Genomic DNA, 57,671 nt, shown 5'->3' with positions numbered 1-57,671 from the left:
GGTAGTTCAGCATCAATCCGGTCTTGTTTTTGTAAGAACCCCATCGGTAGATGCCCTCAAGGAGGAACTGGTCGGCGGCGCTGGTAGAACGGGCCAGCAGGCTGTTGTTGTCGTCGTACAGGTCGCGGCGGGCGCCGCGCGCCAATACGCTGGCCCCAAATGAGAATCTTTGCTGCAGGTTGTAGAAGGGCCGACCGACTGTCAGTTCCTTGATTTCGTCGGTGGGGTCTCCCTTGTATCTGAGGCCGAGCAGAAACGGATGTCCGAAGACGCGGCGGTCCTGGAAGCGCGCCTCGGCGAAGTTTTCGTCGGCTTCCTGCATTTCATACTGAAGCAGCAGGTACTGGTTCAGCCCAAGGAAATTATCCTCTTCGAACCCGATCTGGAAGTCGGTCTCGTCGCCGTTTCGCTGCAGCACCACGCCGCCGGTGAGGCTCCATCGATCGGTCGTGACAAGGCGGACGAGCAGGCCCCCGCTGTCGAGTTCTTCGATTTCCCACCAGGCGTCGTAGATGGAATAGTCGGAGCGGAGATTTCGTGCGGTTTCGCGGGCCAGTTCGGAAGAGAACCGGTCACCGGGGGCGAAGAGCAGCTCGCGACGGATGACGTGCTCGCGGGTGACGATGTGCAGTCGGTTAGCGGTGCGGAAGAGAAAACCGGCGTATTGCGGATCGTCGGTATCAAAGATGTTGCGACTGTCGACAACCAGAGAATCGATGGTACGGCCGTCGTATCGGCCCAGGGTGGAATCGCGGGCGGCCAGCTCGGCGTCGACCGGTTCCGACCAGAGGGCGGACTCGGCGGCCGACAGGCCGGTAACGTGGATCAGGACGGCAAGTGCGCACACTATCCAGGTTGTCTTCAGCACGTGGTGTCTCCTGGGGCGCCCGGGGTTTCGGTATCGGTTGCCGTGTTTGCCGCTGAATCCGTTCTCGGGCGGGCCTGTCTCAAGCAATTCTCCAAACTAACCGATAATATAATGACTCTGTGCAAGTTAGCAAAGAAGCGTCTATGATCCGCAAGAAACTGGGCGAGCTGCTTATTGAACGAGGGCTGGTCACGCAGGACCAGCTTGATGAGGCGTTACGCCAGCAACGTGTTTCCAGTCAGCGCCTGGGGACTCTGTTGGTGCAGCTTGGCCATGTCTCGGAAGATCAACTGACCGACGTCGTGTCCGAGCGGCTCGGTATCCCCCGTGTTTCGCTGTCGGCGATGGTTATCGATCCGCAGGTGATCCAGCGGCTGCCGGTCGAAACGGCCCGGCGCTACTCCCTGATCCCCATTTTCGTTATCGGGAATACGATGACGCTGGCGATGGCCGATCCGCTGAACATAATCGCCATAGACGAAATCAAGTATCAGACCGGCCTGGACGTCAAACGTGCGATCGCCACGGAATCTGAGATCAAGGAGGCGATCGAGGAGTACTATTCGGTCGCGGACTCGCTGCAGGAGATCGTATCGAGTCACGCGGCGCAGGAGTTGACGGTTGGTCGGGAAGCCGCGGTGGAGCTCAACGAGGAGGCCGACAGCCCGATCATTCGCCTGGTCAACCTGATCATATCCAAGGCGATTCGCGACCGCGCCAGCGACGTGCATATCGAACCGGACGAGAAAAGCGTACGCATCCGTTACCGGGTGAGCGGCGTCATGCGCGAGGAGGCCTCGCCGCCGAAGTCCATGCAAAACGAGGTGATTTCACGGATCAAGATCGCGGCCAACCTCGACGTTTCCGAGAAGCGCCTTCCGCAGGACGGGCGCTTTCTGATGAACACGGAAAGCGGGCCGGTAGACCTGCGCGTATCGACGCTGCCGACGATTCACGGAGAAAAGATCGTGATTCGCATCCTCGACCGACGCAATCTGTTCATGACCCTGCACCAGCTCGGCATCGAGGAACAGCTCGAACAGGAATGGATGAGCCTGATCACCAAGCCGGAGGGTTTGATCCTGATCTCGGGGCCGACCTCGAGCGGCAAAACGTCCACGCTGTACACGACGCTGCAGCAGATCAACTCGGTGGAGAAAAACATCGTGACGGTCGAGGACCCGGTGGAGTACTCGTTGCCTCTGGTCAATCAGGTGCAGATCAACGAAAAAGCCGGTCTGTCGTTTCCGTCGACCCTGCGATCGATCCTCCGCCAGAATCCCGATGTCATCATGATCGGGGAGATTCGGGATCGGGAGACGGCGCAGATGGCGGTACGATCGTCCCTGACCGGTCATCTGGTCTTCTCGACCATTCACACCAACGACGCGCCATCGGCCGTCACGCGACTGCTGGATATGGGCATCGAGGACTACCTCGTCGCGACCGCGCTGAAGGGCGTGCTGGCCCAGCGCCTCGTTCGGGTCAATTGCCCGAATTGCGCCGAGACATACACACCGTCGCCGGGCGTTCTCTCCCGCGCCAACATCCCGCCCGACCTGCTGTCGGGCATGACGTTCAAGCGCGGCGTCGGCTGCAACCAGTGCAAACTGACCGGCTTCCAGCACCAGGTCGGCGTTTTCGAGCTCATTCGTGTGACGCCGACAATCTCCGAGATGATTCTCGGCGGCATATCGATCAACCGAATACGAGACCAGGCCGTGCACTCGGGCTACGTGCCGCTGTTTGAGGCGGGACTCGCCAAAGTTCGGGCAGGACTCGTCTGCCTCGAAGAACTGCTCAAAGAAACGTCGCACGTCGAAGAACTGCCGGTAATGGAACAGGCAATGCAGATGGGTTACAGTAATGCCGGCACGGCAGTATAAGTACGAAGCCTACAACCGGGCCGGCGAGGTTCGGACGGGTAAGTTGACGGCGCGCGATGAATCGCAGGTCGAGCAGCACCTGGCCGAACAGGACCTGATGCCGATCAGCATCAGCACCGTCAACCGGCGATCATTCCAGCCGTCGCTGGGGTTTCTCGGGGCTTCGGCCTACGAGCAGCTCATCATGTTCACCAACTCGCTGGCGACCATGCAGCGTTCCGGCGTCCCGCTTCTGCGGGCTCTGAGCATCATCAGGATCGGCAAAGAAAACGGCCACTTCAATCGGGTCATCGATTCCCTGAGGCTCGGGGTGGAATCGGGCCGTCCGTTGTCACAGTCCATGGAGGAACACCCGGAGGTATTCTCCCGCGTGTACGTTGCATCGGTCGCCGCCGGCGAAGAATCGGGTCGCCTCGAGCATACGCTCGACGAGTTGTCGGCGATGCTCGAAAAGGAAATGGAACTCAGCCGTCAGATAAAGCAGGCGACCCGTTATCCGCTTATCGTGCTCACCGTGATCGGCCTCGCGTTCATCGTCATGATGACGTTTGTCGTGCCCCGATTTGTCGAGTTTTATTCGGCGTTCGACGCGCAGCTGCCCGGTCCGACCCGAGCGCTTATCGCGTTCAGCGAGTTGATCACCTCTTACTGGGCATACGGGCTTGGTTTGCTTATCGCCGCCGCCCTCGTGTTCCGCCGCTGGCTGGCGACCGATTCCGGCCGCGCCCGGTTCGACAGCTTCATGCTGCACATCCCGATCATCGGCAACCTGATCGTCAAGGGCAATGTCGCCCGGTTCGCGCTGATGTTTAGGATACTGTTTCAGGCGGGAATCCCGCTGGTCAAGACGCTGGAGATCCTTGCCTCGACGGTGAAAAACACGCAAATCGGAGAGGAAATCCAGAGGCTGTCAGAGCTGTTTCGCAAAGGCCGTGACATCAATTCGGTCAAAGGGCTGTTCCGCTGGTTTCCCGAGCTGTCACTGCACATGATGGACATCGGGATGGAGTCGGGTTCGCTCGACCGGATGATGCAGCAGGTTGGCGCTCACTACTCGCAGGAGACCATGTACCGGTCCCGTCAGTTGACGTCAATCCTCGAACCCCTGCTGACGCTGGTGCTGGGAGCCTTTGTCCTCGTCATGGCGCTGGCCATCTTCCTGCCAATGTGGAGCTTAATCAAGGTATTCCAGGGGTAGGCTGCTCAAGCCGCCCAGAGCAACGGACGATACATATACAAAGTGTCTCAATAAATCTCAGAAGGAGTCAGACCATGTACACATTGGCAAACCGGCGGGGGTTTACGCTGATCGAGTTGGTCATCATAATCGTGATCCTCGGCATATTGGCGGCGGTCGCCATTCCGAAATACCAGGATATAACCGGCGAGGCGAAAGAAGCATCGTGTCGGGCGGCGCTGGGCAGCATCCGCTCCGGCATCACGATCTACTACGCCAACCAGGCGGTGAAGAACGGACAGGCCGCGTGGCCTCCGATCGACAGCCTCGCGAATGTCGGGACGGTCATGATGCACGGCATACCGGCAAACCCGTACCAGCATCCGGACAGCGCTGCGGATTCTATCCTTGTCGGTTACAGTAAGGGCACGACGATCGGGACGGTCGGCGGCTGGGTGTACAACGACAGCACCGGCGAAATCTGGCCGAACACGAACGATATCGGCGAAGCCAACTGGTAAGACCGGGAGGCGCGATGAAAACCGTGACGCGCCTCTCCCGACGGCTAAACAGGACCGGCTTCACGCTCGTGGAGCTGGTCATCATTATCGTGACCCTCGGCATTCTCGCCGCCGTGGCGGTGCCGCGGTTTGCCGACGTGGCGGAGGGATCGAGGCAAACGGCCACCCGGGACGAGTTGAACAAGCTCAAGAGGGCGATTATCGGAGATCCGTCGGCTGTCGCCGGGGGCGAGCATGTTGACAGGGGCTTCGAAGGCGACGTCGGTTACCCGCCGTCGTCCCTGCACGATCTGGTGCGCAAGCCGGATTCAGTTGCCGCGTACGACCGACTGACCCGTCTCGGCTGGAACGGACCGTACATCGACAGCGCCGAGAACAAGTATCTGACCGACGCCTGGGGTAATGCCTACGGCTACGATCCGGCCGCACGCCGGATAGTCTCGGGCGGGCCGGGCAACGGTGACAGCATCGTGGTCACCTTTTAAGCACTGGGCGGGTGCCAATGCGATTGTTCAACGTGAGCGTGCGCCCTCGGACGGAACCCGTACAAGGGACCGGCTCGGAGTCCGAGGATCCGGCCCCGGTCGTCTCGCACGAGACAGTGGAGCGGCCGTGTCGACCGCGTCGCGTGCATGCACACGGCCGCTGGCTCTCGTTTGCGATCACCCCCGATTCGGTCGAGATGTCTGCGGCGCGTCGCAGCGGCCGTAAGACGAAACTGATTGAAATCCGCAAGATTTACACGACCGCCAATCTCGTGACGCGCGAGTCACGGGTTGACTTCATCTGCCACACAATCGAAGACTTCGTCAACGAGTTCGGTGGCCGCAGGCCCCGCGTTTCGCTGGTTATCAACGGACCCGAGACCGCCTTACGGACTCTCGAACTGCCCGCCCTCTCCGGGAGCAAGCTGGCGTCGGCCGTGACGTTCGAGGCGCGCAAGCGTCTGCCGTTCCCGATCCACGACTGTTATTACGACTATCGAATTATCGCCCGGATGAAGCGCGCCGGTAAGGAATACGTGCGGGTCCAGTTGCTGGCGGCAACCCGACGGCTTGTCGACGAACTCCTCGAATACTTCAGCCGGCTGGGGCTTCGGGTCAGTCAGACCTACGTGGCGTACGACGCCATCGGCCAATTGCTGTCCGCCCTGCCGGAGTACCGGCCGGACAGCAACTTCGCGCTGATCAACGTGGAACGCACCGGGACGCACATCTCGTACTACCGGGGTGGGGATCTCGAGTTTTACCACATCGCGTCGCTGGGGTCCTCGTCGCTGGCGGGGCGAACGGACGAAGGCCGTTTCCGGGACTTCGCCGATCTGCTCGCGCGCGAGATCCAGAACTCGCTGGACTACTACACAGGTCAATACGCCACGCACTTCACGAACCGCGTGTATGTCTACGGCGATCTGGCGTATACGGACGAACTGGTCCGGTTGCTGCGCGATCAGTTCGGATTCGAATTCCTCGTCTTCCCCAACGAAAACCTTCGCAACGTCCACTTCGACGCAAACCGCGTGTCATCGTCCCCGGCCGTGTGCCTGCAGACGGCCGCGGCTTCAGCCTGCCCGGTCCTGCTGCCGAATCTGCTTCCGTCGCGGCAGCTCACCGTCCTGCGGGCGCGACTACAGCACCGGCTCGCGCTGGCGGCACTGGTGGTACTGGGCGTGTCACTCGGCGCCACCTCATGGTTGCAGTTTCGAAGCATCGGCAGGCAGGAACTGCGGAGCGCCCAGATCCAGACCGAGGTCACGGCATTCGAGCGATCCGATATGTTCAGCAGCTATCATATCGCCAAACAGCTTGTGGCCACAAACCGGTCGTACATAGATAAAATCCACCAGGAACCGAGTTATCTCGGATTGAACTTCAAAGAGCTGTCACGACTGACTCCCGAGGGAGTGCTGTTGCGGCAGCTGGAATACTCGCCGACCGCCAGCGGACGCGATCTCGTGCTCATGGGCGTGGTCTCCTCCCCCGACCTGCCCCCTGAGCTCATACTGGCGGAATACGTGGAGCGCCTGAACAACTCCCCGTGGTATGTCGACGTTACTGTCGACCGTCACGTCAAGCGAGCGGCAAAAGAGACCTTCGAACTGGAATTCACCCTGAGCATGCGGGGGCTGTCGTGAGCAATCGCATGTTCGCTTATTACGCAGCGGCGGTCGGCCTGACTCTGGCCTGGTTTTTCTTTGCGTACCGTCCGCTGGTGGTGCGACTCGCAGAGTCACAGAGCGCGGCCGACCGGCTCGAGCAGCGGCTGGAGGACTATCGGGCGACCGCTCGCGAGCTTCCGATGCTGCTCGAACGACAGAAGGAATTGCAGCAGTCCAAGCAGATGTTGGAGTCGAGGCTGTACGCCAAGGCTGACATACTGTCGTTGATCGGCGACGTCAAGTCGCTTGCCGCCGCATCAGGACTGAAAGTCTATGACATTACTCCTTCGATGGAGGAGTTGCTGCAGCTGAACAGGCGGGCGCGGTCGACGGAACCGCTGTTTCTGGAGCTGGCCGTCACGGTCGATGGGCGGTTTGTCGATTTCGGCGCGTATGTCGCGTCATTGGAAGAGCAGGTGTTTTTCCGGGGAATCACCCGGTGCTCGGCTCACGCGGGGAAAAACCCGGGTGATCGGATTCGCTGCACGATTGGTTTCCGCGCGCTGCTCGGCAGCACGGAGGGACCGGCATGACCGAACGGACGCGAAAGAAAATCGTTTACGGCGCGCTGATCGTGGCGGTGCTGTGGGGAGCGTACAATTTCTCCGACCGGAATGCCGAACCGTACCGCTCCGAACCCGCACCGACGATCCAGCCGGCAGGCGGGACCGCTGCCGCCGTACGGGAGCTTGACGAGAGCGAGATCGCGCGGGTCAGGGCCGCCGGGTGGGGACGCGACCCGTTTGGCGTGCTGCAGCAGGGGCGGCGCGTGTCCGGACCGTCGTGGAACCTCCGGGGGATCATCTACAGCGCGTCCAGCCCGCTTGCGTACATCAACGGAAGTCGGGTCGGGATCGGGGATACGATTAACGATGCAACCGTGGTTGCAATTACAAGAACAGCAGTGAAGCTGCGACACCAGGGCCGGGAATTCGAGATCCGCGTACATAAAGGTTAAGATCATGAAGTTCATCATCGCAATAGTATTGATAAGCACGGCGGCGCTCGTCGTGTCAGTCGGGGCGGGACCGCTGGATTCCGATAAACGCATGTCGATGGAGTTGGAGTCGGTCCCCCTGCTTGACGTGCTGAACATGATCGCCCAGCAGAACGGCCTGAACCTCGTCATCTCCGGACGGGTCAGCGGCAACGTCTCCCTGCGGCTCGAGGATGTGGACGTCGCGACCGCCCTCAACGCGGTGCTGGTTGCCAACGGATACAGCTATTTTCTGCGGGACGACGTCATAGTCGTGAAGCCGTCGGACGAAGTCGCGCCGGGGGATTTGGAGTCGCGGATGGTGACGCTTCGGTATGTCTCCCCCGCCACCGTGCAGCGGGCGCTGCAGTCGCGTCTTTCCGACAAAGGCCAGGTGGTGGTGCTGGACAAATCCGACGCCTCGGGTACATCAGGCGCGACGCCCTACAAGGCGAACCGCATCCTGATCACGGACTTTCCGACTCTTCTGCCCCAGCTTCTGACGATAGTGGCCGATATGGATACGCCGGAGCGGGTCATCATGATCGAGGCCCGGATTATCGAGACCAAGGTGGACGCCAACTCTCAACTCGGGTTCTTGTGGCCGACATCGGCGTCGGTGGACATGACCGGCGCAACGGCCGTGACGACGACAACCACCGGTGACGACGTGACAACGACGACTGCCCGGGACGGAGCCGGCGCGTACAACCCCAACGACGGATCATGGACGTGGGGCACGCTGACGGTCAACCAGCTTTCGATGGTCCTCGATATGCTGGAGGAGGACGGGAAGTCGCGGCTGTTGTCGGATCCGCGGTTGACGACGGTGGAGAATCACGAAGCGGAAATCAAGATATCGACGGTGATACCGATTCAGACGATCAACCGGTTCACCGAGGGGGCGGCGGTGACGGACATCGTGACGTTTCAGGATGAAGAGGTCGGCATTTCACTGCGGGTGACGCCGCGAATCAACGAGTCGGGCACGATAACGCTGGATGTGAACCCGTCGGTGGCGGATATCATCGGCTTCAGCGGTCCAGCGGACAACCAGAAGCCGATCACCTCGGAGCGCTCAATCCGGACGACGATCACGGTCCAGGAGGGCGAGACGGCGGCGCTGGGCGGGCTGCTGAAGGAAGACGAGATTATCAAGGAGCGGCGCGTGCCGCTGCTGGGTCATATTCCGCTTATCGGGAAGCTGTTGTTTACGAACCGGTCGAAGGAGAAGTCAACCAGCGACCTGATTATCCTGATCACGCCGACAATCGTTCGGTAGGCCGGGCGTCCTTCATCAGCCGCCAGCGTTGCGAGCGGCTGACATACATCTGCACGGCAAACACCAGAAGCACGAGATTGCGTACGACCGATGTCCACGCGGATTCGGTCGCCGATCGGGCGGTTTTGAAACAACCGCAGTCGATATCGATTCCTCGGGCGATAGTCGTTGACAGGGCGATCACGAACACGACGAGCAGGACGTTCATCCAGAGCGCGGCGCCGCGATACAGCACACCGAGGATGAGAAATACCCCGGCGACAAACTCGATCCACGGAAGCACGAGGGCCAGCAGGTTTATCAGGTAGCCGGGCATGAGATGATAGTACCAGATCGATTTGGCGAACGACGCCGGCTCGATAATCTTGTAGATGGAGGCGTAGATGAATACGCCGCCGACCAGCAGCCGCGAAAACATCGTCAGGTAGTCGTTATCGATCAGTTTTCGCATTCCGGATGAACCTCAAGGTCAAAGCCGAACGTCGCCCATTCGCGGGCGCCGCCGAAGAAGATCGACGGGCGGGTGTAGCCGAATTCCTGCATGTTGCGCGCGAGATGCAAAGACAGATCGCATTCCTCGCCCGAACAGAAGACGATGATGGGTGTGTCTTTGTCGACAAAGCCCAAAGCCGAGTCCAGGTAGGCCGGGAGATTCTCGGCGGGCAGGTAATCGAAGGGAATGTTGATCGATCCGGGAATGGTGCCGCAGGCGAATTCATAGGGTTCGCGGGCGTCGACAAAAACGACATCGCCGGCGGCATGCTCCATCTGGGCCACGTTGATATCGATAAACGGCGGATCGCCTTCCATCGCCGAGGGCGGGACAATGGGACCGTCGCCGGATGAAATATCCCGGTATTTACCGATGAAATCGACGGCGTTCGGGGAAACGAGATTGATTCCGAGTCCCAGGATCGCCGCGAGGATGAAAATCGAGGTTGCCTGTCTCAGTCCCATTCGGATCGATAGTCGTTAGTGGCTTCTGCCGGTTTTCAATTATACACGTAAGGTTTCGCAAGGTCGTCATTTTTGGTCACAGATCAAGCTGAAAATGGCATAAAAAAGATTCACCCGGATTACTCCGGGTGAATCCAGTACGACCGCCCTGGCGTGATCTTGGGATGTGCCGACACTGTTTTCCTAAAAGCCCCGAACGCTCGGTTTGCCGGTTATGCCGGGATTAACCAGAGAATATCTTCCTCGTAAAATTTTTCCGACAACCTGGACAAACTTGTTGGGCGTCAAGACCTGCAGACCGTACAAATGCCAGCAGTCCTTTTCTCCTGTGGGAACGTACTGTTCGGCCTCTTTTCTCTTCGGCATACAATTACTCCCTATGCACGACTGTTATCCTCCAGGGTCCGTAGTTACACCGGAATACACACGATAGCAGTACATACAGGGATGCCGCGTTCGAAGAAGGTATCACCTCCTCAAGAGCCTCAATGGACTTTAAGGTGCGCCGGACTCAGCTTTCAGGATCCCAAGTGACACGGCGAATGAAAAACGGGGCCGTACATCAGTAGCTTCGCTTTTCACCCTAGTTGCAATATATGAACCGTTGTTAAGCAGTTCAACCAAAAAACGAAAAAAAGGTACTCTCTGTTCGATTTTTTGTCGTTATGACAATTGTCGCCGGGGTATTGATAATACATTGCCATACACATACTTAACAATTTGCCGGGCCACCCGGTTCGTCCCAGCAGCCCCGCAGCCTTGCGATAAAGTCGGCTAATATGACAGGGCGTGCTTGTCGCGGAGCCGGTTCAACTCGGTAACGGTGATACCGTACTTGTCGGCAGTCTGCTGGCGAATCTCGTCGACCGCGACCCGTTTCTCGTATGCCGACAGGTCGGCGGGCAGAGCCAGGAAGAGCTGTTTGTAGTGGGCCAGAACAGTCAACTCGCGCTGGCGGCGTTGTTCGACCGAATCCATGTTCTCCGCATCTCGAGCGGTCTGGGACCGGTTACTCAGTGCGGTGATCGCGCTGTCGCGGCGTACGATCTCTTCTCCGAGAGAATCGAGCTGATCCTCATACTGCTGGGTGTGGCGGGAGACTGAATCAGCAAACGCGGCCTCGGCAGACTGAAGCGTCCGCTGGAGAGAGTCGATGACTTCCCGGTCACGATCACCGTCCTGTCTGCCTTGTTGCAGACCCTCGGCAAAGACCTGCTGACGGTTGCGGTCCTCCCGCCAGTCTTTGACGTAGGCGACTCCGACGATAAGGGCAATCAGCAGTATCGCTAGCAACAGCTTCTTCATAGTGACTCCGATCTTCCTGCACTCCAACTATGGGCGAGGTTGAGTCACGGTCAAGTTTGAAATAGCTGCCACTTCCCAGAACCGGTCACGGCAGATTATACCGGCTCGACCGCCTCGGCTTCGAGCCGTTTCAGAGAGAGATGCCGCGTTTTGAGGAAGTAGAACCCGAGCGCGGTCACCGGGATGTACTGCGCCGCATGCAGCACCAGGGCGAACGCACCGGCCTGTTCGGTCGGCACACCGTACAGCTTGAGTGTGACGGCCACACCGGCGTGGTAGACGCCGACAAAACCGGGAGATGACGGTATGAGTATGGAAATAGACACGATCACCAGCAGTACAAATGAGGCAGCAAGGTGAAGGTCGAATCCGAACGCCTGGAATACGAAATAGTTGGACAGCCCGTACACAAGCCAGATAAGCAGGGTGTGTGTCGCGACCCAGAAGACGGCGGTCTGATCGGTCATGAACTCCAGTCCGCGTGAAAAGCGCATCACCACGTCCTGAATGCGCTGCTTCACGCCCCCCGGCAGGAAAAACATCGTGCGTACGACCAGCATACCCGCCTGCTGCGGCCGGGTGGCGAGATACAGGACGAACGCCAACCCGAACACCGCGACTGCAACCGCGACGTACGTCCCTTTCTCCAGACTCATGCTGAGTTCGGAGTCGGTCACGGGCAGTGACGAGACGGCAAACACGCCGCCGAGAATGGCCAGCAGGGCCATAAGATCAAACACCATACGCTCTACGAAAATAGTCGCCAGCGACGCCGACTTGCTGATATCGGCGTCCTGCCGCGACAGCGAGTAGGCCCGCACAAACTCACCCAGCCGAAGCGGGAGGACGTTGTTGGCCATAAAGCCGATACAAGTCGACGCCAGCAGCGCTGAATAGGAAACGCGCTTGATCGGTTCCAGCATGAACTGCCAGCGGTACGCCCGCTGGTACAGGGAAAGAATCACCAGCATCATGTTCGGCAGCAGCCACCAGTAGTTCACTCGTTGCAGCACGGCCACGAGTTCCCGTATGCTGATTTTATGAAATACCGCATACAGCAGGGCCACCGAGATGAGGATGCCGACGGCGATCGAGATCACTCGTTTCCGACTGCCGGTCATCGACGTCCCTCCGCAACATCCCGGGCCACCGTCTCGAACGCGCGTGCGGCCGCATCCCAGTCAAACGTCCGCGCCCAGTCCAGCGCACCCTGTTCGAGCCGCTTTCGTTCGGTTTCGTTCTGCAGAAGCCGGATCAGTTTCTCCGCAAGCCGGCCGACATTCCCATATTCGTACAGGTATCCGGTAACACCATCGCGCACGGAATCGCGCAGGCCCGGACTATCGGCGGCGACAACCGCCGTGCCGACGGCGTTGGCCTCGATATTCGTCAACCCCCAGCCTTCTTTCAACGACGGCAGCACCGCCACATGGGCGCGACGCAGACGGTCGACTTTCTCTGCGGAGGAGACAAAGCCGGGGAATTCGACGTGTGCCGCCAGACCCAGACCGGCCGCCAGTTCCTTCAGGGGTTTCACATAATCACCGTCGCCCACCACCATCAGCCGGGAGCCGGGCACCCGATCGCGCACCAGTCGAAAGGCCGCAATGAGGTGCTGTATGGACTTGTACTTCTTGATGCGGCCGAGATACAGAATGGTGGGAACGTCATACTTGCCGACCGACGGATCGTACGAATAGCGCGAGCGGTCGATGCCGCAATGGATGATTGATATATCCCGCTCGGGAATTCCCCGGGCAATCATGTCGCGGGCGGTCGATTCGGAAATCACGTTGAAGTGACAACCGCGGTATACGGGTATCAGCGGTCGTTCGGCGAGATACACGTATGTCGCCAGAACCACATTCACCTCGTGGAACACGGTGGTGGCGAACAGGTGAGGAACCACCACCAGCCGCTTCATATCCAGATACAACGGCGTGTAGAACGGGATCTTGTTGATATCCTCGATCAGCAGGTCATACCTGTCCTGCCGGGCCAGCTTGCGGAGCGCGAAGGGAACATGCAGGTTGAATGTATACCGATTGCCGCGGCGCACAATCCGCACGCCTTCGACCGTCTCCTCCCCCGCTCCGCCGGGAAAACCGGAACACAACAAAGTCGCCCGGTGACCGTACTGCACCAGCCGGCGCAGCAGTTCCTCGATATGCACTTCCGCCCCGCCCGCAAAGGGATTTTTCAGGTCATTCCAGTTCACAACGAGCAGGTTCATGGATTCGGCGCACCATCGGGTTGACGTGATTGCATCTGGAGGCGAATCAGCTCCTGGTCCAGCCGTGCGAGCAGCGTCTGCGCCCTTTCGTGGCCGGGGTTCTGTCGCAACCAGCGTTCGAGCAAATCCTTCAGTTTGAGCAGGTCCCTGCCTTCCACGTGCAGCTTGACGGCTTCTTCGAACGCCTGTTCGAGATGCGGGTGCTCGGTCAGAAGGCTGTCGAGGATAACCTCGGCGCTGTCGTTTTGCCCGAGCGTACGCTTGGCGCGCGCCCAATACACGGCCAGACGTTCTTTTTCGGGCGACGGTTCCGCGCGCACGAGTGCGGCGGCATCGGCGTCGCGACCCATATCACCGTACAGGTTGCCCAGATAAATCACTGCTTCGCGGTTGTGAGGGATATTCTCGACCGCAAGCCGGGCCATGTCGGCCGCTTCATTATGGCGACCGGCTCGTCGAAGCGTATCCGCCACCATGAGAATGGTATGTGCCATGTTGTACGTCACGCGAAGCGTGGTTTCGTCCTTGTGAATCGTCGGGTCATTGAGTCCCCGGAAGCGGAATGTCGCGGTATCGCGAAGCAGTTCGACCGACCGCTCGATATTGACCGTCATGCCGTTGCCGTCCGGCATCAGTCGCCATTTCATCCCGGACAGCTCGAGCCGGTGGTCGATAGATTCATTGCGGATGCGGCGGAAGCCCGGAGAACAGGTGACCGCGAAATTGATCGGCACCCTCGGGTAGTTGTTCACGTAAATGGCATCGATCACCTGGTGTGATACGCGATAGAGTTCTCCGTCCTGAAACCGGTAGGCGCGCAGCGCCCTGATGTCATCATCGGTCCAGCCGAGTTCAAGTCCCATGTAGTCGCGCAACTGCCGAATGTACCAGTCAAGGTTGGCAAGTGACAGATTGACCACGCGAACGTCTTTGCGCAGACCGTACGCTTCCTGAAGGCACCAGAGCGGGAAGGTGTCGTTGTCACCGTTGGTGAACAACACCGCATTGGGGTCCGCCGACATGAGCAGATCGAAGCCGTAGTCGTACGCTACGTAGTTCCGGGAGCGATCGCACACGAAGTAGTTTTCCGCCAGGGCATACGCGGGAAGCAGAAACAGCGCACAGACCGATGCGGTAATGACGCCGCGCCCGGCGGCCGAGAACGAGCGCACGGACTCCCGGACAAACTGCACGAGTGTCGTCACGCCGACGCCGATCGTCATGCCGAACAGAATAAACGCACCGGTGAAAAAGTAGTCGCGGTCGCGAACCTCGAGGTAGTCCTGACCCGACGGCGTCATCCGGGTACCGTCGGCGAAATTCATATACAGGACCAGACCGACCGATGTCAGCAGCAGAATGAGCAGCAGGTGAAGCCCGATCCGGGGCTTGCGTCGAACAACCTCCCACAGCCCGAAGAGCCCGAGCATAAAAAGCAGGAAAAATCGCGGGCCGGTGAGTCCGTACTGCGAACGGAAAAAGCCCCAGAATCCCATGCGTTCGAACGTCCCGAACTGGTTCTCCCACTCGCCGCGCCGCTCGAACATGCGCTCGATCATCGACTCCGATCCGTATTGTTTCCGTTCTATGAACTGGATGGTCGCCTGCAGGGACTGCGACGGATCGTTTTCATTGATGAAAGGATCCTGGGCGGAGCGGATCGGGATGTAGACGTGGGCCGAGAACCCCAGCACGGCCACGACGAGCATCACGAGCGACTGTTTCCATCGCCTGTCTTTCAGCGCCAGGCCGAGGCCGACCGAAACCACCGCGGCTGCCAGCAGACCGACCGCGAATTCTACGACGCCGAGGATGATTGTCGAGACGCCGACCAGCGGAATGAGCGTGAACCAATTGATATGCCGCCGCAGCAGCCAGCCCAGACCGGCCATCAGGACTACGGTGAAGCCGAGGAATACGGCGTATCCTCGGATGTTGAGTATTGCCACCAGAGCGAGCGCCGCCGCGACGAGAACGAACAGGGGCGGATACAACCGATGATACGACGCATCGGCGCTGCCTCGACTGAGCGCGCGATAGCGCGACAGGCAGTACAGCGAGTAGAGCACGGTTGCCACCAAACCCGCGGCTCCAACCGCGATGAGTGTACCCGATGGCGGCGTGGCGTCGCCGCCGATCGATCTCCACGCGATGGACACGACCGGCAGCACGGATATCACAAGGCCGGCGAAAATGATCCACACGGATGCCGGGATGTTTTCGAATGAGAAAACATAAAACACATAGAGCGCCAGCACGATAGTGACCGGCAGATAGAACGGGATTTCATCGGGCCGGGACGACAGTATAAACAGCAGAAACAACTCGAGGACAAAAAAGACCGCAACTTGAAACCATCCGCCGGCGGGCGTCTCTTTTCTCAGGATGAAGAACAGCGCCGCGATCGGCAGGATGAGAAAGGTCGCCATGTGGACGCCGATCCCGAGTGTCGCCAGGTACACGACCAGCATCATAATGCGGCCGCCGCGGGGCGTTTCCCAGTGTTCGACGTAAACCATGGTGAGCCAGAACACCGCCATCATGATGAGCATGGACAGCCCGTACACCTCGGCCTCGATCGAGTTATTCCACTGAGTGAGGCCAAACGCGAACAGCCCCGCCCCGCACGCGCCACCGGCGTACATCAGGAATCGGGAGAGCCGGTCCGAGGCGCCGTCGAACCAGTAGCGCAGCATCCTGACCGCGCTGAGATACGCCAGCAGCGCGGCAAACGACGACGACAGGGCCGAGAGGAGATTGACGCGCGCGGATATGTCGGCCAGCGGTGCGTACTTTGCGAAGAGGTGTCCGATCAGGATATACAGCGGCGTACCCGGCGGATGCGGAATGCCGAGGATGGCCGAGACGGCGATAAATTCACCGCAGTCCCAGAAGGACATGGTGACGGCCTTGGTGGCAACGTAGACCGATACCACGCCGAGCCAGACGCAGGCGGCGACCAGGGCGTTTACACGGTCGATATGTCGATCAAACAGCTTCAAGGTAGCACGGCAACCGAGCGGGACGATTGACTTCCTCACTGCTTATACACGGGGACCGCCCGACGGCTCAGGGCCGGTCGTGAAACGCGCACCCTGACACGGTAAGCAGCAAATATAACGGATCGGTTGGCCCTGTCCAGTTTGAATTGCGTACGGCGCCGGACCGTCTTATTCGGTGTGTCCCGTTGCTCCTTCGCTTTGTTTGACGTACTGGTCGAGAATTCCGTTCACAAACGCCGATGATTGTGCGGTGGAAAAGGTCTTCGCCAGTTCAATCGCCTCGTTCAGTACAACCTTCACGGGTACGTCCGGCAGCACCTTGAGTTCGGTTATGGCGAGCCGGAGGATAAGCCGGTCGACAGTTGCGATTCGTTCGAGTTGCCAGTGCTCGGCCAGCGATTCGATAATCCCGTCGGCGTCGCGGCTGTTATCGAGCGCGGCCTTGAGCAGTCCGCGGGCGAACTCGGCGTGTTTCGCGTGCAGTGTCGATGCCTCGATCAGACGTTCGAGGTTTTCGAACGCGTCGGCGTCGCCGATTTCCGACGCGTACATGGCCTGCAGGACGAATTCGCGGGCGGCATGGCGGGATGAGTCTCCCATGGGTTACGCCATCGCCTTGTAGAGGCTGACCATTTCGATAGCGGCCTCGGCGGCCTGCCATCCCTTGTTGCCGGCCTTGGTGCCGGCGCGTTCGATCGCCTGTTCGAGCGTATCGGCGGTGATCAGGCCATAAATGACCGGCAGGCCCGAATCCAACGCCAGTTTCGCGACGCCCTTGGTGGCCTCGTTGGCGATGTAGTCGAAGTGCGGCGTGTGTCCCCTGATCAGCGCGCCGAGACAGATGACCGAATCGTACCGACCCGATTTGACCATTTTGGCGGCCGCGTACGGTATCTCGAACGCCCCCGGAACACATGCAACCGACACATCCGATTCGGCGCCGCCGTGCCGCTTGATGCAGTCCAGAGCGCCCTCCACGAGCTTGTCCGTGAGAAAATTGTTGAATCGACTGACGACGATGCCGAAGCGGACGCCGTCAGCTTTCAGCGAGCCTTCAAATCGTTTGACAGCCATAGTCGCCTATATCCCTTTCAGCTCGAGCATGTGGCCGAGCTTGTCGCGTTTTGTTTCCAGGTAACGATGATTGTACGGCGTCGCCGGCAGCTCCAGCGGCACCCGCTCGGTAATGGTCAGGCCGTACCCATCGAGTCCGATCACCTTGCGGGGGTTGTTGGTGAGCAGGCGAATCGACGTCAAGCCCAGATCCACCAGAATCTGCGCTCCGATACCATAATCGCGAAGATCCGGCTTGAAACCAAGCTCGACATTCGCCTCGACGGTGTCCCGGCCACGATCCTGCAGCGCGTACGCGAGCAGCTTGTTCGCGAGCCCGATTCCGCGGCCTTCCTGTCGCATGTACAGCACGACGCCCTTGCCCTCGCGCTGCACCATCCGCATGGCGGTGTGGAGCTGGCCGCCGCAATCGCACCGACACGAACCGAAAACATCGCCGGTCAGACAACTCGAGTGCACGCGCACCAGCACGTCGTGGGCGCCCTTCAGGTCGCCTTTCACGAGCGCGAGATGATGATGGTTGTCGACTTCGGAGTGGTACAGGTGCAGCACGAAATCGCCAAACTCGGTCGGCAGGTCGGTTGTCGTCACACGGCTGACCAGTTTCTCCTGGTGGTTTCGGTATTTGATTAATTCGTGGACGGTGATGATTTTCAGTCCGAACTGCCGGGCCATTTGCATCAGCGTGGGGACACGAGCCATCGTACCGTCTTCCGCCATGATCTCGCAGAGGACGCCGGCCGGCGCGAGCCCGGCGAGGCGCGCGAGGTCGACCGAGGCTTCCGTGTGCCCGGCTCTGCGAAGCACGCCGCCGTCGACCGCCTGCAGCGGAAAGATGTGGCCGGGACGCCCCAAATCCGAGGGCTTCGTCTCCGGGTCGACCAGTCGGGAGATCGTCACCGCGCGATCGTGCGCCGAGATCCCCGTGGTTGTGCCTTCAAACGCATCGACCGACACCGTAAAGCGCGTCCCGAGCCGTGCGGTGTTGTTGTTGACCATCGGGTTGAGGTCCAGCTCCAGCAGGCGTTTCGTCGTCAACGGCACACAGACCAGCCCGCGGCCGTGTGTGGTCATGAAATTGACCGCTTCGGGCGTGATTTTCTCCGCGGCCATGACCAGATCGCCCTCGTTCTCCCGATCTTCGTCGTCAACCACGATGATCATCCTGCCCTGGCGGATGTCTTCGATCGCTTCCGGTATGGTATTAAACTGCACGTCGTCAGTCATGATTACCACCCACTTTCCAACAGTTTGTCTATCGTTAATCCTTTTTTCCCTGTATGCCCGGCCGCTTTCAACACGTACTTGCCGATCAGATCGAATTCAAGATTCACGCGCCGCCCCGGAGTCAGGTCGCGCAGCGTCGTGGCGTCGGCCGTATGCGGAATAAGATTGACGGAGAGCCGGCCGGAACGAGTCTGGTTGACGGTGAGTGAAACGCCATTAATCGCAATCGATCCTTTTTCGATCACGAGCGGGTCAAATTCGGGATCGAAGCGCAGGGCCAACTCGAGGGATTCCCCAACCGGCCGCAAATATTCCACGGTGCCCGTGTCGTCCACGTGGCCCGACACCATGTGGCCGCCGAGACGACTGCCGACCTGCAGCGCCCGTTCCAGATTGATGAGCGAACCGGGCGCATACGCTCCGGCGATCGTCCTCGCGACGGTCTCCTGCGACGCTTCCACCGTGAAACCGCTGTCGCCGATCTCCACCACCGTGAGGCAGGCGCCGTCACACGCGATCGATTCGCCAATACGAAGCTCGCCTGTCGGCAGCGACGACTCGATCGCAAAAACCAGGTAGTTGCCGCGCACGCGCAGATCGCGAAGCGCGCCGACCGTCTCTATCAATCCCGTAAACACCGCTTACTTCCTCTTTCGTACATACCCGGTGATCACAGCATCGTCTCCCGCGCGCGTCACGGTCACGCGCTCGAGCGCAACGGCGCGGTTCAACGCACGTATTCCCAAATCACCGACCGCCTCCACCCCGTCGCCGATAATTCTCGGGGCCATCATCACGACAACTTTGTCTACTAAGCCGCTCTTGAGGAACGAGGTCGCCAGCGAGGCTCCTCCTTCCACCAGCACCGAGCGCAACCCGAAAGCCGCGGCCTCCGACAGCAGATCCTTCAAATCGATCAGCCCGGATCGCGCGGCACGAACATTCCAGTAGGTCAGGTTGTGATTTGGCGAGCGGCGTGAGAAGCGTTGTATCTGGTCTTCGGTCGATGCGATAATGGTTCGGTGATCGTTGTTCTTCGTCAGCAGCGTGCACGCCTTCGGGAACCGCAGGTGTGACGCCACGACGATGCGAAACGGGTTCCGTCCCCGCACGTGTCGCACCGTCAGCGACGGGTTGTCGGACCGCACTGTCCCCATGCCGACCACGATGCCGTCATGTTGGGCACGCAGCGCGTGCCCGAGCGTCCTTGATTGGGGTCCGGTTATCCAGCGCGAGTCTCCGATCGCGGTGGCAATGCGACCGTCGAGCGACTGCGCGATTTTCAGGGTGACAAATGGTCGCCCGAGAGTGTGGAAGGCGACAAACGTTTCGTTGAGGCGGCGGGATTGCTCCCGAAGCAACCCGACGGTGACATCGAGGCCGGCTGCACGCAGCTTTCGTGCGCCCCGACCGCGCACCCGCGGATCGGGATCCTGCATCGCGATCACCACGCGCCTGACGCCGGCGGCAATGACGGCATCCGCGCACGGGCCGGTCCGGCCGACATGGCAGCACGGCTCGAGCGTCACGTACAATGTCGCCCCCGCAGCGTCGCTGCCGGCAGACTTGATCGCCGCAACCTCCGCGTGGTCGTCACCGGCGCGGCGATGGAATCCCTCACCGATAACGCTGCCGTCCTTCACGAGGACGGCGCCCACCATCGGATTCGGCGAGGTCTTCCCGCGCGCCCGCGCCGCGAGTTGCAGCGCGCGCTCCATGTATGCCCGGTCTGCCTGCGCAGCCATCAAAAAACCCCGTGATATTCGTATCTCGGGGTGTGGCGCAAACGACTGCCACGGTAACCTGTACCGACCAGACCGCCCATGACAGACAGACCGGCGCAGCTTGGCAACCGCCGTCGTATCTTCTCCCATCCGGACTGTACCGTCGGTACCTGGATTGCACAGGTTCAGCCGGTCTGTTACTGACCGGGTCGCGGACTGTTACCGCCGGTTGAGGAATTTCACCTCACCCCGAAGATATCTTTCACGGGATAATATATGCGGTTCAGGACAAAAAGCAACCGGTTCTTGGTGAAAAAAGGAACTATCTCTTCGCGGTCAGCTCCTGCATGAGATGACGGATGTCTTTGAGATGAAACGGCTTCGCCAGAACCGTGAGAATGCCGCGCAAAGCAATCTCTTCGCTGTTTAGTTGTGTTCCCCACCCGGTGATCATCGCGATCTTCATCTCCGGCTGCGCTTCGTGGGCGAAGCCCGCGAGGTCCAGCCCGGACATACCCGGCATACCGAGGTCCGTGATAAGAATGTCGTAGGTCTTGCGATGAATTTCTTCCAATGCGCTGGGTCCGTCACCCGCGAGCGACACCTCGTGACCGTCCAGTTGAAGCATGTCCTGGAGCACTTCGCGAAGCTGTTTGTCGTCGTCAACCACCATCACGCGGAGCGGCTGGTCGGGCTGGTACATCTGGACAATCTTTCCCGTATCCTCGACCGTCGACGTCCGTTCAAATGTCACCGTAAAAGTCGTGCCCTCCTGCGGGACCGACTCAAACGAAACGGTGGCGCCGTGACGAGTGGCGATACTATGGACAATTGCCAGCCCCATGCCCGAATCTCGGTCAGGCTTGGTGGAGAAGAACGGAAGGAACACTTTCTTTCTGATCATCTCCGGAATCCCGGGACCGCGGTCGCTGATGGTGACACGATACGTATGGTCGTCGATCCTCAGACCGACCGTCACAACCGACTGCTCCGGCGCAAACTCGACGGCGTTTTCGACGAGTCGGGTGAGCATAACCATCAACTCATCGGCGGCGGCGTCCACTACTGCCCGGTGATCGGGGATTTCGAAGCGGAGCGCGACGTTTTTGCGGGCGGCGAGTTCGGTCCAGTCGTGCGATTCAATATCCCGGTACCGTGCCAGCATCGAGCTGAGCGATACGGGTTCGAGCACACCTCCGCGCGCGCAGATCGCGAACTCCTGAATGCGCTTGACCGTGCGGGCTCCCTCCATTGCCATATCCTCGACCTGGCTGAGCTGGCCGGTTATGGCCGGATCGGTCGATTTCACCTGCATCAGCTGCAGACGGCCGATAATCCCGCCTATGACGTTGTTCAGCCGGTGGGCGACTCCCGAGGTCATGTCCGCCAGCGCCGCGACCGATTCGACACCGACAAGTTTGTCGGTGGATTCGCGAATGAGCGCGTTTGTCTTGGTCAGGTCTTTCACCAGGACCGCATTAACCAGGAGGATCCGGGCGAACACGCGAAAAACCGATATCAGTTCGAGGTCGACTTCGTTCAGGTCGTGATGGCTGTGCGCGCAGAACACGAGCGCCGAGCGGTACTTTTCCTCCGGGGTAACTTCGATCGCGATATATCTCGCGAACTCCCGGGCGTGTTGCACCTCGATCTCGTGCCAGTTGTGGGACGGGACTCTCCTCGAGTGTATATCGTCGAGCAAGCTTCCGGTGCGTTCGGCCAACCTGGCCCTCAGCCAGTCGGGAATGTCCGCCGGGCCGACGACCTGGCTGACGTGGTATTCCCGCTCGTCCCGAGAACACGCGACAAGCGCCACGGTACAACGGGGCAGCGCCTGGTGTGCGCTTGCAACGATTGTCGACAACGCTTCGGGAATGCGTATCCCCGCCAGCGGCGTCTCGAAAAGCCGGATCATCGACGACAGGCGCATGAGAAAGCTGTCCATCGACTGCGTCTGCTCGAGTACGGAGATCGACCCCAAAAGCACCTGCATGAGAGACTTCATCAGATAGGCAGGCTGCTGGGATTCGGGAGCCGATGCCGAGCGCCAGTAGACGAGGACTATGCCGCGCAAACGACCGTCGGCGAAGATCGGATATTGCAGGCACCGATGGAATTTGTTGGCCGACGCAAACGGATCGTCGGTGGTACCGTCGCCGATCGTATATTCGTTCCGCTCGATCATCCCCATCTCGTCGGCGCTTCGCAGCCAGCGGCTTTCCAGTTGATCCAGAGCGGCGAGGTCGCGGTTCTCCCAGTGCTGGTATGCGACCGGCAGCATGACCCGGTGGATTTCGTTATGGTAGAAGATGGCGACGAAGTCAGCCTGGTGCATTTTCTGCAGCAGCTGCGACAGCGTGTCGATCTGGGTTATGACGCTTCGCAGCTTCTCACCCTGCCGGGCGTGACAGGCCCTCTGCAGAGTCTGCGAGGACTGCGCCATGTTCTCTATCCGTTGACTGAGATGTACGGTAGTCATTACGTGTTTCCCGGCACCGCGGTGCGTTTGCGTCTGGGCTTGGTTGTCGGTTACTGGACTGTCTCCATACCGCGCACGGGCTCGGCGTCGGCGCTTTCCGAGACGCGGGCCGAGGTGCGCATGGCGCGCGTGAGCGAGCGACGGATCGCGTCGTCAAACACGGACGACGTATCAATCGTCCGGCTCGTCTGCGAGCGTGATTCTCTGATCTCGATTCCGGACAACAACCACGTAACGGCGGTTACCATGGACAACGCGCTGTCAGGTATCGAGAACAGGTCGCTCGAACGTGAGTCGGCCACCGTGACGGCGCCGATCGAGCGGCCCCGGAGGATCACGGGCGCGATCAGCAATTGCCTGAGATCGCCGCTGAATACAATCTGTCGCTCCGCTTCGGACGAGCGCGCGATAAGTTCGCTATCCGTCAGGAGCAGTGGTCGCTCCTCGGCCAGCGCCTCCTGATGCGCGGGCATGAGCGACAGAATCATTGATTCCGACGCGGGCGCCATGTGGGGCGACAGGTTTGACGTACGAAGCGCCCGTGATATCAGAAATCTGCCGCCCGGTTCACACGCGGAAATGCGAACGGCTTCGGCGCCGGTATCGCCGGAGAGGAACTCCGCCACGCGATCGAGCCATGCGGCGGTATTCGTTTGCCGGTCTGCATGGTGTGACAGGCGTACCAGGCATGACATCCGGGATTCCCATGTGATGTCGCTTTGTCGGCGCGCGTGGCTGTACACCAACTGGGCGAGACTCGGCAGCACGGCGGCGAGCAGAGCGGCGGTTCGGCGTCCGAACGCCCGCGGCCGCTCCGCGCCGAGAACCAGCAACCCGCCCGGCTGTCCCTCCGCCCGAATCGGCGCGAGCGCGACCGAGTGCAGACCCGACGGAACAAACCCGGCGGGCAGGTCGGACGGCAGATCCGGGTGTGTCTCGGTGGTAGTCGGTCCGGCCGAAAGCATGACCTGCGCCAATCGTTCGTTTTGACCCGGCCACGGCATGCCGCGGTAGGTCAGCAACTGGTGATCGGCGCCGACACTGTAGCGGTCACACAACGAACGTGTGGGATGCATCAGGACCAGCGACAGGTAATCGATCGGCAGAACGTCGGCGAGGGAACGGGCTATCAGGGTCAAAGACTCAGGGCGTGCGCCACTGGTATCCATGAGGTTCTGCACGGTGTCCTGCAGAGTGGTGCACTGTGTGAGAAAACGGTTTTTCAACTGGGTCACTTCCTCGCGCATGCGCCGGGCGAGGATATCGGCGACAAGCTTCAGCTGCAGCCGATCATCGGTGGTGAGGTTCGTTGACTCGCCGCTCCAGGCGACGAACACGGCGCGAAGTCGATCGTTGACGACGACCGGCAGCACCAGCGAGGGCATGCCGAGCGTAATCGGCAGGTCGGTAATGATGCCGGACGATTCGGCCGAGAATCCGTCGACGTACCGCTGCCAGCCGTGATGGTCCACGTGCGCGTCGCGCAGCCGGGGCTGGAACGATTCAATGTCGCCGGCAGCCGTCACGAGCCGGGCCTCACTGAAGGTCGATGAGATCGTATACACCGCGCCGCCTTTGAGCCGCAGCGCTTCCACCATATGCGCAAGAACATTAGTCAGCAGCGGGTCCATGCGGTGTTCGACAGCTATCAACTGATCGATTTCACGAATCAGGTTTTGCGCACCGCGACTGGCCGCTTCCCGCGCCTCGAGTTTCCGGGCCAGCGGCAGCCACGATGACACGCCGTTGATCAGGAACATGATTCCGGTGATGATGGCGATCCAGCTGACCAGCTTGAAGAACAACGGTTCGGAAAGAAACGGCAGGGTTTCAAAAGCGCCGAGGCCGGCGTACAAACGGGCCAGCGCCACCAGACTGAGGATAGCGAGCCCCACCGTGATCTGAGTGTAGCTGGTAGCATCAACGGCGCTCATGGAGCGGCGGAACCGCGCGACGAGGATCAACGCGGTCAGAAAGAACAACACCACGAGCCAGTCGACTGCAGACTGGGGCATGCCACCTCCTATTTGGATAACTCGTTACCGTTGGTCTAATTATCGGCAGTAAAACGGTCCGCCTTAGGGGTTTGACCGGACGTGGGGCAATTCCCATCACTAATGGTAGCCAGCCGATAGATCGAAGCGGTTTCTTTCGGCAGGCAATTTCTATCGCTCGGTCAATATATTGTCTCGCAACGACATATGCGACAGCCAGAACGCGGCACCCCACTTGCCTTACGGAAGGGTGACAGCTCTTCACCACATGATCGCCCCCACGGGCACAGGGAGGACTTTTCATGATGCGTCTAGTCGTGCGCTCATTTCTGATTGTTGCGTTGTCAACGCTTGCAGCTGGATGTTCAGACGACGCGGATCGGGTGCTGATCTCGGAGGTCGCGTTCGACCCGGCGCCGGTCGCCGCCTACTTCCCGCTCGCGGCCGACTATGCAACCGTCATGAACGTGCGGTATGCCGACGGTCACAGGGAGACCGTGACGTTCGAAGTTGGCGAAAAGCAGGCTCTTTACGAGTACCAAGCCTATCCGCTGTACGGGTGGGACGATAACACTCGTCGAACGACGAGCTACGTAGTCGTTACCGACTCGTCTCTGTACATATTCGCTTCGGGCGCGTCGTCGCCCGAGAGACTGCTGAGCCTCCCGCTGAGACCCGGAGCCCAGTGGGATCGCTATGATGTTTCCGATCTGGAGCGATATGCGACAGACACGGACGGAGATGTCACGGACATAGCGACGGGTGATGATAACGGCACGTTTGAAGATGTGCTTGAACAGGGAACCGATGATCAGGCCGACGACGGCAGCGACGGCAACGGCGCCGATGATCGTCCGCTCCGGACAAGTTTTCCGACGTCCGGCGGGACGATGATGCAGGTACAGACGGTTGAGAGCATAGTTCTTTCCGATGGGACAGTCTATGCGGGCGCTGTACGGGTATCAAACGAAGGCGCTTACGGCACGACGAATTACTACTGGTTCGTTCCGGGCGTCGGCCTGGCTAAATATGTCCTCGGGGCCACGCCCCGCGCTCCCTACACCGGCAGCGTGGTCGGCGAGATTGTCGACTACGGAGTCGGTCTGAAGTAACGTAGCAGGAGACCGCGTATGCTGTGTCGAAGGCCGGGTGATTCGCCCGGCCTTTTTATTTGCGATTGGCCGGGCAGCCGCACATGGTTCTCGCTCACAGCGACAGCAGACCGTCGGTCGCTCGCCGGTAGTTCTTGAAATGAATTTTGGCGACCTGCGCCAGCACGTCGGGTCCGTATTTTCGCACCAACTCCCGCCCGGCGGCATCGACCTGGGCCGCCGCCCCTTTGGGCAGCTCTACACCGTACTTGCCGGAGAGACGTTCCAGTTGCTTGACGAACGTCGCTCGGGCGATAACGGACGCCGCCGCCACCTGAATAACCGATTCACCCCGTACCAGCTGCTGAAGCGGCAACGCCTTCGATTTCTCCAACAGCGCGTTCTCGATGACACGGGGGTCGGCGAACTTGTCCGATATCGCAAGATCAGCCTCAGCCTCCATCAGGACATTTTCGATTGCGCGGGCATGTCCCCATCCGAGGAGCCGATTCAGATTTTTGATCTTCTTGTACAGTTGATTGTATTTCTCGGGACCGACGACCACGACCGAGTGGACAAACTTCTTCTGCAGGATTTCCGCGATCGACGCGATCCGCCCCGGCGTCATGGTTTTGGAGTCGCGGACGCCGAGCGATCGGAGTTCCTCTTCCCGGGAACTGTCAGCAACAAGGGCCGCTATGACCAGCGGCCCGAAAAAGTCACCCTTGCCGGACTCATCGATCCCGATAATGCGCATCGATCAGCCGGCGCTCAGTTGGCGCGTTCGAGATACTCGCCCGTACGCGTATCGACCTTCACCCGGTCCCCTACCTTTACGAACGGGGGAACCTTCACCTCGAGCCCCGTCTCCAGCTTCGCGGGCTTGGTGACGTTGGTGACGGTATCTCCTTTAGCCGCAGGCTCGGTCTCGACGACCTCGAGTACGACCGAGGCCGGCAGATCCACGGAAATCGCAGCACCATCGAGAAAGAGCAACTGATATTGCTCATTCTCCATCAGATACCACTTGGCGTCGCCCAGATGGTCGACATCGATTTCGATCTGGTCGAACGTCTGCGAATCCATGAAGGTGAACTGACCCGTGTTTTCGTAGAGGTACTGCATGCGTCGGCGTTCGATATCCGGAGGCTTGAAGTTATCGCTGGTGCTGAAGACTTTTTCCACCACGGCGCCCGTCTTGATGTGTTTGAGCTTGGTGCGAACGTTGGCCTTGCCGCGGCCCATTTTGAAATGCTGGTAGTCGACAATGTAATACGGCTGATCGTCGACAACTACCGCCAGCCCTTTCCGGAAATCCGAGACAGAATACATGCAACCTCCATAAAAATGTCGGGACAATATAACAAAAAGTGCGGGGTGCCAAAGACTTTTCTACCGGCCCGGCGCGGCCATAGCCGAAGGGAGGTTGTCCCCTGCGACACAACAGCTTACGGGGAGCGTTAGACAGAAGGTGGTGCCCTCGCCCGACGTGGTGGACAACAGCAGCGTTCCCCCGTGCAGTTCGATCATCTTGCGCGCCAGCGGCAGGCCAAGCCCCGTCCCCGACGCGCGTGACGAATAAAACGGCGTGAAGATTTTCTCTATGTTCTCCGGCGCGATGCCGTGCCCCTTGTCAATCACCTCGAGCCAGATCGCATCGCCTGTCAGGGCGCTGCAGACGGTCACTGTCCCGTACCCGTCGCCATAAGACGCAACCGCGTTATCGACCAGATTTTTGAGCGCCTGTTTGAACAGGAGTACGTCAATCCTCACCATGAGGTCGGCGTCGGCATGGTCCACCCGGAACGTCATGTCCGCGCAATCGGCCCGCACCCGGAACGTCTCCAGAACCTCATCGATCACGCCCGGCAGCGACACGGTCGACAGTTGCAGGTCACACGGGCGGGAGAAGTCCAGAAACTGCTTGACCAGCGCCTCGGCCTCGGCTGTCTCGTTCATCAACGCCTGGATCGAATCGAGGGGTTCGTCAATTTGCGCCAGCCGTTTTCTCAGGAGATTGCCGTACCCGGCGATCACCCCCATCGCGTTGCGCAGCTGGTGGGCCAGCCCGCCCGCCATCTCGCCCAGCGCCGCGAGGCGTTTCCGCTCTTCGAGCTGGCGGCGAAGCTCCACGACTTCGGAGACGTCGTTCAGCAGCACCGTCAGTCCGATACGGTTGTTGTCGTTGTCGCGGATACTGGAGATCGTGACACCGACCGTAACCGTGCCGAGCGAACCGCGTGAGATGGAATATTCCGCATAGCCGGAATTGGGCAGGTGCGCCAGCGCCGCCTGCACCGCCAGCAACAGCGACTCATTGACGGCGAAGACTCCCTCGTAAGACAGATGCGCGGCGGTCGGCGGCTCGATTCCCAGCAGGCGGCCCGCGGCCGCGTTCAGCGTCTGTACGCGTCCATCGGGCGACAACGTTACGACGCCGGAATCGACCGCCCGCAGCAGGTACGAATTGAACTGCTCGAGTGAATCGGCGCGTCGGCTTATCTGTTCGTTCAATTGCTGCAACCGGGCCCGGTTTTCCTGGAGTTCCTCGATCACCCGCTGATACTCCTCGACCACGGCCTCTGCGTCGGCGCCTTCATCGCCGGGCAGCCGACCGGCCTGCGCGGCCTGTATGCGAAGGGCAACAAACGGCGCGACGATCGCCCGGTACAGAAACAACATCGTGACAACCACCAGTCCCAAAGCGGCAAGCCCGACGATCAGGATCGTCTCCCCCGCGTCATCCAGCCACGCCAGTTCAGGAACGTCGCGCGAGATAACCAGCAGTGAATGCCCCGCGCGGGCCGGCACCGGGTAGAGGTAGTAATATTCGTCGTCCTCGGCGCGCGTGAGCGTGGTGAAGTCGGCGTCGATGAGTTTCGACGCCAGTTCGGCGATTCGCTCCTGCGGGATGTGCGCCGCCACCGATCCGAACCATTGCCGCCGTCCGGACGGATCGTTTTGCTGCGGACGCGACGGCAGCAGGTACAGCGCCCTGAGGGTGTACTGCTGACGGAGCGCATCGATCGTCTCCTCCGGCAGCCCCGCCGGATAGCCGGCCTGCACGACGCGAGAGATTGCCACGGCCGCCGCGTGAAGCGATCGGGCCGTTTCATCCTGCTTGGTCGACCGGGCACGGTAGATGATAAACAGCGAGACAAAGTTCAGGAAAACCAGCACCAGCACGGTGGCCATCAGGCCCAGCCGGATTTCCGATTCGTATCGATGAGCGTGTTTAGCCATGGTTCTATTACCATTGTCGGACAGGTCGCCCGCAAGGTTGAGAACCGGAACGGCCCGGATCAGTGGATGCGCACGAAGGTGTTGAGGTAGTATTCGATGATTCGGTCACCGTAGAGGATCGCCAGCATCGCCGCGCCGGCAAGGAACGGACCGAACGGAATGACCCGTTCTTTGCGCATTTTGGCGGAGACCATCATCACGACGATAGACACCAGCAAGCCGATCGCGGCGGACGCGATAAAAACAAAGAGAACCTGCTGCCAGCCGAGAAAAGCCCCCAGCATCGCCGCCATCTTGATATCTCCCCCACCCATGGACTCCTTTTTAAACAGCCAGTCACCGAGCATGGCGATAAGGTACAGCGCCCCGCCGCCGACCAAAAAACCGATCAGCGACTGGACCGGCGTCAGTCCGCCCGGGAGAAACGAAACGGCGAGTCCCAGCACGACTCCGGAGTACGTAAACAGGTTTGGAATGATTTGAAAATCGAGATCGATGAAAAAGATCGCAAGCAGGACCGATGACAGGTATGCAAACACGAAAAACTCCGGCGCAAAACCGAGCTGCCAGTAAAAGTACAGGTACAACGCGGCATTGGCCGCTTCCACCAGCGGATAGCGGACGGAAATCCGGGCGCGGCAGAACGCGCATTTTCCGCGAAGCGCCGCGTAACTGACGAGCGGAATGTTGTGATACCACGCGAGCTGCGCCTTGCACGAAGGGCAGATCGAGCGGTTCATGACAAACGACAACTGGCGCGGAATCCGGTAGATCAGCGCGTTCAAAAACGAGCCGATACACAGTCCGACCACGCCGACCAGTACGAAATAGATGGTATCCATGATAATCGCTATATCGGCACGACAGAGATCTAGCTGAACTCGCCGAGACGTTCCATGATGAGGGCGCAGATCACGGGCGCCGCCGTTTCGGAACGGAGAATCCGTGGCCCGAGTCCGACCACGTCGAAGCCGGCCGCGCGTGCCAGCGCGATTTCATCGGGGGCGAAGCCCGCCTCCGGACCCGTGAGCGCCGTCACCCGACGGGTCGAGTCGGGGAAACCGATCTCGCCCAGCGGCCGAGCGTCTCGAGCGGGGTGAAAAACAAGTCTGACGGACTCAGGATCAGTATCGGCGAGGTAGTCCGTCAGCGGCAGCGGCGCCGCGATCTCCGGCCGGTAACTGCGCCGGCACTGTTTCATTGCGGCCAGCGCCACACGCTCGAGACGGGTTACGCGAGAACGCGCCCGCTTCGGATCCTCCAGCTTCACCTTCGACTTCGCCGTAATCACCGGCACGAACCTGATGACGCCGAGCTCGGTGCCCCGTTGGACGATACTGTCGAGCTTGGATGCCTGAGACAGTCCGACTGCCAGCGTCAGGCGCACGCTTGGTTCGCCGAAATTGCGAAGCGGCTGGTGAATGAACACGGTGACCGACATCGAGTCGCCGCCGCTGATCTCGCCGCGCCACGCCGATCCGAGGCCGTCAACGACCATGACAATCGCTCCGGGCGTCAGGCGCATCACCTGACGGGCGTGCCGGGACTCATCGAGCGGCAACACGATCTGGTCGTCGCCGACATTCTCGGGCGGGGCATAAAATACAGGAGGCGTCATAGCTACTGCCGCTCGACGACAACGGTGCGCCAGGCGTTGTCCTCGATTACGTGAACGTTGGCCTGGCGCAGCCCCGCGAGAGCGCCGGTGATCTCCGGCACATCGGATTCGAGCAGGCCGGACAGGATCAGAAGTCCGGGGCGAGCGGTCAACGCGACCAGCCGATCCAGCCAGGGCAGAATAGTGCTTTTGATGATGTTGGCGACGACGATGTCGTACGGGTCGTCGTCATCGGCGCGGCTGATCGTCCCGAGCGCGACCTCGTGGGGAGCCGAAACGTCGTTGATCACGAAATTCTCGCGGCAGTTCTCCACCGCGACTTCGTCGTAGTCGATCGCCTTGATATAGCCTGCACCGAGCTTGTCGGCAAGGATAGACAGGATGCCCGAGCCGGTCCCGACATCAAGGAACCGTTCCCCGCCCCTGATCCGGCTCCGGAGTACACCCATGCACGAGCGGGTCGTTTCGTGCGACCCGGTGCCGAAAGCCATCTTCGGCTCAATCACTATTTCTATGAACGCGCCCTCGGGAGCCTGCTCCCACGGGGGGCGAACAACGACGTCGCCGGCCACAACGAGGGGGCGTATCGACTCACGATATTGCTGAACCCACTCGACGTTTTTGATGAGTTTCTCACGGACCGTGGGCTCGAAAGTGCGGTCGTCGCTGATGGCCTGTATGTATTCGGTGAGCCGTTCTTTGTAGTGTGGGTCGAATGTCTCGGGCAGGTAGAAAATAATCCCGGTGATCGCGGAGCCCTCTTCCTCCTCGAGAATCATACCGCGCGTGAGATTGTCGATGATGTAGTTGCAGACGGCGTCGGCCACCGGGCGCGGGACGTCGATCCGCGCCTCGATATATCGATCCGGTTGTACCTCGTTCATGCTCACACTCCCAGCGTTTCGCGAAGCCGGTCGAAGAACGACTTGCTGGCTTCCGGCGGACGGAACTGCTCCGAACTCTCCAGCTTCTCCAACAGCTTCTTGTCTTCGGCGGAAAGTTTGGTCGGGACCCAGACGGTTAGCTGCACCAGCTGGTCACCGCGTCCGCTCTGGTGCAGATGCGGTATCCCTTTGCCGCGCAGCTTCAGCACTTTGCCGGACTGGGTTCCCGGGGGGATCTTCAGGGTGGCGTACCCGTTGATGGTCGGCACCTCGAGTTCGGCGCCAAGCGCGGCCTGTCCGAACGAAATCGCCAGTTCGTACAGGACGTTGTCGCCGTGGCGGGTAAATTTCTCGTGCTCCTTCTCCTCGAATACGACAATCAGATCTCCGGGCTCGCCCTGGTTCGGCGCGGCGTTGCCCATGTTGTCGACCGTCATGTAATTGCCGCTCGAGACGCCCGCGGGGATGTTGATGGAGACTTCCGAGGTGCCGCGCACCCGCCCCTCGCCGGAACACGTCTTGCAGGGGTCGGCGACAATCTCGCCTGAACCACGGCACATAGTGCAGGTGCTGACCTGCTGCACGGTGCCGAGGAACGTGCGCGTGATCGTCCGCACCTGCCCGGCCCCCTTGCACTGCGGACAGGTCTTGCGCGACGATCCGGCCGCCACGCCGCTGCCCGAGCACGTGTCGCAGCGCACCAGTCGGTTGACTTTGATTTTCTTCTCGATCCCGGAGGCGATCTCTTCGAGCGTGAGGGCGATGCGGATGCGAAGGTCCTCTCCACGGTTGGAACGCCGTCGCATTCCCCCCCCGCCGAAAAACTCGTCGAATATCGATCCGCCGCCGCCGAAATCCCGCATGAAGGCGCGAAGCGCGTCGCCGATGTCAAAGTGCTCGAACCCGCCGAACCCGCCGCCGAAACCGGCCCCCTGGCCGATCCCGGCGTGACCGTACTGGTCGTACATCTGCCGCTTCTGCGGGTCTTTGAGAATCTCGTAGGCCTCGGTCGCTTCCTTGAACTTCTCTTCCGCGTCGGCGTTGCCGGGATTCCGATCGGGGTGATACTGCATCGCCTTCTTGCGATAGGCGGACTTGATCGCCGCCTCGTCGGCGCCGCGATCGATCCCGAGCACGTCGTAATAGTCGCGTTTGGCCATGCCGATTACTTCTTGTCGTCGTCGACCACTTCATAATCGGCGTCGACCGCACCGTCCTTGTCACCGTCGCCACCGGACGGCTGCGGCCCCGGCTGCGCCGTCCCCGCGCCCGCTGTCTGCTGCTGGGACTGCGCCTGCTTGTACATCTCCTCGGCCAGCTTGTGCGACGCCTGCATGAGCGCTTCCTTGGCGCTGTTGATCGCCTCGAGCGATTCGCCCGCCTGCGCCCGCTTCAGGTTCTCGATGGCTTCCTCGATCTTCTTTTTCTCCTCGGCCGAGACTTTGTCGCCGTGCTCTTTGATGGTCTTCTCGGTCGTGTACGCCAGATGGTCCGCCTCGTTGCGCGCCGTGATGAGATCGGCCTTCTTCTTATCCTCGTCCGCGTACTTCTCGGCGTCCTTCACCATGCGCTGGATTTCCTGATCGGACAATCCCGACGACACTTCAATCTTGATCGACTGCTCCTTGCCGGTCGCCATGTCCTTGGCGCTGACATGCACGATACCGTTGGCATCGATATTAAACGTTACCTCGATCTGCGGAATGCCCCGCGGCGCGGGCGGAATACCGACCAGGTCGAACTTGCCGAGCGTGCGGTTGTCGATCGCCATCTTGCGTTCGCCCTGCAGGACGTGGATCGAGACCGCCGGCTGGTTGTCCGAGGCGGTCGAGAATATCTGAGACTTCTTGGTCGGAATAGTCGTGTTGCGCTCGATCAGGGTGGTCATCACGCCGCCCAGCGTCTCGATCCCCAGCGACAGCGGCGTCACGTCGAGCAACACGATATCCTGCATGTCTCCCGAAAGCACGCCGCCCTGAATGGCGGCTCCGACCGCGACCACCTCGTCGGGATTCACGCCCTTGTGCGGCTCCCTGCCGAACAGGCTCTTCACCGTCTCGATCACTTTCGGCATGCGCGTCATGCCGCCGACAAGGACCACTTCGTCAATCTCACCGGTGGACAGCCGGGCGTCGGTAAGCGCCCGTTTGCACGGCTCGATCGTTCGCTGGACCAGATGATCGACCAGCTGCTCGAACTTCGAGCGGGTCAACGTCAGATCCAGGTGCTTGGGCCCGGATTGATCGGCCGTGATGAACGGCAGGTTGATGTTCGTCTGCATCGTCGATGACAACTCGATCTTCGCCTTCTCGGCCGCCTCTTTCAAGCGCTGCAGCGCCATGCGGTCCTTGCGCAGATCGATCCCGTTGCTCTTGCGAAACTCATCGGCCATCCAGTCGATGACCGCCTGGTCGAAGTCATCGCCGCCGAGGTGGGAGTCGCCGTTCGTCGAGCGTACTTCGAACACACCGTCACCGATCTCCAGAATCGAAATGTCAAACGTGCCGCCGCCCAAGTCGTAGACCGCAATCTTCTCGGCTTTCTTTCTGTCGAGACCGTAGGCGAGCGATGCCGCGGTCGGTTCGTTGATTATGCGCAAAACGTCGAGACCGGCAATCCGGCCGGCGTCCTTGGTCGCCTGGCGCTGGGAATCGTTGAAATAGGCCGGGACCGTGATAACCGCCTGCTTGACTTCGTGGCCAAGGTAATTCTCAGCGGCTTTTTTCAGGTATGCCAGCACCATCGCCGATATTTCCGGCGGTGCGTACTTTCTTCCCTGCACCTCGACCATCGCATTCCCCGACTCGTCTTCGGTCACGAGATACGGCACAATCTTCTCTTCCGCGTTCACTTCACTGTGATGCCGTCCCATGAACCGCTTGACGGAAAACACCGTGTTCTCCGGGTTGGTGACCGCCTGGCGCTTGGCCGCCGCGCCCACCAGCCGGTCGCCGTCACGGGTGAACGCGACCACCGACGGAGTCGTGCGCGCCCCTTCCTGATTGGGGATGACAACCGCATCCTTTCCCTCCAGCACCGCCACGCACGAATTCGTCGTGCCCAGATCGATCCCGATTACCTTTCCCATGCTTTGCCTCACTTTCTATATCATTCGTACGTCAACATCCAGCTACGATCGCCGCAGTCACGTCTGCGACTCGTTCGACTCGTCCTGCGACTCGCCCGCGCTCGGCGGCCCGGTGCTGACCGCCACCCGGCTGTGCCGAAGTACCCGGTCGCCCCTGAGATACCCTTTCGTAATCTCAAACGCAACCGTACCCTGGGCGTACTCCTCGGACGGCGTCTGCATCATGGCGTCGTGCAGATTCGGATCGAATGACTGCCCCACGGCCTCAATCGGCGTGAGATTGTACCGACCCAGAAGGTCAACGAGCTGATGGTAAATGAGCTCGGTCCCTTTGCGCAGCGACTCGGCGTCGGCAGCTTCACCGGCATGCTGGAGAGCGCGCTCGAAATTGTCCACTACCTCCAGAATGTCCAGCAGCAGGCGGTCGTTGGCCGCCCGAATGGTTTGCTCGTACTGGTTCGCCGTCCGTCGCCGGTAGTTCTCAAAATCGGCCATCGTCCGAAGCAACTTGTCTTCGAGCGACGCGATCTTCTCCTCGGGCGTGGGCTCCGCGGGCGGCGCCTCGCTGTCGTTCGGTGCACTCCCCGGTGTGTCGCCGGCGCGCTCCCCCGTCGTCTCTGCGGCGTCGTCGACTCCGTCCTGACGAGCGTCGACCGCTTCCCCTTCTTCCGATGACGAAACTTTGATTTCCTTTTCCCTGCTCATGATAGTGTATGCCTCTCGCGTGTCTACTTCTCCTCATTCATGCCCGCCAACACTTCGGTGATCGATCGCGCCGTATACTCCACTACCGAGACGAGCTTGCTGTACGGCATGCGGGTCGGACCGATCACGGCAATCGAACCCGTGATATTGCCCACCCGGTAGGTGGACTTCACCAGCGAGCAGTGCATGATTTCGTCGAACTTGCTCTCTTTGCCGATAGTGATCACCAGGCCCTCCTGATCGGCCTGGCTGAGGAATTCCGAGATCACACGGCGATCTTCGAGCACTTTCAATATCTGTGTCAGCTGGTCGCGGTCGGCGAACTCCGGCATCTCGAGTAGATGATCGGCGCCGGCTATATGAAGCTTCCCGACCGTGTCGTCGGTCCAGATCCGCTCCTTGGAATCGACGACCAGCTGGATCAGGCGGCCGTGACCGCTCACGCTCTGAAGCCGCTCCTGCAGGGTCTGCCGAATCTCCGCCAGGGTGAGCCCCGAAAGCTTCTCATTCAGCAGCGACTCCACCTCCACCAGCTCGCGGTCGGTGAACGACGCCTCGACTTCGAGGATCACGGAACGGGCCAGGCCGGACCGGACCACAACAACGACCATCACACGATTCTCGGCAATCGATATAAGCCGAAGGTTCTCGAGCACACCCGCCTCGAATCGCGGCGCGATCGTCACGCCGAGCTGCCGCGTGACATCCCCCAGCAGCCGCGCTGTCTGCCCGAGCATCTCGTTGATCCCCCGCCCTTCCCGCGTGATCGTATCGCGGATCGCCTTTTGCTCGGTCGGACTCAGACGCTCCGGCTTGAGCAGATAGTCAACGTAGACACGATACCCTCGGTCGGTCGGGACACGACCGGCCGACGTATGCGGCTGTTCGACCAGCCCCAGTTCCTCGAGATCCTGCAGGGTGTTGCGGATCGTGGCCGACGATATCCCCATCTTGAACCGGTTCGCGATCACGCGTGAACCGACCGGATCTGCAGACTGGATGTAGTACGTGATAAGATTCAGCAGGATAGTCTTTTCGCGTTCGGTCAGGTTCTCGAATGCCATGATGGTTGACCCCGGTATCATTTACTGCCATTTTGGCAGTCATTGTGTCAGAGCGTCTATCAATCTACACTTTTTGTAACCAGAGTCAAGTTGAAATGATCCGTAGCCTTAGCCCAAAAACAAAGCGGCCGCCTCGACTTGCGAGACGGCCGCCTTCCAGACCAATCGGAACAGTTAGCTACGGTTTGGTCTTGGCAGAATCGACATTCTTTTTCGGCTCAACTTTCACCGGCGCTTTTCGCTTCAGATTTTCGCGACGGTCATCGATCCCGTTCCTGTTGTTGTCGATGAAGTCATCGAACTTGCGCTGTGACGGGGCGAGAGACGATGACGGCGACTTCTTCTGTGTAGTGTCCTTCGCCGATTTCGACAACTCCTTTTGTGGAGTCGTCTTCTTGCTCTGCTCGGTTTTGGCCTTTTCGTCCTTGCCTTTTTTCTCTACCGCCGATGCCGGCAGCGCTGCCGCTATCAGCCACACCGTACAGAACAGATATGTCATCACGTGCTTCATGGTCGTTTCACCTCGGCACGGGTATTCCCCTGTGCATCCATGCGGGTTACCTGTCCTTGCCCTTGCCTTTGCTTGACGAGCTGGAGCTGGAACTCCGGCCGCCTGAGTTGTTGCCGGACTTCTGCGGCGCGGGCGACGACTGCTTCACCGCACCGGAACCTGACTTGCTCGGCGCGGGCGACGACTGCCTCACGGTACCCGAACTCGACTTGCTCGGCGCCGGCGTCTTGCGGTAACTGCCGCCGCTCGAAGAGGACTGGTCGTCCGACGACTTCCTGGCCGGACGGTAACTGGAGCCACTGTTGTTGTCCGACTTCCCCTTTACCGTCCCGCTCGGTGAACCTTCGGATGATCTCGACTTGCGGTACGTGCCGCTGGACGAGGACTCATCCCCGGACCGGCTTTCGCGCTGGTCGCGCGTCTCATACCGTGACGCCGACGAACCGGACTTCTTCTGGTAATATCCGCTCGTCTGTCCGGTCGAGCCGGAGGAGCCCTGCGACGGAGAGTCGTCGCGTTTGCTCTTGTACCGGCTGCCCTCACCGACGTCGGACGCGCCGTTGTTGGTCGCACGATAGGTATTGGAACGAACCGAACTTGACCTGCCCTTGGAAGCAGCGCCTGCCGACAGGTCGGTCTCATACCCGCGGTCGGTCTTGTTCAGGACGGTGGAACCCCGCGCGTACTTCTTGGCAGACGGGGCCTGCACCTCGTCGGGCGAAAACGCCATCGCGCGAGTCGACTTGCCCGAGGAACCGACGATCGAGCCGGACTGGCCGGCCGACTTCGTTACGGTCTTGCCGGCCGTGACGTCGCGCTTGAGCACCGTCTTGGTCTTCTCGACATAGTTCGTATAACCCGCTGCTACGGGGTCACGATAACCGGCCTCGCGCACGATCTTGTACTTCGACTTGATCGACGGCGACGGCTGGATGATCGTCCGGTTGAGCACGACCGTGTTGTAGTAGCTCACGTGGAAATCGTTCTCCCAGCAGTAGCCCCACGGATCGAAGATCGTGATCGTGTGCCAGCCGACCGCGATCCGGGGAACATACAGCGGTGTGCAACCCCAGTACACGCCGTTGATGTAGACGGAGTGCCCCCAGCCATAGTCGATGTAAACGTTGCCGCTCACCGACCAGCTCGGATACGTCGGGTAGTAGACCGGACGGAAATAGTACTCCTCCCATTCGTTGACGAAAATCACGGCCCGGTCATAAGCGAAGCGCTGACCGTCGTACCGAATGAAGTACTTCCCGTTGACGTAATCCATGAACTCGTACCGGTCGTCCCAGTCACACACGAGCCCGGAATTGCCGTACCAGCTCGGGATCGGGAAACGCTCGCGGGACGCGATGATCTGGATGTTCTCCATACCTTCGGGACCGCTCACGACCAGGTCGTAGTTGTCACGCGGGCCCGGCAGCTGGTAGGTTTCGCCTCCCCGCACGAAGTTGTCTTCGGAGGGGTCCGACGGAAACAGCAGGTTCACCAAGCCGCGGGAATCGACCGTGTAGATCGCCACAAAGGCGTCCCGGCTGACGCGGAAATTGATGCCGATATCGTCGCCGATATAATACTCTCCGTCGGCATGATCCACCCATACCTCGGCATCGAGGTAGCGGTCGATGCCTGGACGATCGCTGTAGTACATCGGCTGATCGTCGCCATCATACCGTTCGATTTCCTGAGCCGCCCCCCCGATCGCCGCCCAGGCGATCATGAGGATCGTCAGCAGCCCGGTTGCGTATTTGGAGCGTAACATGAAATCACCTTCTTTCTATTAGCGTTCTTGAACATTCGTTCGTGTACGGGGAGAGACGCCGGCATCGAGCGGCACGCCGAGACCCGGAATCGAGAGTTCGGGGTTTCCGACGACCGTCTGATACGCCCAGCGGACTTCCACCGACTCACGCGTGCCGGACATGGCAACCACGCGGAACTTGGCGAAATTCTCGTCCGCGGTCCAGACCACATACGTGTGACCGACAATCAATTCGGCATAACCGAGTTCGGACCAGCCCTCCTCCGGCGCCCAGCCGATATCGTCGAAAGACGAGGTGAATCCCATATCCTGAAGATCCGTTATGGGACGCCCCGCGTTGACATACATGACGCCTTCGAATCGATCGATAAAGATGTCGGCGAAGCTCGACGTGTCGGGAACGGCCATCCCCAGCGAGAAGCTGAATCCGGAACCGGCGCCGCCCGGGAGTTTGTCGTTGGCAACAAGGGTCAGCGATCCCTCGGGGCGGGGGGTGTCAAATACGTTTTCCGCCGACAACGGCGACTCCTGCCCCGCAAAATCAACCGCCGTCACGGCGTAATAGTAGGTCTCGCCGTTGTTAACTCCGGTGTCATGATACTGATACAAAACCAGGTCAAGAGCGTGATTGGAGTCTGCGTCCACCGAGCCGATCCGCACGTAGTCGTTTATCGGGTCAAACGAGCGGTACACGTTGTAGTAGTCCACATCGCGCTCATATATGCCGTTAAACAGCACCCAGATCTCCTCATCGCCGGTAACCGAAAACACGCCCTGCGGTGTTGCCGGAACGGTATCGACAGCCAGGATGTCATCATCATCATCGCATCCGGCCATAAAAGCCGAAACCATCGCCAAACCAGCTATGACCATGATCTTTTTCATTGGCTTACTCCTCATGACTTTTTCCATTTCTGACGGCATATAAAACAAGAAACGTGCCAATTTCGCTATTGTATTGATATACATATTGTTACCCAATTTAGCGCAGCCGTCACCGCTCGGTCTGCGCACAGAAATTGTGCGCGCCGACAGGACTGTGCACAGAAGCTGTGAGGAGAGTCGGGATCAGCGGGCGAGCCCGTATTCCTTGATCTTCGATCGGAGAGTGTTGCGATGGATCCCGAGCTTCTCGGCGGTTAACCCGAGGTTCCAGTCAAGCTCGTTCAGGCAGCGAAGAATGTGGTCCCGTTCCACGTCGGATAGCGGGCGGATCGGACCGATTGGCGACTCCGGGGTCCGTGCCGACAGGCCAACCAGGTCGTCTTTCGTGAGGTATGTGCTGCGCGTGAGCACGATCGATCGCTCGATGATATTCTCGAGTTCGCGGACATTGCCGGGCCACCGGTACGAGGTCAGCAGGGCGGCGGCCTCGCCATCGATTCCGCGGACATCCTTGCCGATCTTTTTGGCGTACTTTTCGATGAAGCGATCGGCCAGCAGCAGCACGTCACCGGAGCGTTCCGCGAGCGGCGGCATATGTACTTTGATGACGTTCAGGCGATAGTACAAGTCTTCACGGAAAGCTCCATTCTTTATCATCTGCTCGAGATCCCGATTGGTGGCTGCGATGATACGGATATCCAGCGGGATCGATTTCACGGATCCCAGCCGTTCGATTTGCCGCTCCTCGAGGACGCGCAGCAACTTGACCTGCATCGTGACCGGCATCTCGCCGATTTCGTCGAGAAACAGCGTGCCGCTGTCGGCCAGTTCAAACCGCCCCTGTTTCGCCCGCTCGGCGCCCGTGAACGCGCCTTTCTCGAATCCGAACAACTCGGATTCGAGTAATGTCTCCGGAAACGCGGCGCAGTTGATCGCGACCATCGGCTTCTCGGCCCGCGCGGACAACGCGTGAATCGCCTGCGCCACCAGTTCCTTGCCCGTCCCCGAGGGCCCCGTGATAAGCACGGTGGCGTCGCGGGGCGCCACCAGTGAAATCATCTCGCGCACCTTCTGCATCTGCGGCGAGTTGCCGATCAACTCCGCGCGCGGAAACGCATCAGCAAGACGCTCCGCCATCACCTGGTTATCGACCACCAGCCGGTTCTGTTCGGCGGCTTTCTGCAGCCGCAGCAATAACTCGTCGAGCTCCTCGATCGGCTTGGTGATATAATCGTAGGCCCCCAGCCGCATCGCCTCGACCGCCGTCTCCACCGATCCGAAAGCGGTGAGGACAATCACCTGAATGAACGGGTTGATTTCGCGCAGCTGCCGCAGCAGTTCGAGACCCGACATGCCGGGCATCTTCAGGTCGATCAAAGCGATCGGTGAGAAGAGATCCTGATAGGCCTGTAGTCCCTGCTCGCCGTTCTCGGCGGTCGTGACCTCAAACCCCTGGCGGGCGAGGAATCCGGCCAGCAGGTCGCGCGCCTGCGCCTCATCGTCAACAACCAGAAGCTTGATCGTTTTCATGCGTGCATGGTAGCGGGTCCGCCCGCCCGGTGCAAACACAAAAAAGGCCCGACGGCGCACCCGTCGGGCCTCACACTTTGTGAACGGCGAAAAACTTACAGCTCAAAAAACGTCGTGATACCCGCATGCACGTTTACGACGCCGATGTAATTATCGAACACGTACGTGCTGCCGAACAGATCCTTCTCCGAGTTCTTGGTGAGGGCGTGCTGGTAGGTCGCCTCAAGAAACAGGCCGCCGAAATCATGAATGTAATAAAACAGGCCCGCTCCACCGCCAAATGCGAACGCCGGGGAATATGAAAGTTCACGGAAGCGACGGTTGCTTCCGTCGGAGTCCGTGACCTCAGTGGCAAATTTCACGTTGTAGAGACCCGCCATTCCCTTGAGATACGGGGCAAAATTAGTCTCTTCCCCGAACCAGTAGTACTTCATGTACACCATCGGATTGTACATTTGGTGCTTCTGACTCGCCGAGAGCTCCTCGATATCCGTATCGATGTTCATCTGTACATAGGTGAAGTTGATACCCAGCGCAAGATCGTAGGTGATAAAATACCCGATGTCGAAACCGATGTTCCAGCCGGTCTTGGCGCCAAGCGAGTCGCTCCAGTCAGGCAGATTATAGGCGGGAATGGTGGCCCCGCCGTATACGGCAACCTCGAGATACGACCCTTCTTCCTCCTGATACACAGCCTCTTCGTCCTGCGCCACCGCGGTAACACCGAACCCCACAAGCAACAATAGCCCACACACCAAGGAAAATGTCTTCATTACCGCATCCCTAACTATAGAACTAAAGCCCTAAACTTCAACCTATCATGCGGGCCGGCCAACAGACCGGCGAGTTCCCATCAAGAAAACGCCAAGATACGTACCGATTAGACGCTTTGTCAACTGAATATGTGGAGCCGAAATCGACTGAAAAGTCGCTTTCGGCTCCACTGACATTCGCTGTGGAAAAAACGGGCTCTATGGACAGCTCGGCGCCGGACCACCCGTAAAGAGGAAGTTGACGAGAAAGATAAGGTCGCTGAGATCAACCAGGCTATCGCAGGTAACGTCGGCGGCCTCGGAGACAGACGGCGCGGGACCGCCAAGAAACAGGTAATTCACAAAGTAGATCAAATCGCTCAGGTCAATCTGCTCATCGCCGTTGAGATCGGCGAGCGTCCAGGACTGCGATACGCTCGTCTTCACGAGTGATGAAAACACCGACTCCTGACCCTCAGCATCGGTCGCGGTCACGCGGTACCACCAGTCCCCCGCGTCATGCGACGTAAATGCGTACGATGTCTGAGCGGTGGCTGATTCCAGCTCGGTTTGCACGCCGAAAAACTCCACGTTCTCAACATCATCGACCCAGACGCCTTCGTTGAGCACGGCCGCATCCGTCGCATACAACAGCCGGACAAACACCTGTTGGCCCGCATAGGCCGACAGGTCGAATTTCGTCAGCAACCACGATCCACCCGACGAACCCGTGATGCCGTTACCCCGATTGGTGCCGTTGGGATTGGTGTTCGTGGTCAGATCGTTGGCCAGACTTTCAAACGTCTGACCGCCGTTAACGGAAACCTGCACGTACAAGTAGTCCCAGTTCGATTCAATGTCATACCAGATACGGAAGCGAAGCGAGTCGTTCGGCTTCACTTCGTACGGATCAACCGATGTCAGCGTATGGTCGGTCTGGCTGACGCTGGCGGTTGCCCACGACCGCAGGCCGCTGAACGCTCTTGTCGTAGACAGCCCCCACGTGTCAACCTGCCAGTACCCGTAATCGGCTTCAGCGTCGTCGGTGACACTCTGTCGGTCCCCCAGTTCGACCAGCCGGAAAGTCACCGCCGGATTGACCGTGTCATTGTGACTCCACGACACGGTAAAGGCGCCGCCGGAACTGTCCGGAACCGAGGCGACCGGCGCCGCCGGCGGCTTCAGCGCGTAAGGCCGATCGGCGATCTTGGCGAGAAAGAAATGCGGCAGGATGTTTTCTTCCGCAAGCACGGGGATGCGACTGAGCGACGGCCAGAAGCCATCGGAGCTGCCGCCGATTTCCGTTGTCAGCGAGATAGTGCGCGGCTTGGAAAGCGTGTCTCCCCAATACCAGTCATCGGACGCGCCGTTGGTCGGATAGAGCGTCCAGGAAATCCCCGGCGAATAGCCGTTGTATTGCACCATCGAGTCGCCCAGAATACGGAAGAACTCCTCCTCGTCGGTATAGACGTAGTCGTATCCCCACGGCCACAGCACGAGATTGGAGTACGTATGGACGTTATGTACGATCGTAAAATTGCGCGCGAGACTGAAGTCACGCACCGCCTGTGTCTCCGGCTCGGAGAAAGCCGACGGTCCGCGGTAGGTGACGTCCGACGGGCTCGGCGATGATCCCTCGTCGTCGTAGCCCCACTGGTAGCCCCAGTTGCGATTCAGATCCACCCCCGGCGTGGTCGGCTGGCCCGACGTACGACGGTTCTTACGCCACATGCCGCCGCCCGACGGATTAGTCGTCTGATTGTATACGTATCCGTCGGGATTGAGCACCGGGAGGAAGAATAACTCTCGATTGTCGATGACCTCTGTCACCTCCGGATCAACGCCGTAGTTTTGCAGCAACCACTCCATGTACCGGAGGACCGACGCCGCCGACGCCCCTTCGCGAGCATGGATCAGCGAGTTGTAGAAAACTTCCGGCTCGTCCTCGTCGACAGCGTGATTGTCCGATATTTTCACCACCCACAGGTCGCGCCCTTCCCAGCTCTGCCCGATCGAAAAGCGTGGACTGCAGATGGCCGGGTTGGCAGCGCTCAGGCTGTCGAGATACGCGATAATCTCCGAATAGGTCCGAAATCCGCCCATCGTCTCTATGTCCTTGTCGGGGTAGCGCGACTGATAAAAGGCGGTGATGTCGGCGTGAACCGTCTCATAGCCGATACCGGAAGCCTCTAGCTTCGCGGCGTCGCCCGGCCACAAAATGAGCGACAGCCGACCGCCGTCATCCTCCACGATATCCAGCCCCATACGCCAGACCTGGCGCACCTGCTCCTTGGACAGCTTCTCGGTCTTGACGAGCGGATTGCTATCGGCCGCCGCCGATCCGACGAAGAACAATAGCGCAACGACGCAAGCGAGGAATCGACGATGCAAATGCATTGTGAGTACTCCTTATCGATCAAATCACCTAAGTCTGAGCCGGACGAAAGATCGGTATAGTGAGGGGTGTAACTACTTGAAAATACGCCTTTTTACTTGGATGGCAAGGTCTTTGTCCATTTCTGGCGGGGTGCCGCCAGAGAAAAAGGTGTTGAAATTGAAGTGCTCACTTGCTTAATTGAGTGTTTATGGGAAATAGCATGGGCAGAGACCAGACATCAGGACAGGATTCCAGACCCTCCCCCCGGCAACATCCCAATTCCCGTCGCAGCCGCCCTCGTCGCGGCGGCCGCGGTGGTGGCGGAGGCGGCCCCCAGGGCCAGAGACTCTCCGTGCTGGTAGTCGGAGCGGGCGGACGCGAGCACGCCCTGGTCTGGAAACTGAAGCAGTCCCCGAAAGTGGACCGGATTTTCTGCGCCCCGGGCAACGCCGGTATCGCGCAGGACGCCAAGTGCGTCAATATCAAAGTGACTGATATCAAAGCGCTGGTTGACTTTGCCCAGCGCAACAAGATCGGCCTCACCGTGGTCGGGCCGGAACAACCCCTCGCCTCCGGCATCGCCGATGAGTTTCAGCGCCGAAAACTCCGGATTTTCGGCCCCGAGAAGAAGGCCGCGCAGATCGAATCGAGCAAGGCATTCGCCAAGCAGTTTATGCAGAAGTACCACATTCCGACCGCGCCGTTCCGCGTCTTCGAATCGGCCGCGGAAGCGATGGGATTCTGCAAGTCTCTTGCCTACCCGGCCGTCATAAAGGCGGATGGCCTCGCTGCCGGCAAGGGCGTGGTCGTCGTCCACTCCATCGACGAAGCCAACAAGACTATCGAAGATATCATGCTCAACAACGTCTTCGGCCCGGCCGGTAAACGAATCGTCATCGAATCGTACATTCGCGGTCAGGAAGTCAGCGTCATGGCGATCACCGACGGCAAGACGGTCCTGCCGCTGCTGCCGAGTCAGGACCACAAACAGGCGCTTGAAGGCGACAAGGGACCCAACACCGGCGGCATGGGGGCATACTGCCCCACGTCCTTTGTGACCCCGGAAATCATGGAGACCATCAACCAGTTTGTGCTGGAGCCGGCAGTCGCCGGATTCCGGGCCGAGAACATTCCGTATCGTGGAGTACTGTACGCCGGACTGATGTTGACTCCCGAGGGACCAAAAGTCCTTGAGTTCAATTGCAGGTTCGGTGATCCGGAGACACAGGCCGTCTTGCCGCTCTTGAAGACGGATCTGGCCGAAGTCATGAAGGCGGTGGCAGATAAGAAGTTGGCGAATATCCCCAAACTCGACTGGCTAAACGGCGCGGCGGCGTGCGTCGTGCTGACCTCCCGGGGATATCCCGGAAAATACAAGACCGGCGCCCCGATTAACGGCCTGCGCAAGACCTGGGGCGACGGAAGCGTGGTGTTCCACGCTGGAACCCGCCGCGACGGCAAGGCGTTAGTGACAGCAGGGGGTCGGGTTCTCGGCGTCGTAGGCATCAACACCGACCTCAAATCGGCATTGGTGAAGTCATACGAAGTTGCTAAACAGATTTCATATGACGGCGTCACTTATCGTCGAGACATCGGATACCGGGTGTTGGCGCCGACCGAAGCATAGGAAATGAATATGCCAAAAGTACTGATTCTCCTCGGCTCAAAAAACGACATGGAGTACGCGGAGAAGTGCCGGGAGCAGTTGACCGCTCTGCAGATCGAAGGCGTGATCGAAATATCATCGGCGCACCGCCACCCGGAAAAGACGGCTCGCCTGACCACGGAGGCGCAAGCCAATGGTTTTGAAGTGATAATCGCGATGGCCGGTTTGTCGGCCGCATTGCCGGGGGTCGCGGCGGCCCATTCGCTGCTGCCCGTGATCGGGGTGCCGTTGCCGGGCGCGCTGGACGGTCTGGACTCGCTGCTGTCGGTCGTTCAGATGCCGCCCGGAATACCGGTGGCCGGGGTCGCGATCGGTTCGCCCGGGGCGAAAAATGCCGCCATTTTGGCTGCACGTATACTCGCACTGAAGCATGACGACGTCAAGCGGGCGCTTGTCCAGCACAGGCAATCGCTATAGTATTTGGGATCATTTCCCGCCGGATTGTGTATTACCACTGTATGATACCGACTCGAAAGGAGTGCGTATGAGAAGGAACCACCTACTCTGTCTTGCGGTCATCGCCGTGTTTGCGGCCCTGTTTGTCGCGCCGAGCGGGCAGGCCGCCGTCGACACACTAAAAGCGAAAGAAATGCTCAATGCGGGCATAAAGGCGACTCAGGAGGGCAAGTCCGAAGAGGCTATCCTCGCCTATCAGTCCGCTATCCAGTTTGATCCCAACTTTGCCGATGCCTATATGAACCTCGGCGCGATATACTTCGAACAGAAGCAGTACGAGGAAGCGCTCGAGCAGTTCCGCAAAGCTGCGGAGAAGAATCCGAAGAGCGCCGATGCGTTTGCCAATATGGGCCGTGTTGACTATACCCTCCGGCGCTATCCGGAAGCGATTGACGCCTTCCAGAAGGCTATCGCCAATAACGGTCAGGACGGCTCCCTGTATCGCGATCTTGGTAAGGCGTACTACCAGAACAAAGACGAGGCGAACGCCGTCACGGCCCTCGAGAAGTGCCATTCGCTCAACGCGGGCGACTATCTGACGTATCTCATGGTCGGGCGCTCGTACGACAAGCTCGGCCAGGACGCCAAGGCGGTCGAAGCGCTGAACAAGTCTATCCAGCTCGAAGACAACTACTCGGCGCACTTCGCCCTCGGCCAGATTTACATGGGACAGGAAAAGTACACGCAGGCGGGCGCCGCGTTCAAGAAAGCCCTCGCGGCTGACGGCAAGAAGTACCTGGCGGCCTACAACTACGCTTCAGCGATGGAATTCGCCGATCCGGAGAATTACGACCGGAATATCACCAACTGGGAGTCCTTCATCCGTCTTGCCAAGAACAACCCGAAGGCGAAGTCGGAAGTCGCGCAGGCCGAGGCTCACGTCAAAGAACTGCGCGATGCTCTGGAACATGCCAAGTTGAACTAACCGTATCCAGTCGATAATCGATTTCGTAAACCCGTCGGCTATCCACCGGCGGGTTTTTTGTGCCTGTCGCGCCGGCACACAAAAAAAAGGCCGCCCGCCAGACCGGGTGGCCCTTTTATCGCGATACCGTTGTTAACGGCTGATGAACATCGTCACTTGTGATCGAAGACCACGCGGTCGAACTCTTCCCAATCCACCACGACCTCGTCGCCGTCGGAGGTGGTAATGAAGATCCCTTTGTTGCTGTCGTCGATGTCGTTGGAATCCCGAAGCTGAAACTCCCGGCCGTCAAGCACCGTTACGATCGCGCCGCTGCGACCCCGGCGACGAATCTCCTTGATGGCGCCCAGCTCGATGTCGTACTCGACATCGCGGTACTCACCATCGATTATCTCCCACGTGTACTCCTCGTCGTTGTCCCAGCGTATCGTCCCGGTGTGGCGGTCGCCGGCGTCCGTATAAACCGTACCCTGCAGCGGACGCCCGCCGTCGAAGTCATCGTATCCGATCTGCTTGGTCGGCGTCGAGAAATCCACGCGGTCGAATTCTCCCCAGGAGACGATCACGTCGCCGAACCCCGGATCGGACACGACGATTCCCCGGTTGTCGTCGTCCACGTCATTGGTGCCGCGCAGAATGACTTCGTCGCCGCCGGTGAGGTAGACTCTCGCGGCCGATGAACTGTACCGTTCGATCGCCTGTATCTTGTCGAAGGGAATCTTTCGGGAGCGGTTGTTCTCCTCGCCGTCGAGAATGTCACTGGTGAACAACTCGTCGATGTCCCAGCATATAAAGCCGGTGAACGTCTCCCCCCGGCGCGTCTGAAGGGTGCCGTACAGGCGGTCGCCAAAACGGGAGCGCTGATCGGTGCGGGCTGCCATGAATTCGATCTTTTCGATATCGTCCCAGACCAACTCGACCTCGCCGCCATCGTTATCCTCGATGACGAAATCGCGCATGCCGGATCCGAGATCGGTGGAACTGCCTGTCAGCTCGACCTCCCGGCCCGACTTGAGCGTCACCAGCGCACGGTCGTCCCCCATCGCCTCTACCGATCTGATGTGGCCGAACCGGATGCCGCTCGATGCGCTCGACGACCAGTCGCTGGACTCGCCGATTCGAATACCGAAAAAGCGGATTTCCCCCCTTCGCTCTGTGCGCTCCTCATCTCTGGCGCGGCGCTGGTCGCGCTCAGAGAGCTCCTTGGTCCCGTTGAGCATGTCAACCCAGTTCGCCTCGTTTTTGTCCCAGCGGATCAGCCCCTCCAGTTCGTCGCCGTCGGCAAGCAGTACCCGACCGTATATGCGCCCGCTGTTGTCGGCGAGCGCTACTCCGGCGGCGCTCGCGATCAGCGCACCCAGCAGGATTGTCATTTTCAGCCGCATGTGTCCTCCGTACAACCGTTTCCACACCTGCTCTGGTGTACGAAAATGAGGCCGCAAGGTTCGGAAAAATGGGCTCTGAGGCGGAGATTACTTCAGCAGGAGCATCTTGCGCGTGGAATGTCCGCCGGCGTACTCCAGTCGATAGAAATACACACCGGAAGACACGGCTCGTCCCTGCCGGTCGGAACCGTCCCAGCGCAGTTCGTGCTCGCCGGCCGGCAATACCAGCTCGGTTGAGGCGGAAACCAGCTGACCGAGAACATTGTAAATCGCAAGCCGAAGCTTGCTCTCGGCGGGCACGTGGAACCGAATCGTGGTCTCGAGATTGAACGGGTTCGGCCAGTTCTGATAAAGCGTCACTTCTCCCGGAATCGCCGGCCCGGTGTGCGTGCCGACATCGGTAGGCGTCCCCACAACAATCTCGCCGGGCAGTACGACCGGGGCGACCGAATCACCGGCCGTGTCAGCCAGTAATGCGATCAGCGTATCGTTATGCGCCGTATCAAGCGGCATGCGTGCATCTACATCGCCTGCCGTGAAGAATATTTCGGCGAGAGGCGTAGCCCCGGCTCCCAGCGAACCGGACAACGTGTCATACCGGATCGAGAGCCTCGTCTCTCCTGCGATGTCATCGATCTCGAACGAGAACTCGTATCCCGTCGGAAGACCCGGGTCCGCCACGGCCGAATCGATCCTCACAACCGACGTGTCGTACCGGAGCGGCAAAACGACCTCTGAGACAGTACGGTTCAGCCGAACGTCAATCGGCACGGAACCAACGCTTTGCCGCGCGACGACCGCCGAACCGATAATCAGTGTGTCCCCCAGCGACGGCTCTATCACGTCGTTCACCGTCAACGTCACCGGGACGGTCAGACTTGAGTCGTCGTGTGCCGTATCGATGATCGTCAGCGTCGCCAGGTAAGACCCCGGCGCGAGTGTATTGTCGACCACGGAGACAGCTACCGTATCGACCGACGTACCGTCCGACGGCGACACCTGCACCCACGACTCGCTTGCGATAATCTCAAACGGGATGGGGTTGTATCCGGCGTGGCTGATGATCAGACCGGCCGACTCAGGCGGCGTTCCTGACTCGTTCATTTCGAACGTAATGAACAGGGGCGCGGCCGACAGGGTCGGGTCGTTGTACTCCTGAATCGCTGCGTAGATATCGAAGTTGCCGTTGCGCTTGTCAACCCACGTGAGGTAACGGAAGCGACCGTCCAGCGCGACATCGGCCTGAATCTGAGCCGAATCCACATAGCTGTTTGCCTGAAAATTGGCTTCGCGCACGACGCCGTCGGCGTCAATCATCTGCCCCACGATGTCAAACGATGAACCGATCGAGTCTGACCAGATGATCGCGACGTTTCCGAGGCGATCCGCCGCAATCGTCGCTTCCCGCTGAGCCCGGACCGTGCCGTCGGTGTTCAACCGCACGTCGGAGTTTATCGGCGTCAGTGCGGTGTTGAACGTGCGGGAATATATATCGGGATTTGCGGGATAACGGCCGTTGCGCCAGTCCACCCAGACGACCGTGAACCGTCCGGCGGCGTCGGTCGCAACGTCGGGAAACGCCTGCCGGGCATCGCCCGGATCGGAGTTGACCTTGACGTTGCCCCCAAGCGGCTGAGCGAGCGAATCAAAACGCTGCACGAAAATATCGTCGTTGCCGAGACGGTTGTCGTACCAGGCGACGACAAACCAGCCGTCCTCGGCGTACGCGACACGCGGCGCGTGCTGCTGCCCCGTGCCGGCATCGGTATTGACGCGGAAGTTGCTGCCGACCAGACTGCCGTCGGAGCCGATCAGTTGCCCGTAGATATCCCAATGCAAATTTCGATAATCGGCCCAGACCACCACCACCGCCCCGGTCGGCGAGACGGCGATATCGGGCGTTTCCTTCAGCGAGTCCGGCGGCTCCAGCGTCAGGTCGCGATTACCGCCGAGCAGCGCCCCGCCGGTGTCGTATCGCTGGAAGTAAATGTCGGCGTCAAAAGGATATACACCGTTGCGGTAATCTTTCCACGTGAGCCAGTACCGGCCGGAAAAATCGCACGCCAGCGACGGTTCCGCCTGCCATGCCATATTGGTATCATCGTTGGCGCGACGATTGAATCCGATTGCATTCGCGGACCCATCATAGCGCTGCACGTAGATATCGTTTTCCCCTGCACGGCGATCCGCCCATGCAATGACGAAACTGCCGTCGGCGGCAACCGCTATGCGCGGATTGGTTTGAATCGCCGTCCCGCCGTCGTCGTTAACCCGGAAGTCGTCGACATCAGCGCGTGCGACCGCCGCAGCGACCACACAGGTGGCCGCGGCCAGCAGGGTGTGAACAAGCCGCCTGGTATTCATCCTGCCGAAAGAGGGCAAAAAAAATGCCCACGCAGGGGCGTGGGCGTGTAATCTTGACCGGGTTCACGCAAGCCGTTGACTGGGTGCAACTTGCTATTGTGACCAGCAACCCGGCCGGTGGTGAGCCGGCCGTTCTATCTGTGCGTGGAGGGAACCGGATACCCGTAGGACCGGTCAATCGTTTCCGTCTACCGATTAGCGGTTTTTCTTTTTATGACGGTTGGCGCGTCTTCTTTTTTTCCGTTTATGCGTCTTGATCTTCTGGCGTTTCCGCTTCTTCCCGCTGGGCATTGATCCTCCACGTTTGTTTCACACAGTTAAATCCCGAGTTTGGTGATCATGTTCTTGAACTCATTGGACGGCTTGAACACAGGCACCTTCCGGTCCGGCACGGGCACGACCTCACCAGTGCGAGGATTGCGCGCTTTGCGTGCTTTGCGAAGCTTAATCTTGAACGTCCCGAATCCGCGGATTTCAATGTTGTGTCCGGCCTCTACCGATCTCTTCACGGTGTCAAGAAATGAATCGACAACCACGGCGACATCGGTGCGAGTTAATCCGGTCTTCTCCGCTACCTTCTCGACCAGGTCCGCTTTTGTCACAGCTTCCTCCCTCGACAGAGTCGTCTATGTTTACCAATTCCTTTGCTTACTTCCATGCAGCGCGCTTCCCCATCCTCTCAGCTTTCACCGATCCGATAAGCTATTGTGGTTACGGAAGATAATCCGAGCACCACAAAAGAAAAAGAAAAATCAGAGCCTTGTCTACAGTTTTTTTCGGCCCCGTCATTGATTTTTGGCCGCCCGACTACTGATACAAATACAGCACCTGCGGACCCAACATCCCCCGGTCCACCGTCGCCGTAACCCGCTGGGCCACATCGGAAAACGACCCGAGAAGATCAAGCAGACCAACCTGCTCGCGACGATACGGCCGCACCACCGACGGTTCGCCGGTCAGACCGGCCATCTCGGCCGCTAGATGAATGGCCTCGTTCAAACCTCCAAGACTATCCACCAGACCGAGATTGTACGCCTGATGCCCCGTGTATATCGAACCGTCCGCAACTACATACACCTCTTCGCGATCCTTCCCCCGACCCTCCGCCACCACCTCGACAAACTGCTCGTAGGTATCCATCACGACCGACCGAAGCATCAGCTCTTCCTCCTCGGTCATGTCCCGGTCGAACGAACCAACGTCTTTCAGTTCACCGGATTTGACAGTCTCCAACTTCAGGCCGATCTTCTCCATCAGGCCCTCAGCCGTCGGAAACTGCATAATCACCCCGATAGATCCGGTCAGCGTCCCCGGGTTCGCGACAATCGCATCGGCCGCACAGGAAATGTAATAGCCGCCCGATGCCGCCACGGACGCCATCGACACCACGACCGGTTTTCCGTTGTCCCGCACGCGATTGATGGCGTCATAAATCTCCTGCGAGATGGCCACGCCGCCTCCCGGCGAATTGACATGGAGCACCAGCGCTTTAACAGAACCGCCTTCGCCCCATTTGTCCAACTGCCGGATGACCTCCCGCCCCATCGATTCGTCCAGAACTCCGAACACTTCGATCACCCCGACATCTCCGCCGATACCGGCGAATCCGACGCCCCCGGTTTCGGAGAACAGACTGATAAATATCAGGGCGAACATCCCGAACGCCACTATGAAGGCGCCCGCGATAATCACCCCGATTACGACATCCCGTTTCCTGGCCATATCCTGCTTTCGCTTGGGTTATTGTACGAGGATTTTGATTTCGTCACCCACCCGAAGGTTGTCCGGGTCGGTCATGCCGTTCCAGGCAGCAATCCTCGATATGGTAGTCCTATACTGCTTTGCGATACGGGCAAGCGTGTCACCGCGCTTGACTTTGTAGACGACAAACCCGCCGCCGGCCGCGCTGCCCGAACCGCTGACAATCAGCTTCTGCCCGGGATAGATGCGGCTGGACCGACCGAGTCCGTTCAACGCGCGGATGGCGCTTGTCGATGTGCCGTGGTTCTTGGCGATGTCCCAGATGGTGTCGCCCCGGCGCACCACGTATGTCGTCCGGTCGCCGTCGCTGGAAGAAATCGTCGCGGGCTCATCCTGCTGACGGGTCGCATAGCGCGACGTATTGCTGCGGTTCACGTTGTTGGCGTCGGTCGGCAGTTTCAGTTTCTGGCCGACATAGATGCGCGAGCCCTGTTCGATATAGTTCACGCGGCGGAGCGCCGCGACCGTCGTTCCAAACGCCTTCGCAATGTCCCACATCGTGTCGCCGGATCGAACCGTGTAGACCGCACCGTCCGCCTCATACGTGCGATTCTTCACCGATTCCGAGCCTTCCTGAGAATCGAGCGGCACCGGAACGATCAGGTGCTTGCCGGCATAGATCCGCGAGCGGTTGTTGAGATTGTTGGCCGCAAGAATCGCGTACTGCGACACGCCATACCGAGCCGCAATCGTACTGATTGTCTCTCCCCGGCGAATCTCGTGCCGCACCCAGCTGGTCTCTTTGGGCGACGGCATCCCGTCGTATGCGGCAAGAAACTTCTCCTTGTGACCCACCGGAATCTTCAGCGCGTAGTTCTTCTCGTTGGGGGGCGTGAACTGGCGAAGGAGTTCCGGATTCAAATCCTTCAACTCCTGGTAGGTGCAGCCCAACTCTCGCGCAACGACCTTGAGGTCGAGGCAGCGGTCGATGTGGATCACGTCCCACCGAATTTCATTTTCGAATTCGATATCGGTGAACCCGTATTTCTCCGGGTCTTTCGCGATAATCGTGGCCGCATAGATCAGCGGAACGTAGTCCATGGTCTGTCGTTTCAACCGAAGTTTCCAGAAATCACTCGTCTTCTGGCTCTTCATAGTCCGTTCCACCCGGCCCGGTCCGCCGTTGTAGGCCGCCATCGCCAGTTCCCAGTCGCCGAATTTCTCGTACAGGTCGCGCAGAAACCGCGCGGCCGCGCGAGTCGACTTCACCGGGTCCTTGCGTTCGTCTATCCACCAGTCACGATCGAGTCCGTACAGGCGGCCGGTGGATGAAATGAACTGCCAGAGTCCCATGGCGCGCGCCCATGAATACGCATGGGGGTTGTAGCCGGACTCCACCAGCGACAGATAAACCAAATCCTGCGGCAGGCCGTATTCACGCAGCACATCTTCAAACAGCCACCGGTACTTCTTGGACCGGCTGAGGTACTTGCGGAACGCATCCTGTGCCACGGTCTGGAAGTAGACGATCGACTTTTTGACCCGTTCGTTCATGACGACGGGAAGGTCGTAGGTTACCGGCTGGTGAATTTCCTCTTCATAAACGATGATCGAGTCGTCGCTGAGATTGCGCTCCAGGTCTCCGAATCGTTCAACCAGCACCGATGGCGCGACGTCCTGTTCGAGCCGGCCGAGCGAGCGCATCGTCGTGCGATAGTCGGCGACGATGTTGTCGAGAATGGTGTTGTACTTCACCGCCTCCGGCGTCAGCGACGAGTCGGCCTCGACGTCGAGATTGGCCATGATGCGAAGCGACTTCTCGAAATAGTACTGGGCTTCTTCCCAACTGGCTTCACGGTTGGCGATCACGCCCATCTGATAGTACTCTTCTGCGAGATCGAACAGCCGCCAGATGTCGTCGTCGACCGCCGCAGCGGAGTCTTCGTTGTAAATCTCAATACCGTACAGCCCGGCCGCACGATTCAGGCGTGGGCCCGAGGAATGGCCGATAGGCTTCCTGGCAGTTACTGCCGCGGTTGTATCGTCGGCAGGAATTTCCCCCGGATCGTGATCTTCGCTGGAGCTTCCGTATCGGTACGTCAGCGGTCCGGTTGTTTCATCGCGGGTGGGCGCCTGCGGGGTGGTGGTCGACGCCGTGTCGGTTGCCGGTTGAGTTGCGTAAACGCCGGGCGAGGCCAGCGATTGTCCACCGCCGCAACCGCTCGTAAAGGCGAGCGTTCCGAACAGCAGGACAGTGAGAAGCGCGAGAGTCGGGCGGGCAATCGTTGTTGAATCCTTCATACCATAGTCCTGTAGGCCTTGCGGGTTCTTGTCATCAGACTAGTAATCGGCTCGGCGCTCCTCGTCCTTGAGCAGGAATCGCCCTAAACCGTTGTTAAGTAACGAATAGCACTATAGGTGTCAAGTTTTTTCAAACCGCGAAAGTTCCTGCGCAAATTCTGCACAGAGCGACTCCAGCAGGGCTCCCGAATTCGGGAAAAAACGCGCCCCGGCCTGCCCCCGAAACCACGTGAGCTGCCGCTTGGCATACCGCCGGGTATTCTGCTTTATCATCTGGACCGCTTCTTCCAAACTGCAATCCCCCTCGAAATGATCCAGCAACTCGTTATACCCGATAACATTCGCTTTCCGCACGGGTTCGGCCAATCCCTCCGCCGCCAGTTGCCGTACCTCTTCGAGAAGCCCCTGGTCCACCATTGCATCTACGCGGCGATTTATCCGGTTATACAATTCTTCGCGATCCGGCGTCAGGCAATAATACACAAACGTGTATTTCGACCGCCGATAAGACCCGGTTGCCGCCAGCTCGGACTTGGAGACACCGGTGACGTAGAAAATCTCGAGGGCCCGCACCAACCGCACGTGGTTGTTCGGGTGAATCTTCGCCGCCTCCAGCGGATCGATCTGCTCCAACTGCTCATAAAGACGCTCGGCGCCGCCTTCCGCGCATTCCTTTTCAAGACGTTCGCGTATTTCCATGTCCTCGCGGTCCATCTCAACTACTCCGTCGGAGAGAGCGCGAAGGTACAGGCCGGTACCGCCGACCACGAGCGGCAGGTGATCCTTGCGCAGGCACTCATCGATCGCCGCCGACGCGTCATCGATAAACCGAAAAGCCGAATAGCGCTCGCCGGGCTCGATGATATCTACGAGATGGAAGCGAACTTGTTGCTGCTCCTCAGCGGTTGGTTTGGCGGTCCCGATATCGAGGCGACGGATCATCTGGCGTGAATCCGCCGACACGACGTCGATCCGAAATCGCCGGGCCAGATCGAGAGCCGCAGCCGTTTTGCCGGACGCGGTCGGTCCGCAGATAATCGGCAGTCGGTTCACCTCAGCCACGACCGAACTGCCTGTCGAGATCGTCCCGGCCGATACGAATAAACGTCGGTCGGCCGTGAGGGCAGGTGTAACGATTCTCGCACGTCAGAAGTTGTTCAAGAAGACCTTCGGCCTCCCGGTCCGTCAATCGGTCGCCCGACATCACCGCCGCGCGGCACGCAATCGACTGCGCCATTGCCTTGCGCGTATCATGACCGGCTTTTTTCAGCGATGACAGATCGTCAATCACCTTCAGGATCATCTTCGACGGCGACCGGCGCGAAAGAATCGCAGGAACCGCCTCGATATTCACCGTCCGTCCGCCGAAGGGCGCAACACCGAATCCCGACTCGTTCAACAGTTCCGACGATTCCTCGAATACGGCGTATTGCTCGGGCGACAACTCGACTTGCTCCGGCATCAGCAGGTGCTGGCCGACAACGGCATGGTTCTCCAATTGGCGAAGCGTCTGTTCGTACAGGACGCGCTCGTGGGCAGTGTGCTGATCCACGATATACAAATCGTCGCCCGCCTGCAGGATCAGATATAAATCAGAGAAGCGGCCAACGAGGCGGAGTCCCGTGGATAAACCGGATCCCGCTTCGCCGACAGGCTCGGATAGCTGCTGCGGCCGGTCGACAATCTCTCCCGTACGGGTGTCAACCTGTACGATCGGCGGCGCGGATTCGTCCGGCTGCGGCGCACCGTGTCGATACAACTCGCCGAGAAACGAACGATTCACGTTGGGATTGGCCGCAACACCCGGGATATACGCGCCCGGAATCCGCGACCCGTCGCGCGGGGAGGTTCGCTCTCTGTCGACGATAACGGGACGGAAAGCCGGGATGATGCCGTCCTGCCGAAGCGATTCCTTGACCGTGCGGTAGATGGCATCGTAGACCTCGCGCTCCCGCGACAGCCGGACCTCGGTTTTGGCCGGATGGACGTTGACGTCGACGTCCGAGGGATCCACGGTCAGCAGCAGCGCTCCTATCGGAAACATCCCGCGCGGCAACATCTCGCCGTAACCGGCTCCGAACGCGTGCGTCAGCGACGGCGCCTGCACGTAACGGCCGTTGATGAACAAGTACTGGCTGAAGCGGTTGGCGACCGCCAGCTCGGGGCGGCCGATGCTGCCCTCGATCGAGACCGGCCCCACCGTGCCGCTCACCGGCACGAACCGTTCGCCGGGGCGAAGCAGCGCGGACGCGCGCTCCGTCAGAGACGTCCCCGGCACGATCGAAAACACGCGTCGACCGTTGAGCGTATAGCTGAACCCTGGATGCCCGCGTCCCAGCGCCAGCGCGGTTGCCGTGCGCGATATGTGCCGCGCCTCGGTTGACTCGGCCTTGAGAAACTTCCGTCGCGCCGGTACGTTGAAAAACAGGTTCTCCACTTCGACCGTTGTTCCCGCCGGGGCCGCCACGGCTTCCAGAGAGTGCAGCACGCCGCCTTC

49 protein-coding genes and 1 riboswitch (2 of these 50 running past the window's edge) are annotated in these 57,671 nt (G+C 59.8%); of the genes, 12 read left to right on the top strand and 37 right to left on the bottom strand.

Translation table 11 applies throughout. From position 1 onward, the window contains the following. A protein-coding gene (locus RBT76_10730) for a hypothetical protein (protein MDX9858257.1) crosses the window boundary here: on the bottom strand, window positions 1-868 show its 5' portion. The gene continues 782 nt to the left of window position 1, outside the view; the window shows 868 of its 1,650 coding nt (coding positions 1-868); the start codon lies at window positions 866-868; its stop codon lies beyond the left edge, outside the window. Window positions 869-1,011: 143 nt separating this feature from the next. Between RBT76_10730 and RBT76_10725 the strand changes: the two genes are divergently transcribed. The 8 genes from RBT76_10725 to RBT76_10690 all read left to right on the top strand — a co-directional run bounded on the left by RBT76_10725 (window position 1,012) and on the right by RBT76_10690 (window position 8,868). Beyond that, entirely contained in the window at window positions 1,012-2,754 is a 1,743-nt protein-coding gene (locus tag RBT76_10725) for an ATPase, T2SS/T4P/T4SS family (protein MDX9858256.1), read from the top strand. After that, window positions 2,735-3,952: a type II secretion system F family protein gene (locus tag RBT76_10720; GenBank protein MDX9858255.1), complete on the top strand. Its 1,218-nt coding sequence runs from the start codon at window positions 2,735-2,737 to the stop codon at window positions 3,950-3,952. Before RBT76_10725 ends, RBT76_10720 begins: the two co-directional genes overlap by 20 nt. A gap of 74 nt (window positions 3,953-4,026) precedes the next feature. Continuing rightward, complete coding sequence (locus RBT76_10715) at window positions 4,027-4,452, top strand: prepilin-type N-terminal cleavage/methylation domain-containing protein (GenBank protein MDX9858254.1); 426 nt, start codon at window positions 4,027-4,029, stop codon at window positions 4,450-4,452. Between the two features lie 14 nt (window positions 4,453-4,466). Then, entirely contained in the window at window positions 4,467-4,937 is a 471-nt protein-coding gene (locus RBT76_10710) for a prepilin-type N-terminal cleavage/methylation domain-containing protein (GenBank protein MDX9858253.1), read from the top strand. A 17-nt stretch (window positions 4,938-4,954) separates the two neighbouring features. Beyond that, complete coding sequence (pilM, locus tag RBT76_10705; protein MDX9858252.1) at window positions 4,955-6,586, top strand: pilus assembly protein PilM; 1,632 nt, start codon at window positions 4,955-4,957, stop codon at window positions 6,584-6,586. Then, window positions 6,583-7,143, top strand: coding sequence for a type 4a pilus biogenesis protein PilO (gene pilO, locus RBT76_10700; GenBank protein MDX9858251.1), 561 nt, complete (start codon window positions 6,583-6,585; stop codon window positions 7,141-7,143). Before pilM ends, pilO begins: the two co-directional genes overlap by 4 nt. Further along, window positions 7,140-7,568, top strand: coding sequence for a hypothetical protein (locus RBT76_10695; GenBank protein ID MDX9858250.1), 429 nt, complete (start codon window positions 7,140-7,142; stop codon window positions 7,566-7,568). Before pilO ends, RBT76_10695 begins: the two co-directional genes overlap by 4 nt. A gap of 4 nt (window positions 7,569-7,572) precedes the next feature. Beyond that, window positions 7,573-8,868, top strand: coding sequence for a hypothetical protein (locus RBT76_10690; protein MDX9858249.1), 1,296 nt, complete (start codon window positions 7,573-7,575; stop codon window positions 8,866-8,868). Here RBT76_10690 and RBT76_10685 read toward each other — a convergent pair. The 13 genes from RBT76_10685 to RBT76_10625 all read right to left on the bottom strand — a co-directional run bounded on the left by RBT76_10685 (window position 8,846) and on the right by RBT76_10625 (window position 24,884). Next, entirely contained in the window at window positions 8,846-9,319 is a 474-nt protein-coding gene (locus RBT76_10685) for a MauE/DoxX family redox-associated membrane protein (GenBank protein ID MDX9858248.1), read from the bottom strand. The genes RBT76_10690 and RBT76_10685 overlap by 23 nt on opposite strands. Beyond that, a complete protein-coding gene (locus tag RBT76_10680; GenBank protein MDX9858247.1) occupies window positions 9,307-9,825 on the bottom strand; it encodes a rhodanese-like domain-containing protein in 519 nt (172 codons plus the stop codon). Before RBT76_10680 ends, RBT76_10685 begins: the two co-directional genes overlap by 13 nt. Window positions 9,826-10,599: 774 nt before the next feature. Next, a complete protein-coding gene (locus RBT76_10675) occupies window positions 10,600-11,130 on the bottom strand; it encodes a hypothetical protein (GenBank protein ID MDX9858246.1) in 531 nt (176 codons plus the stop codon). A gap of 95 nt (window positions 11,131-11,225) precedes the next feature. Beyond that, complete coding sequence (locus RBT76_10670; GenBank protein MDX9858245.1) at window positions 11,226-12,251, bottom strand: lysylphosphatidylglycerol synthase transmembrane domain-containing protein; 1,026 nt, start codon at window positions 12,249-12,251, stop codon at window positions 11,226-11,228. Beyond that, window positions 12,248-13,363 carry a glycosyltransferase family 4 protein gene (locus tag RBT76_10665; protein MDX9858244.1) on the bottom strand — a complete coding sequence of 372 codons (1,116 nt, stop codon included), beginning with the start codon at window positions 13,361-13,363 and terminating at the stop codon, window positions 12,248-12,250. Before RBT76_10665 ends, RBT76_10670 begins: the two co-directional genes overlap by 4 nt. Beyond that, window positions 13,360-16,404: a DUF2723 domain-containing protein gene (locus tag RBT76_10660; protein MDX9858243.1), complete on the bottom strand. Its 3,045-nt coding sequence runs from the start codon at window positions 16,402-16,404 to the stop codon at window positions 13,360-13,362. The genes RBT76_10665 and RBT76_10660 overlap by 4 nt, the downstream gene beginning before the upstream one ends. A 129-nt stretch (window positions 16,405-16,533) precedes the next feature. Further along, window positions 16,534-16,965, bottom strand: a complete 432-nt coding sequence (nusB, locus tag RBT76_10655; GenBank protein ID MDX9858242.1) for a transcription antitermination factor NusB — start codon at window positions 16,963-16,965, stop codon at window positions 16,534-16,536. A gap of 3 nt (window positions 16,966-16,968) precedes the next feature. Further along, window positions 16,969-17,439, bottom strand: a complete 471-nt coding sequence (gene ribE, locus RBT76_10650; GenBank protein MDX9858241.1) for a 6,7-dimethyl-8-ribityllumazine synthase — start codon at window positions 17,437-17,439, stop codon at window positions 16,969-16,971. A gap of 6 nt (window positions 17,440-17,445) precedes the next feature. Continuing rightward, entirely contained in the window at window positions 17,446-18,666 is a 1,221-nt protein-coding gene (locus RBT76_10645; protein ID MDX9858240.1) for a bifunctional 3,4-dihydroxy-2-butanone-4-phosphate synthase/GTP cyclohydrolase II, read from the bottom strand. 2 nt (window positions 18,667-18,668) lie between these two features. Next, a complete protein-coding gene (locus RBT76_10640) occupies window positions 18,669-19,304 on the bottom strand; it encodes a riboflavin synthase (protein ID MDX9858239.1) in 636 nt (211 codons plus the stop codon). A 3-nt stretch (window positions 19,305-19,307) separates the two neighbouring features. After that, window positions 19,308-20,411 carry a bifunctional diaminohydroxyphosphoribosylaminopyrimidine deaminase/5-amino-6-(5-phosphoribosylamino)uracil reductase RibD gene (gene ribD, locus RBT76_10635; GenBank protein MDX9858238.1) on the bottom strand — a complete coding sequence of 368 codons (1,104 nt, stop codon included), beginning with the start codon at window positions 20,409-20,411 and terminating at the stop codon, window positions 19,308-19,310. A 113-nt stretch (window positions 20,412-20,524) separates the two neighbouring features. Continuing rightward, window positions 20,525-20,651: riboswitch (FMN riboswitch) on the bottom strand. Window positions 20,652-20,712: 61 nt separating this feature from the next. Further along, a complete protein-coding gene (locus tag RBT76_10630) occupies window positions 20,713-22,869 on the bottom strand; it encodes a hybrid sensor histidine kinase/response regulator (protein ID MDX9858237.1) in 2,157 nt (718 codons plus the stop codon). A gap of 50 nt (window positions 22,870-22,919) precedes the next feature. After that, entirely contained in the window at window positions 22,920-24,884 is a 1,965-nt protein-coding gene (locus tag RBT76_10625; GenBank protein ID MDX9858236.1) for a hypothetical protein, read from the bottom strand. Window positions 24,885-25,165: 281 nt separating this feature from the next. On the opposite strand from RBT76_10625, the gene RBT76_10620 reads away from it, so the two are divergent. Beyond that, window positions 25,166-25,975: a hypothetical protein gene (locus RBT76_10620; GenBank protein MDX9858235.1), complete on the top strand. Its 810-nt coding sequence runs from the start codon at window positions 25,166-25,168 to the stop codon at window positions 25,973-25,975. Between the two features lie 94 nt (window positions 25,976-26,069). Here RBT76_10620 and rnhC read toward each other — a convergent pair whose 3' ends face one another. From rnhC to RBT76_10540, 16 genes are all read right to left on the bottom strand, one after another. Continuing rightward, a complete protein-coding gene (rnhC, locus tag RBT76_10615; protein ID MDX9858234.1) occupies window positions 26,070-26,711 on the bottom strand; it encodes a ribonuclease HIII in 642 nt (213 codons plus the stop codon). 14 nt (window positions 26,712-26,725) lie between these two features. Continuing rightward, complete coding sequence (efp, locus tag RBT76_10610; protein MDX9858233.1) at window positions 26,726-27,286, bottom strand: elongation factor P; 561 nt, start codon at window positions 27,284-27,286, stop codon at window positions 26,726-26,728. A gap of 60 nt (window positions 27,287-27,346) precedes the next feature. Then, window positions 27,347-29,197 carry an ATP-binding protein gene (locus RBT76_10605; protein ID MDX9858232.1) on the bottom strand — a complete coding sequence of 617 codons (1,851 nt, stop codon included), beginning with the start codon at window positions 29,195-29,197 and terminating at the stop codon, window positions 27,347-27,349. Window positions 29,198-29,256: 59 nt separating this feature from the next. Next, the gene (locus RBT76_10600) at window positions 29,257-30,039 is read right to left on the bottom strand and encodes a prepilin peptidase (protein ID MDX9858231.1); all 783 of its coding nucleotides are present in this window, start codon (window positions 30,037-30,039) and stop codon (window positions 29,257-29,259) included. A gap of 29 nt (window positions 30,040-30,068) precedes the next feature. After that, window positions 30,069-30,815, bottom strand: coding sequence for an RsmE family RNA methyltransferase (locus RBT76_10595; protein MDX9858230.1), 747 nt, complete (start codon window positions 30,813-30,815; stop codon window positions 30,069-30,071). A gap of 2 nt (window positions 30,816-30,817) precedes the next feature. Next, window positions 30,818-31,699, bottom strand: coding sequence for a 50S ribosomal protein L11 methyltransferase (locus RBT76_10590; GenBank protein MDX9858229.1), 882 nt, complete (start codon window positions 31,697-31,699; stop codon window positions 30,818-30,820). A 2-nt stretch (window positions 31,700-31,701) separates the two neighbouring features. Beyond that, on the bottom strand, window positions 31,702-32,859 hold the full coding sequence (dnaJ, locus tag RBT76_10585) for a molecular chaperone DnaJ (protein MDX9858228.1): 1,158 nt from the start codon (window positions 32,857-32,859) through the stop codon (window positions 31,702-31,704). A 5-nt stretch (window positions 32,860-32,864) separates the two neighbouring features. Beyond that, window positions 32,865-34,787 carry a molecular chaperone DnaK gene (gene dnaK / locus RBT76_10580; protein ID MDX9858227.1) on the bottom strand — a complete coding sequence of 641 codons (1,923 nt, stop codon included), beginning with the start codon at window positions 34,785-34,787 and terminating at the stop codon, window positions 32,865-32,867. A gap of 57 nt (window positions 34,788-34,844) precedes the next feature. Then, window positions 34,845-35,492: a nucleotide exchange factor GrpE gene (gene grpE, locus RBT76_10575; GenBank protein MDX9858226.1), complete on the bottom strand. Its 648-nt coding sequence runs from the start codon at window positions 35,490-35,492 to the stop codon at window positions 34,845-34,847. Between the two features lie 23 nt (window positions 35,493-35,515). Next, window positions 35,516-36,556, bottom strand: a complete 1,041-nt coding sequence (gene hrcA / locus RBT76_10570) for a heat-inducible transcriptional repressor HrcA (protein ID MDX9858225.1) — start codon at window positions 36,554-36,556, stop codon at window positions 35,516-35,518. A gap of 178 nt (window positions 36,557-36,734) precedes the next feature. Then, the gene (locus RBT76_10565; GenBank protein MDX9858224.1) at window positions 36,735-37,067 is read right to left on the bottom strand and encodes a hypothetical protein; all 333 of its coding nucleotides are present in this window, start codon (window positions 37,065-37,067) and stop codon (window positions 36,735-36,737) included. Window positions 37,068-37,113: 46 nt separating this feature from the next. Then, entirely contained in the window at window positions 37,114-38,832 is a 1,719-nt protein-coding gene (locus tag RBT76_10560; protein ID MDX9858223.1) for a DUF4384 domain-containing protein, read from the bottom strand. An 18-nt stretch (window positions 38,833-38,850) separates the two neighbouring features. Next, entirely contained in the window at window positions 38,851-39,717 is an 867-nt protein-coding gene (locus tag RBT76_10555) for a hypothetical protein (protein ID MDX9858222.1), read from the bottom strand. Window positions 39,718-39,900: 183 nt separating this feature from the next. Continuing rightward, window positions 39,901-41,247, bottom strand: coding sequence for a sigma-54 dependent transcriptional regulator (locus tag RBT76_10550; GenBank protein ID MDX9858221.1), 1,347 nt, complete (start codon window positions 41,245-41,247; stop codon window positions 39,901-39,903). 95 nt (window positions 41,248-41,342) lie between these two features. Next, window positions 41,343-42,020, bottom strand: a complete 678-nt coding sequence (locus RBT76_10545; protein MDX9858220.1) for an outer membrane beta-barrel protein — start codon at window positions 42,018-42,020, stop codon at window positions 41,343-41,345. Window positions 42,021-42,218: 198 nt separating this feature from the next. Then, window positions 42,219-44,396, bottom strand: a complete 2,178-nt coding sequence (locus tag RBT76_10540; protein MDX9858219.1) for a M14 family zinc carboxypeptidase — start codon at window positions 44,394-44,396, stop codon at window positions 42,219-42,221. 332 nt (window positions 44,397-44,728) lie between these two features. Here RBT76_10540 and purD point away from each other — a divergent pair, with 332 nt between their 5' ends. The 3 genes from purD (at window position 44,729) to RBT76_10525 (ending at window position 47,423) form a co-directional block, all read left to right on the top strand. Next, window positions 44,729-46,003 (top strand): phosphoribosylamine--glycine ligase, encoded by a 1,275-nt coding sequence (purD, locus tag RBT76_10535; protein ID MDX9858218.1) that lies wholly within the window; start codon window positions 44,729-44,731, stop codon window positions 46,001-46,003. 9 nt (window positions 46,004-46,012) lie between these two features. After that, entirely contained in the window at window positions 46,013-46,459 is a 447-nt protein-coding gene (gene purE, locus RBT76_10530) for a 5-(carboxyamino)imidazole ribonucleotide mutase (protein MDX9858217.1), read from the top strand. A 67-nt stretch (window positions 46,460-46,526) separates the two neighbouring features. After that, entirely contained in the window at window positions 46,527-47,423 is an 897-nt protein-coding gene (locus RBT76_10525) for a tetratricopeptide repeat protein (protein MDX9858216.1), read from the top strand. Between the two features lie 152 nt (window positions 47,424-47,575). Here the strand turns inward: RBT76_10525 and RBT76_10520 are convergent, their stop codons facing one another. From RBT76_10520 to mutL, 7 genes are all read right to left on the bottom strand, one after another. Continuing rightward, on the bottom strand, window positions 47,576-48,808 hold the full coding sequence (locus tag RBT76_10520; protein MDX9858215.1) for a hypothetical protein: 1,233 nt from the start codon (window positions 48,806-48,808) through the stop codon (window positions 47,576-47,578). Between the two features lie 87 nt (window positions 48,809-48,895). Then, window positions 48,896-51,172, bottom strand: a complete 2,277-nt coding sequence (locus tag RBT76_10515; protein ID MDX9858214.1) for a T9SS type A sorting domain-containing protein — start codon at window positions 51,170-51,172, stop codon at window positions 48,896-48,898. Between the two features lie 317 nt (window positions 51,173-51,489). Then, the gene (locus tag RBT76_10510) at window positions 51,490-51,792 is read right to left on the bottom strand and encodes an HU family DNA-binding protein (GenBank protein MDX9858213.1); all 303 of its coding nucleotides are present in this window, start codon (window positions 51,790-51,792) and stop codon (window positions 51,490-51,492) included. A gap of 187 nt (window positions 51,793-51,979) precedes the next feature. Then, window positions 51,980-52,894 carry a signal peptide peptidase SppA gene (sppA, locus tag RBT76_10505; protein ID MDX9858212.1) on the bottom strand — a complete coding sequence of 305 codons (915 nt, stop codon included), beginning with the start codon at window positions 52,892-52,894 and terminating at the stop codon, window positions 51,980-51,982. Between the two features lie 18 nt (window positions 52,895-52,912). Further along, window positions 52,913-55,174, bottom strand: coding sequence for a LysM peptidoglycan-binding domain-containing protein (locus RBT76_10500; protein MDX9858211.1), 2,262 nt, complete (start codon window positions 55,172-55,174; stop codon window positions 52,913-52,915). Window positions 55,175-55,294: 120 nt separating this feature from the next. Then, window positions 55,295-56,236 (bottom strand): tRNA (adenosine(37)-N6)-dimethylallyltransferase MiaA, encoded by a 942-nt coding sequence (miaA, locus tag RBT76_10495; GenBank protein ID MDX9858210.1) that lies wholly within the window; start codon window positions 56,234-56,236, stop codon window positions 55,295-55,297. Further along, window positions 56,229-57,671 carry the 3' portion of a DNA mismatch repair endonuclease MutL gene (gene mutL / locus RBT76_10490; GenBank protein ID MDX9858209.1) on the bottom strand. It continues 396 nt past the right edge of the window, so the window shows 1,443 of its 1,839 coding nt (coding positions 397-1,839); the start codon falls outside the window, past its right edge; it ends in the stop codon at window positions 56,229-56,231. The genes miaA and mutL overlap by 8 nt, the downstream gene beginning before the upstream one ends.

It is taken from the genome of Candidatus Zixiibacteriota bacterium (assembly GCA_034003725.1).
Classification (GTDB): domain Bacteria; phylum Zixibacteria; class MSB-5A5; order GN15; family FEB-12; genus WJMS01.
This window is presented reverse-complemented; position numbering and strand designations above follow the sequence as displayed.

Coding starts and splice junctions, on each gene's coding strand:
- RBT76_10725 (MDX9858256.1), top strand. CDS start 1,012: ATGATCCGCAAGAAACTGGGCGAGCTGCTTATTGAACGAGGGCTGGTC.
- RBT76_10720 (MDX9858255.1), top strand. CDS start 2,735: ATGCCGGCACGGCAGTATAAGTACGAAGCCTACAACCGGGCCGGCGAG.
- RBT76_10715 (MDX9858254.1), top strand. CDS start 4,027: ATGTACACATTGGCAAACCGGCGGGGGTTTACGCTGATCGAGTTGGTC.
- RBT76_10710 (MDX9858253.1), top strand. CDS start 4,467: ATGAAAACCGTGACGCGCCTCTCCCGACGGCTAAACAGGACCGGCTTC.
- pilM (MDX9858252.1), top strand. CDS start 4,955: ATGCGATTGTTCAACGTGAGCGTGCGCCCTCGGACGGAACCCGTACAA.
- RBT76_10695 (MDX9858250.1), top strand. CDS start 7,140: ATGACCGAACGGACGCGAAAGAAAATCGTTTACGGCGCGCTGATCGTG.
- RBT76_10690 (MDX9858249.1), top strand. CDS start 7,573: ATGAAGTTCATCATCGCAATAGTATTGATAAGCACGGCGGCGCTCGTC.
- RBT76_10685 (MDX9858248.1), bottom strand. CDS start 9,319: ATGCGAAAACTGATCGATAACGACTACCTGACGATGTTTTCGCGGCTG.
- RBT76_10680 (MDX9858247.1), bottom strand. CDS start 9,825: ATGGGACTGAGACAGGCAACCTCGATTTTCATCCTCGCGGCGATCCTG.
- RBT76_10675 (MDX9858246.1), bottom strand. CDS start 11,130: ATGAAGAAGCTGTTGCTAGCGATACTGCTGATTGCCCTTATCGTCGGA.
- RBT76_10670 (MDX9858245.1), bottom strand. CDS start 12,251: ATGACCGGCAGTCGGAAACGAGTGATCTCGATCGCCGTCGGCATCCTC.
- RBT76_10665 (MDX9858244.1), bottom strand. CDS start 13,363: ATGAACCTGCTCGTTGTGAACTGGAATGACCTGAAAAATCCCTTTGCG.
- nusB (MDX9858242.1), bottom strand. CDS start 16,965: ATGGGAGACTCATCCCGCCATGCCGCCCGCGAATTCGTCCTGCAGGCC.
- ribE (MDX9858241.1), bottom strand. CDS start 17,439: ATGGCTGTCAAACGATTTGAAGGCTCGCTGAAAGCTGACGGCGTCCGC.
- RBT76_10645 (MDX9858240.1), bottom strand. CDS start 18,666: ATGACTGACGACGTGCAGTTTAATACCATACCGGAAGCGATCGAAGAC.
- ribD (MDX9858238.1), bottom strand. CDS start 20,411: ATGGCTGCGCAGGCAGACCGGGCATACATGGAGCGCGCGCTGCAACTC.
- RBT76_10630 (MDX9858237.1), bottom strand. CDS start 22,869: ATGACTACCGTACATCTCAGTCAACGGATAGAGAACATGGCGCAGTCC.
- RBT76_10625 (MDX9858236.1), bottom strand. CDS start 24,884: ATGCCCCAGTCTGCAGTCGACTGGCTCGTGGTGTTGTTCTTTCTGACC.
- RBT76_10620 (MDX9858235.1), top strand. CDS start 25,166: ATGATGCGTCTAGTCGTGCGCTCATTTCTGATTGTTGCGTTGTCAACG.
- rnhC (MDX9858234.1), bottom strand. CDS start 26,711: ATGCGCATTATCGGGATCGATGAGTCCGGCAAGGGTGACTTTTTCGGG.
- efp (MDX9858233.1), bottom strand. CDS start 27,286: ATGTATTCTGTCTCGGATTTCCGGAAAGGGCTGGCGGTAGTTGTCGAC.
- RBT76_10605 (MDX9858232.1), bottom strand. CDS start 29,197: ATGGCTAAACACGCTCATCGATACGAATCGGAAATCCGGCTGGGCCTG.
- RBT76_10600 (MDX9858231.1), bottom strand. CDS start 30,039: ATGGATACCATCTATTTCGTACTGGTCGGCGTGGTCGGACTGTGTATC.
- RBT76_10595 (MDX9858230.1), bottom strand. CDS start 30,815: ATGACGCCTCCTGTATTTTATGCCCCGCCCGAGAATGTCGGCGACGAC.
- RBT76_10590 (MDX9858229.1), bottom strand. CDS start 31,699: ATGAACGAGGTACAACCGGATCGATATATCGAGGCGCGGATCGACGTC.
- dnaJ (MDX9858228.1), bottom strand. CDS start 32,859: ATGGCCAAACGCGACTATTACGACGTGCTCGGGATCGATCGCGGCGCC.
- dnaK (MDX9858227.1), bottom strand. CDS start 34,787: ATGGGAAAGGTAATCGGGATCGATCTGGGCACGACGAATTCGTGCGTG.
- grpE (MDX9858226.1), bottom strand. CDS start 35,492: ATGAGCAGGGAAAAGGAAATCAAAGTTTCGTCATCGGAAGAAGGGGAA.
- hrcA (MDX9858225.1), bottom strand. CDS start 36,556: ATGGCATTCGAGAACCTGACCGAACGCGAAAAGACTATCCTGCTGAAT.
- RBT76_10565 (MDX9858224.1), bottom strand. CDS start 37,067: ATGAAGCACGTGATGACATATCTGTTCTGTACGGTGTGGCTGATAGCG.
- RBT76_10560 (MDX9858223.1), bottom strand. CDS start 38,832: ATGTTACGCTCCAAATACGCAACCGGGCTGCTGACGATCCTCATGATC.
- RBT76_10555 (MDX9858222.1), bottom strand. CDS start 39,717: ATGAAAAAGATCATGGTCATAGCTGGTTTGGCGATGGTTTCGGCTTTT.
- RBT76_10550 (MDX9858221.1), bottom strand. CDS start 41,247: ATGAAAACGATCAAGCTTCTGGTTGTTGACGATGAGGCGCAGGCGCGC.
- RBT76_10545 (MDX9858220.1), bottom strand. CDS start 42,020: ATGAAGACATTTTCCTTGGTGTGTGGGCTATTGTTGCTTGTGGGGTTC.
- RBT76_10540 (MDX9858219.1), bottom strand. CDS start 44,396: ATGCATTTGCATCGTCGATTCCTCGCTTGCGTCGTTGCGCTATTGTTC.
- purE (MDX9858217.1), top strand. CDS start 46,013: ATGCCAAAAGTACTGATTCTCCTCGGCTCAAAAAACGACATGGAGTAC.
- RBT76_10525 (MDX9858216.1), top strand. CDS start 46,527: ATGAGAAGGAACCACCTACTCTGTCTTGCGGTCATCGCCGTGTTTGCG.
- RBT76_10520 (MDX9858215.1), bottom strand. CDS start 48,808: ATGCGGCTGAAAATGACAATCCTGCTGGGTGCGCTGATCGCGAGCGCC.
- RBT76_10515 (MDX9858214.1), bottom strand. CDS start 51,172: ATGAATACCAGGCGGCTTGTTCACACCCTGCTGGCCGCGGCCACCTGT.
- sppA (MDX9858212.1), bottom strand. CDS start 52,894: ATGGCCAGGAAACGGGATGTCGTAATCGGGGTGATTATCGCGGGCGCC.
- RBT76_10500 (MDX9858211.1), bottom strand. CDS start 55,174: ATGAAGGATTCAACAACGATTGCCCGCCCGACTCTCGCGCTTCTCACT.